General features: G+C 67.2%; 52 protein-coding genes (2 of these 52 running past the window's edge). 28 read left to right on the top strand and 24 right to left on the bottom strand.

The genetic code is table 11. The annotated features are described in order from the left end of the window. From ATJ93_RS06740 to ATJ93_RS06700, 9 genes are all read left to right on the top strand, one after another. Positions 1-110: the final stretch of an NAD-dependent epimerase/dehydratase family protein gene (locus ATJ93_RS06740; protein ID WP_120243811.1), read on the top strand. The gene continues 832 nt to the left of window position 1, outside the view; 110 of the gene's 942 nt are visible here — the last part of the coding sequence; its start codon lies beyond the left edge, outside the window; the stop codon is at positions 108-110. A 116-nt stretch (positions 111-226) separates the two neighbouring features. After that, positions 227-1,411: a lysylphosphatidylglycerol synthase transmembrane domain-containing protein gene (locus ATJ93_RS06735; RefSeq protein ID WP_120243810.1), complete on the top strand. Its 1,185-nt coding sequence runs from the start codon at positions 227-229 to the stop codon at positions 1,409-1,411. 23 nt (positions 1,412-1,434) lie between these two features. Beyond that, positions 1,435-2,607, top strand: a complete 1,173-nt coding sequence (locus ATJ93_RS06730; protein ID WP_120243809.1) for an alpha-1 4-glucan-protein synthase — start codon at positions 1,435-1,437, stop codon at positions 2,605-2,607. 38 nt (positions 2,608-2,645) lie between these two features. Then, positions 2,646-3,812: an extracellular solute-binding protein gene (locus tag ATJ93_RS06725; RefSeq protein ID WP_120243808.1), complete on the top strand. Its 1,167-nt coding sequence runs from the start codon at positions 2,646-2,648 to the stop codon at positions 3,810-3,812. Further along, positions 3,809-5,419 carry an ABC transporter permease gene (locus ATJ93_RS06720; RefSeq protein WP_120243807.1) on the top strand — a complete coding sequence of 537 codons (1,611 nt, stop codon included), beginning with the start codon at positions 3,809-3,811 and terminating at the stop codon, positions 5,417-5,419. Before ATJ93_RS06725 ends, ATJ93_RS06720 begins: the two co-directional genes overlap by 4 nt. Further along, complete coding sequence (locus tag ATJ93_RS06715; RefSeq protein ID WP_120243806.1) at positions 5,416-7,491, top strand: DUF7846 domain-containing protein; 2,076 nt, start codon at positions 5,416-5,418, stop codon at positions 7,489-7,491. The genes ATJ93_RS06720 and ATJ93_RS06715 overlap by 4 nt, the downstream gene beginning before the upstream one ends. Positions 7,492-7,515: 24 nt before the next feature. Then, entirely contained in the window at positions 7,516-8,055 is a 540-nt protein-coding gene (locus tag ATJ93_RS06710; RefSeq protein WP_120243805.1) for a gluconate 2-dehydrogenase subunit 3 family protein, read from the top strand. A gap of 91 nt (positions 8,056-8,146) precedes the next feature. Continuing rightward, positions 8,147-9,193 carry a pentapeptide repeat-containing protein gene (locus ATJ93_RS06705; RefSeq protein WP_120243804.1) on the top strand — a complete coding sequence of 349 codons (1,047 nt, stop codon included), beginning with the start codon at positions 8,147-8,149 and terminating at the stop codon, positions 9,191-9,193. Positions 9,194-9,294: 101 nt separating this feature from the next. Beyond that, on the top strand, positions 9,295-9,771 hold the full coding sequence (locus tag ATJ93_RS06700; protein WP_120243803.1) for a DoxX family protein: 477 nt from the start codon (positions 9,295-9,297) through the stop codon (positions 9,769-9,771). Between the two features lie 43 nt (positions 9,772-9,814). Here ATJ93_RS06700 and ATJ93_RS06695 read toward each other — a convergent pair whose 3' ends face one another. The 4 genes from ATJ93_RS06695 to ATJ93_RS06680 form a co-directional block, all read right to left on the bottom strand. Then, a complete protein-coding gene (locus ATJ93_RS06695; RefSeq protein WP_245977525.1) occupies positions 9,815-10,462 on the bottom strand; it encodes a dolichyl-phosphate hexose transferase in 648 nt (215 codons plus the stop codon). Positions 10,463-10,618: 156 nt separating this feature from the next. Then, on the bottom strand, positions 10,619-12,253 hold the full coding sequence (locus ATJ93_RS06690) for a GMC family oxidoreductase (protein WP_120243801.1): 1,635 nt from the start codon (positions 12,251-12,253) through the stop codon (positions 10,619-10,621). A 172-nt stretch (positions 12,254-12,425) separates the two neighbouring features. Then, positions 12,426-13,148, bottom strand: coding sequence for an SOS response-associated peptidase (locus tag ATJ93_RS06685; protein ID WP_120243800.1), 723 nt, complete (start codon positions 13,146-13,148; stop codon positions 12,426-12,428). Positions 13,149-13,219: 71 nt separating this feature from the next. Then, positions 13,220-13,699: an RNA-binding protein gene (locus tag ATJ93_RS06680; RefSeq protein ID WP_120243799.1), complete on the bottom strand. Its 480-nt coding sequence runs from the start codon at positions 13,697-13,699 to the stop codon at positions 13,220-13,222. 124 nt (positions 13,700-13,823) lie between these two features. On the opposite strand from ATJ93_RS06680, the gene ATJ93_RS06675 reads away from it, so the two are divergent. Beyond that, entirely contained in the window at positions 13,824-14,156 is a 333-nt protein-coding gene (locus ATJ93_RS06675) for a hypothetical protein (RefSeq protein WP_120243798.1), read from the top strand. A gap of 32 nt (positions 14,157-14,188) precedes the next feature. Continuing rightward, the gene (locus tag ATJ93_RS06670) at positions 14,189-14,509 is read left to right on the top strand and encodes a DUF7562 family protein (RefSeq protein WP_120243797.1); all 321 of its coding nucleotides are present in this window, start codon (positions 14,189-14,191) and stop codon (positions 14,507-14,509) included. A 14-nt stretch (positions 14,510-14,523) separates the two neighbouring features. On the opposite strand, the gene ATJ93_RS06665 is transcribed toward ATJ93_RS06670, so the two are convergent. Further along, positions 14,524-15,327, bottom strand: a complete 804-nt coding sequence (locus ATJ93_RS06665; RefSeq protein ID WP_120243796.1) for an ABC transporter permease subunit — start codon at positions 15,325-15,327, stop codon at positions 14,524-14,526. Continuing rightward, the gene (locus tag ATJ93_RS06660) at positions 15,324-16,238 is read right to left on the bottom strand and encodes an ABC transporter ATP-binding protein (protein ID WP_120243795.1); all 915 of its coding nucleotides are present in this window, start codon (positions 16,236-16,238) and stop codon (positions 15,324-15,326) included. The genes ATJ93_RS06665 and ATJ93_RS06660 overlap by 4 nt, the downstream gene beginning before the upstream one ends. A 104-nt stretch (positions 16,239-16,342) precedes the next feature. On the opposite strand from ATJ93_RS06660, the gene ATJ93_RS06655 reads away from it, so the two are divergent. Further along, a complete protein-coding gene (locus tag ATJ93_RS06655; RefSeq protein ID WP_120243794.1) occupies positions 16,343-17,641 on the top strand; it encodes an RNB domain-containing ribonuclease in 1,299 nt (432 codons plus the stop codon). 31 nt (positions 17,642-17,672) lie between these two features. On the opposite strand, the gene ATJ93_RS06650 is transcribed toward ATJ93_RS06655, so the two are convergent. From ATJ93_RS06650 to rtcA, 6 genes are all read right to left on the bottom strand, one after another. Further along, positions 17,673-18,248, bottom strand: a complete 576-nt coding sequence (locus ATJ93_RS06650; RefSeq protein WP_120243793.1) for a GNAT family N-acetyltransferase — start codon at positions 18,246-18,248, stop codon at positions 17,673-17,675. 66 nt (positions 18,249-18,314) lie between these two features. Then, positions 18,315-18,839, bottom strand: coding sequence for a GNAT family N-acetyltransferase (locus ATJ93_RS06645; protein WP_120243954.1), 525 nt, complete (start codon positions 18,837-18,839; stop codon positions 18,315-18,317). A 194-nt stretch (positions 18,840-19,033) separates the two neighbouring features. Next, the gene (locus ATJ93_RS06640; protein WP_120243792.1) at positions 19,034-20,554 is read right to left on the bottom strand and encodes an FAD-dependent oxidoreductase; all 1,521 of its coding nucleotides are present in this window, start codon (positions 20,552-20,554) and stop codon (positions 19,034-19,036) included. Between the two features lie 188 nt (positions 20,555-20,742). Then, positions 20,743-22,080 (bottom strand): PGF-CTERM sorting domain-containing protein, encoded by a 1,338-nt coding sequence (locus tag ATJ93_RS06635; RefSeq protein ID WP_120243791.1) that lies wholly within the window; start codon positions 22,078-22,080, stop codon positions 20,743-20,745. Positions 22,081-22,207: 127 nt separating this feature from the next. Further along, a complete protein-coding gene (kdgK1, locus tag ATJ93_RS06630) occupies positions 22,208-23,161 on the bottom strand; it encodes a bifunctional 2-dehydro-3-deoxygluconokinase/2-dehydro-3-deoxygalactonokinase (RefSeq protein ID WP_120243790.1) in 954 nt (317 codons plus the stop codon). A 116-nt stretch (positions 23,162-23,277) separates the two neighbouring features. Then, positions 23,278-24,432: an RNA 3'-terminal phosphate cyclase gene (gene rtcA / locus ATJ93_RS06625; protein WP_211334028.1), complete on the bottom strand. Its 1,155-nt coding sequence runs from the start codon at positions 24,430-24,432 to the stop codon at positions 23,278-23,280. 97 nt (positions 24,433-24,529) lie between these two features. Between rtcA and ATJ93_RS06620 the strand changes: the two genes are divergently transcribed. Next, positions 24,530-25,462 (top strand): HFX_2341 family transcriptional regulator, encoded by a 933-nt coding sequence (locus ATJ93_RS06620; RefSeq protein WP_120243789.1) that lies wholly within the window; start codon positions 24,530-24,532, stop codon positions 25,460-25,462. 20 nt (positions 25,463-25,482) lie between these two features. On the opposite strand, the gene ATJ93_RS06615 is transcribed toward ATJ93_RS06620, so the two are convergent. Then, the gene (locus tag ATJ93_RS06615; protein WP_120243788.1) at positions 25,483-28,161 is read right to left on the bottom strand and encodes an efflux RND transporter permease subunit; all 2,679 of its coding nucleotides are present in this window, start codon (positions 28,159-28,161) and stop codon (positions 25,483-25,485) included. A gap of 72 nt (positions 28,162-28,233) precedes the next feature. Here ATJ93_RS06615 and ATJ93_RS06610 point away from each other — a divergent pair, with 72 nt between their 5' ends. Together ATJ93_RS06610 and ATJ93_RS06605 are read left to right on the top strand one after the other, a co-directional pair. Continuing rightward, positions 28,234-28,896 (top strand): hypothetical protein, encoded by a 663-nt coding sequence (locus ATJ93_RS06610; RefSeq protein WP_120243787.1) that lies wholly within the window; start codon positions 28,234-28,236, stop codon positions 28,894-28,896. 153 nt (positions 28,897-29,049) lie between these two features. Then, on the top strand, positions 29,050-31,839 hold the full coding sequence (locus ATJ93_RS06605) for a valine--tRNA ligase (protein ID WP_120243786.1): 2,790 nt from the start codon (positions 29,050-29,052) through the stop codon (positions 31,837-31,839). Positions 31,840-31,968: 129 nt separating this feature from the next. Here ATJ93_RS06605 and ATJ93_RS23550 read toward each other — a convergent pair whose 3' ends face one another. Beyond that, positions 31,969-32,139 carry a hypothetical protein gene (locus ATJ93_RS23550; RefSeq protein WP_170155528.1) on the bottom strand — a complete coding sequence of 57 codons (171 nt, stop codon included), beginning with the start codon at positions 32,137-32,139 and terminating at the stop codon, positions 31,969-31,971. Positions 32,140-32,448: 309 nt separating this feature from the next. Between ATJ93_RS23550 and ATJ93_RS06600 the strand changes: the two genes are divergently transcribed. Beyond that, positions 32,449-33,102 carry a ribonuclease HI family protein gene (locus ATJ93_RS06600; RefSeq protein ID WP_120243785.1) on the top strand — a complete coding sequence of 218 codons (654 nt, stop codon included), beginning with the start codon at positions 32,449-32,451 and terminating at the stop codon, positions 33,100-33,102. Between the two features lie 135 nt (positions 33,103-33,237). Here ATJ93_RS06600 and ATJ93_RS06595 read toward each other — a convergent pair whose 3' ends face one another. Both ATJ93_RS06595 and ATJ93_RS06590 read right to left on the bottom strand, forming a co-directional pair. Continuing rightward, positions 33,238-35,406 (bottom strand): ATP-binding protein, encoded by a 2,169-nt coding sequence (locus ATJ93_RS06595; protein ID WP_120243784.1) that lies wholly within the window; start codon positions 35,404-35,406, stop codon positions 33,238-33,240. A 118-nt stretch (positions 35,407-35,524) separates the two neighbouring features. Continuing rightward, a complete protein-coding gene (locus ATJ93_RS06590) occupies positions 35,525-36,235 on the bottom strand; it encodes a DUF1405 domain-containing protein (protein ID WP_120243783.1) in 711 nt (236 codons plus the stop codon). A gap of 130 nt (positions 36,236-36,365) precedes the next feature. On the opposite strand from ATJ93_RS06590, the gene ATJ93_RS06585 reads away from it, so the two are divergent. The 5 genes from ATJ93_RS06585 to ATJ93_RS06565 all read left to right on the top strand — a co-directional run bounded on the left by ATJ93_RS06585 (position 36,366) and on the right by ATJ93_RS06565 (position 40,854). Further along, the gene (locus ATJ93_RS06585; protein ID WP_120243952.1) at positions 36,366-37,175 is read left to right on the top strand and encodes an acetoacetate decarboxylase family protein; all 810 of its coding nucleotides are present in this window, start codon (positions 36,366-36,368) and stop codon (positions 37,173-37,175) included. Between the two features lie 96 nt (positions 37,176-37,271). Further along, positions 37,272-38,192, top strand: a complete 921-nt coding sequence (pdxS, locus tag ATJ93_RS06580; protein WP_120243782.1) for a pyridoxal 5'-phosphate synthase lyase subunit PdxS — start codon at positions 37,272-37,274, stop codon at positions 38,190-38,192. A 237-nt stretch (positions 38,193-38,429) separates the two neighbouring features. Further along, the gene (locus tag ATJ93_RS06575; protein WP_120243781.1) at positions 38,430-38,573 is read left to right on the top strand and encodes a rubrerythrin-like domain-containing protein; all 144 of its coding nucleotides are present in this window, start codon (positions 38,430-38,432) and stop codon (positions 38,571-38,573) included. Between the two features lie 24 nt (positions 38,574-38,597). Beyond that, on the top strand, positions 38,598-39,908 hold the full coding sequence (gene gdhB, locus ATJ93_RS06570) for a glutamate dehydrogenase GdhB (RefSeq protein WP_120243780.1): 1,311 nt from the start codon (positions 38,598-38,600) through the stop codon (positions 39,906-39,908). 163 nt (positions 39,909-40,071) lie between these two features. After that, positions 40,072-40,854 carry a hypothetical protein gene (locus ATJ93_RS06565; RefSeq protein WP_120243779.1) on the top strand — a complete coding sequence of 261 codons (783 nt, stop codon included), beginning with the start codon at positions 40,072-40,074 and terminating at the stop codon, positions 40,852-40,854. A gap of 11 nt (positions 40,855-40,865) precedes the next feature. Here ATJ93_RS06565 and ATJ93_RS06560 read toward each other — a convergent pair whose 3' ends face one another. The 5 genes from ATJ93_RS06560 to ATJ93_RS06540 all read right to left on the bottom strand — a co-directional run bounded on the left by ATJ93_RS06560 (position 40,866) and on the right by ATJ93_RS06540 (position 45,021). Then, positions 40,866-41,225, bottom strand: a complete 360-nt coding sequence (locus ATJ93_RS06560; RefSeq protein ID WP_120243778.1) for a hypothetical protein — start codon at positions 41,223-41,225, stop codon at positions 40,866-40,868. 30 nt (positions 41,226-41,255) lie between these two features. After that, the gene (locus tag ATJ93_RS06555; protein ID WP_120243777.1) at positions 41,256-42,137 is read right to left on the bottom strand and encodes a homoserine kinase; all 882 of its coding nucleotides are present in this window, start codon (positions 42,135-42,137) and stop codon (positions 41,256-41,258) included. A gap of 59 nt (positions 42,138-42,196) precedes the next feature. After that, a complete protein-coding gene (locus tag ATJ93_RS06550) occupies positions 42,197-43,462 on the bottom strand; it encodes an MFS transporter (RefSeq protein ID WP_120243776.1) in 1,266 nt (421 codons plus the stop codon). A 66-nt stretch (positions 43,463-43,528) separates the two neighbouring features. Further along, positions 43,529-43,969, bottom strand: coding sequence for a class I SAM-dependent methyltransferase (locus ATJ93_RS23900; protein WP_211334027.1), 441 nt, complete (start codon positions 43,967-43,969; stop codon positions 43,529-43,531). A gap of 437 nt (positions 43,970-44,406) precedes the next feature. Continuing rightward, positions 44,407-45,021, bottom strand: a complete 615-nt coding sequence (locus tag ATJ93_RS06540) for a DUF6149 family protein (protein ID WP_120243775.1) — start codon at positions 45,019-45,021, stop codon at positions 44,407-44,409. A gap of 294 nt (positions 45,022-45,315) precedes the next feature. Between ATJ93_RS06540 and ATJ93_RS06535 the strand changes: the two genes are divergently transcribed. Continuing rightward, positions 45,316-46,554, top strand: coding sequence for an NAD(P)/FAD-dependent oxidoreductase (locus tag ATJ93_RS06535; RefSeq protein ID WP_120243774.1), 1,239 nt, complete (start codon positions 45,316-45,318; stop codon positions 46,552-46,554). Between the two features lie 193 nt (positions 46,555-46,747). Beyond that, entirely contained in the window at positions 46,748-48,088 is a 1,341-nt protein-coding gene (nrfD, locus tag ATJ93_RS06530; protein ID WP_120243951.1) for an NrfD/PsrC family molybdoenzyme membrane anchor subunit, read from the top strand. Between the two features lie 208 nt (positions 48,089-48,296). Here nrfD and ATJ93_RS23545 read toward each other — a convergent pair whose 3' ends face one another. Further along, a complete protein-coding gene (locus ATJ93_RS23545; RefSeq protein WP_170155527.1) occupies positions 48,297-48,446 on the bottom strand; it encodes a DUF7557 family protein in 150 nt (49 codons plus the stop codon). Positions 48,447-48,625: 179 nt separating this feature from the next. Between ATJ93_RS23545 and ATJ93_RS06525 the strand changes: the two genes are divergently transcribed. The 4 genes from ATJ93_RS06525 to ATJ93_RS06510 all read left to right on the top strand — a co-directional run bounded on the left by ATJ93_RS06525 (position 48,626) and on the right by ATJ93_RS06510 (position 53,176). Next, a complete protein-coding gene (locus ATJ93_RS06525; protein WP_120243773.1) occupies positions 48,626-48,865 on the top strand; it encodes a hypothetical protein in 240 nt (79 codons plus the stop codon). Between the two features lie 202 nt (positions 48,866-49,067). Beyond that, on the top strand, positions 49,068-49,559 hold the full coding sequence (locus ATJ93_RS06520; protein WP_120243772.1) for a chemotaxis protein CheD: 492 nt from the start codon (positions 49,068-49,070) through the stop codon (positions 49,557-49,559). A gap of 300 nt (positions 49,560-49,859) precedes the next feature. Continuing rightward, positions 49,860-50,978 (top strand): aminotransferase class V-fold PLP-dependent enzyme, encoded by a 1,119-nt coding sequence (locus ATJ93_RS06515; protein WP_120243771.1) that lies wholly within the window; start codon positions 49,860-49,862, stop codon positions 50,976-50,978. Positions 50,979-51,472: 494 nt separating this feature from the next. Then, complete coding sequence (locus tag ATJ93_RS06510) at positions 51,473-53,176, top strand: hypothetical protein (protein WP_120243770.1); 1,704 nt, start codon at positions 51,473-51,475, stop codon at positions 53,174-53,176. Positions 53,177-53,236: 60 nt separating this feature from the next. Here ATJ93_RS06510 and ATJ93_RS23540 read toward each other — a convergent pair whose 3' ends face one another. Both ATJ93_RS23540 and ATJ93_RS06505 read right to left on the bottom strand, forming a co-directional pair. Beyond that, positions 53,237-53,401, bottom strand: coding sequence for a hypothetical protein (locus ATJ93_RS23540; RefSeq protein ID WP_170155526.1), 165 nt, complete (start codon positions 53,399-53,401; stop codon positions 53,237-53,239). A 65-nt stretch (positions 53,402-53,466) separates the two neighbouring features. Then, complete coding sequence (locus ATJ93_RS06505; protein WP_120243769.1) at positions 53,467-53,997, bottom strand: hypothetical protein; 531 nt, start codon at positions 53,995-53,997, stop codon at positions 53,467-53,469. 219 nt (positions 53,998-54,216) lie between these two features. Between ATJ93_RS06505 and uvrA the strand changes: the two genes are divergently transcribed. Continuing rightward, positions 54,217-57,047, top strand: the 5' portion of a protein-coding gene (gene uvrA, locus ATJ93_RS06500) for an excinuclease ABC subunit UvrA (RefSeq protein WP_120243768.1). Its footprint extends 136 nt past the window's final position; the window shows 2,831 of its 2,967 coding nt (coding positions 1-2,831); its start codon is at positions 54,217-54,219; its stop codon lies off the right edge, out of view.

The following is a 57,047-nucleotide window of genomic DNA, read 5'->3' as shown; positions in this document are numbered from 1 at the left end:
GCCTCTCGATCGAGAAGCTCGCGGCGCTGGGCTGGGAGCCCGAACGCTCGAGCGACGAGGCGGTACGGCGAGCGACGCGGGAGATTCTCGACGAGTACAACGAGCGCTGACTGTCGCGGCGCCGCGCCACGGTTCCTGTTGCCGAATTGTCGCTCGAACGCACTCGAGCCCGACGCTCGAGCGTGTTTTAGGTGGGCTTAAATATCTGGCTGCAAAGCACTCGCGTATGCACGACGGCGGCGACCGGGGGGAGTCGCAAGCGCCGGATGAGCGGTCGATAGGTGTCGACGGCGACGGCGGCATCCGAGCCGCGCTGACTCGCCGCCGGCTGACGCTCGCCGGCACGCTTCTCGTCGCTCTCGGGCTCGTCGTCGCGGCCCGGCAACTCGACCTCGAGGCGGTCGTCGCCGACGCCGCGAGCGCCGATCCGCGGCTGCTCGCCCTCGCGGTCGCCGTCTACGCCGTCTCGTGGCCGATTCGCGGGCGCCGGTACGGGGACGTCCTGAGCGCGACGGGCCACCGCGCCGGCACGGGACTGCTCACGGCGGCCGTCTTCGTCAGCCAGACGGCCAACCTCGCGATTCCGGCACGGGCGGGCGACGCGACTCGCGCGTACGTCGTCAACGCTCGAGCGAACGTCCCCTACACCGCGGGGTTCGCCGCGCTGGCCGTCGAGCGGCTCTTCGATCTGGCAGCGATCGCCGTGCTGGCCGGGGGTGCGACGGCGTGGCTCGCGATCGGCGGCGGCGTCGGCCCGCTCGAGCTCGCCGCCGAGACTGGCGGCGCACGGGTCGCGTTCGCCGGCGCGGCCGCGGTGAGTACGGCTACCGTCGGGGTCGGCCTCGCCGTCGCGACGAGCGCCCGCTCGGATTACAGCGCGCGAGTCGCCGCGCGGTTGCGGGCGCTCGTTGCCGGCTCGCCGCGGCTCGAGGGGGCGCTCGAGGCAGCGCTCCGCTTTGCGGGCGATGTCGGCGTCGTCGCGCGCCGCCCGCGGGTGCTGGCCGCCGTCGCCGGAACCAGCCTGCTCGTCTGGACGCTCGACGTGCTCACGGCCGTCGTCGTCCTCGCGGCGCTGGACAGCGGCCTCGCCGTCGGCCCGCTGCTGGCCGTCGGCACGCTCGCGGTCAGCGTCGGCAACCTCGCGAAGGTCCTGCCGCTCTCGCAGGGCGGCGTCGGCCTCTACGAGGCCGCCTTCACGGCGCTGGTCGTCGGCCTCACGCCGGTCGGCGCGAGCACGGCGCTTGCGGCCGCGGTCGTCGACCACGCGCTGAAAAACGGCGTCACGCTGGTCGGAGGCGGCGCGGCGGTCGCCGGATTCGGGGTGTCGTTCGCCGACGCGACGGACGCGACCGCCGTCGACGCGGCCACCGACGACCGCTCGGTCTCGAGCGAGGACCGACGGACTTTTTAGGCGAGCCTAAAAACTGAAGGACAATGAGTCAGGACATCTGCGTCGTCGTGCCGACGATCCGGGAGTACGAGTGCATGCGATCGTACTTCGAGAACGCGCGCGAACACGGGTTCGACCTCTCGCGGCTCCACGTCGTGCTCGTCACCGAGGACTTCTGCGAGACCGACGCGATGGAACGGATGCTCGAGGAGGAGGGCGTCTCCGGCGAGGTCTTCGACGGCTCTCGGCGCGAGGAGTGGTACGCCGAACACGGAATCGAGGAGTACGGCCACGTCGTTCCGGCGGCCAGCCACGCCGAGACGAGCTTCGGCCTGCTGTACATGTGGGCCAACGACGAGTTCGAGTACGGCTTCTTCATCGACGACGACACCCTTCCACACCCCGAGGAGGACTTCTTCGGGACGCACATGGAGAACCTCGCGTTCGAGGGCGAGATCGAGGCAGTCTCCTCCGACGAGCAGTGGGTCAACGTCCTCTACCAGAACGCCGACGAGCACGGCCTCTACCCGCGGGGGTATCCCTACTCGGCGATGGGCGAGACCGTCGAGACGGACACGACCGCAATCGAAGGCGGAGAGGTCGTCGCCTCGCAGGGGCTGTGGACCAACGTGCCCGACCTCGACGCCGTCCGGATCCTGATGGACGGCGACCTCGAGGGGCAGGCTCAGACGCGTACGACGGCAGACGACTTCGGCGAGGACTTCGTCGCCGCGCGCGGCAACTACCTCACCGTCTGCTCGATGAACCTCGCCTTCCGCCGCGAGGTGATCCCCGCGTTCTACCAGCTTCCGATGGACGACAACGAGTGGGACGTCGGCCGCTTCGACGACATCTGGTCGGGCGTCTTCTTGAAGCGCGCCTGCGACGTGCTCGGCAAGCGCATCTACAACGGCGCGCCGCTCTGTGAACACAACAAGGCGCCGCGCAGCACCTTCGACGACCTCAACAACGAGGTCCCGGGGCTCGAGTTGAACGAGCACCTCTGGCGGGTCATCGACGACGCGGGCGAAGACGCCGACTCCTACGCCGACGTCTTCGAGGCGATGGCCCGCGAACTCGTCGACGGCGACTGGTCGGACTACAATAACGGGGCTTTCTTCAACTACGTCGGCGAACACATGCTCGACTGGCTCGAGTGTCTGTCGGCGCTGTCGACGGCCGATAACGAATCCGTTCGGATCGCTGCCAACCGTTAATCGTCACCTATAAGTTTTTAGGTAGGCCTAAATCGAATATGGAAGACGACAGTGAATACGACGCGGTTTCGCGCCGAAAAGCGCTACAGATCGGATCTGCGCTCGGCGCGGCCTCGATGGCGGGATGTTTGGGAATGTTCGGCGGCGACGGCGGCCAGAACGCCGAGATTCCGGAACTCTCGACGTTCCGCGGCTCCGGAGCGCTGGCAGAGGGCCGCCCCGCCCCGGGCGGGACGTCGATCGAGGAGCTTCCCGACCTCTCCGGCGAACTCTCGCTCTACATCGGCGGCGGGGAGGGCGGCATCTACTACGAGTTCGTGAACATGCTCCAGGAGATCTACCCCGATTTCGAGGTCTATCCCAACGACGACAGCTCCGCGTCGCTGGCCCAGACGATCGTCGAGGAGGTCGACTCCGGCGCCGCACAGGCCGACGTGTTCTGGTCGATCGACGCCAGTTCGCTGGGGTTCGTCGCGGACAACGACGCCTACGAGCCGCTGTCGGACGAGGCAGTCGGATCGGTCGCCAACGACCAGTTCGTCGGCGACGACAACGCCTGGGCGGGCGTCGCCGGGCGCGCCCGTGCGGTCCCGTACAACACCGAGGAGTTGAGCGAGTCGGATATCCCCGATACCGTCCAGGAGTTCCCCGGAACCGACGCGCTGCAGGGAACGATGGGCTGGGCGCCGACCTACGGCGCGTTCAAGTCGTTCGTGACCGCCATGCGGTTGATCCAGGGCGAGGACGCGACGCGCCAGTGGCTGGTCGACATGCGCGACGCCGGCACCGAACGGTACGGCAACGAGTACGCCGTCTCGCAGAACGTCGCCAACGGATCGCTCGCGGCCGGGTTCGCCAACCACTACTACGCGATGCGCGTCAAGAACCAACAGCCCGACGCGCCGATCGATCTTGCCTTCACCGAAGGCGACGCCGGCGCGCTGGTCAACGTCGCCGGCGCGCTGAAGGTCCAGGGCACCCAACGGGGTGACCTCGTCGACAACTTCGTCCGCCACCTGCTGTCCGCGGAGGCCCAGGAGTACTTCACGACGGTCAGTTTCGCCTACCCGATGATCGAGGGCGTCGATCCCGTCGGCGGTCTCCCGTCGATCGCCGACCTGAATCCGCCGGAGATCGACCTCGCGGAACTGTCCGATCTCGAGCCGACCCTCGAGCTGATGGAGGACGCCGGCGTCTCGGGATGACCCTCCGGAAGCGGCTTTCGCGGACGCTCGAGCGGGCCGCCGACGGCGACGACGCCGCCGGCGTCGGCCTGACGCTGCTCGCCGCGGCTCTCGCCGCCGTCCTCGTACTCCCGCTCGTCTGGCTCGTCTTCGACGCCGCCGCGCTCGGGAGCCGCGCGCTCGAGCTCGCCGTGGCGCCCCAGACCCTCGAGGTGCTGGTTCGCAGCGTCGCGCTCGTGGCGGTCGTCACCGGTGCGAGCATCCTCATCGGCGTCCCGCTCGCGCTGTTGACGGTGCAGGGGTCGATCCCGTTTCCGCGCTTCTGGACCGTCCTCGCCGCGCTCCCGCTCGCGGTACCGAGCTATCTCGGGGCGTTCGCGTTCGTTTCGGCGTTCGGCCCGAACGGCGAGTTCGCCGACCTGCTGGCGCCGCTCGGCGTCGAGTCGGTGCCTTCGATCTACGGGTTCGCCGGCGCGGCGTTCGTACTGACGCTCTATACCTACCCCTACGTCTTCCTCACGACGCGGGCCTCGCTGCTCTCGCTCGACGGCTCGCTCGTCGAGGCCGCCCGAACGCTCAACGCCGGCCGCTGGGAGGCGTTCCGGCGGGTCACGCTGCCCCAGATCCTGCCCGGCATCACCGCCGGCGCCTTGCTCGTGGCGCTGTACGCGCTGGCCGACTTCGGGACGCCCAACATCATGCGCGTCGAGGTGTTCACGCAGTTCATCTACGCCCGGTACAACGCCTTCGCCCGCGACTACGCCGCCTTGCTGTCGCTCCAGTTGCTGACCGTGACGGCGATCGTCCTCGCCCTCGAGTCGCGCATCGGCGTCGACGAGTCCGGCGCCTACGAGAGCAGCGGCCACCGCGGCACCGCCGACCTCGAACTCGGTCGCTGGCGGTACGCGGCGCTGGCGTTGCCGGCGGCGATCGCTCTGTTGGCGATCGCCCTGCCGATCGCCATCTTCGGGCTGTGGCTGGTCACGGGCGGCCCCGGCTACCAGGTCGGTCGGCTCACCTTCGACTGGGAGTACGGCTTCAACTCGGCGTACGTCGCCCTGCTGGCCGCGATCGCGTCGGTACTGGTCGCCCTGCCGATCGCGATCGGCTCGGCGACGTCGGACTCGAGGCTGGCGGCGCTGGCCGATCGCGCGCCGTACGTCGGCTACGCGACGCCCGGGATCGTGCTGGCGATCGCGCTGTTGAGTTTCACCCTCGACGTGCTGCCGGCGATCTACAAGACCGTGCCGCTGCTGGTGTTCGCCTACGTCGTCCGCTTTATGCCCCAGGCGATCGGCTCGATTCGAACGTCGACCCTGCAGGTGGACCGGCGGCTCGTAGAAGCGGCGCGCACGCTCGGGCGCTCGCGACTGAACACGTTCCGCTCGGTGACGCTGCCCCTGATCCTTCCGGGAGTGGTGACCGGCGCCGCGCTCGTTTTCCTCACGACGATGAAGGAACTGCCCGCGACGCTGATGTTGCGCCCGCTCGGATTCGAAACGCTCGTCACCTTCATCTGGCGGGTCGAGGAGGCCGGCCTGTACGGGCAGGCTGCGGTGCCGGCGCTCGTACTGGTCGTCATCTCCGGCCTGTCGATGGCCGTCATGCTGGCACAGGAGGGGCGATGATCGGCGCCGACTCGAGTCGAAACGATCTAAGACGCCGAACCTGGTACGCCGCGGTCGCCGTCGTCGCCCTCGTCGGTGCCGTCGCCGTCTGGTTGCTCGCGACCCGCACCTTCCAGTACCACTCGCTCAACCACGACGAGGGGGTCTACCTCCAGCAGGCGGCGATGGTGCTGGACGGCCAACTCTTCCTCGAGCCGCCCGTCGAGGGCGTCTTCCGCCCGTGGTTCTTCGTCGAGGACGGCGACCGGCTCTATCCGAAGTACGCGCCCGTCCCCGCGGCGATCTTCGCGCTCGGCGAACTGGTCTGGAGCTACCGGATCGCGCTGCCCGCGATCGCCGCCGCGATCCTCGCGCTGGTGGCGCTGGTCGTCCGGGAGGCGTTCGACCGGCGAACCGGTATCGCGGCCGCCGTCGCCGTGCTCTGTTCGCCGCTGTTCCTGCTCGACACGGCGATGTTCCTTCCGTATGCTCCGACGACGATGCTCAACTTGGCCTTCGCCTACAGTTACTTCCGGGCCGACCGGACGGACGATAGCCGTTGGGCCGCCGGCGCCGGCGCGGCCATCGGCCTAGCCTTCTTCGCGCGCCCCTACACCGCCGTCCTGTTCGCCGCGCCCTTTATCCTCCACGCCTGCTGGACCATCCGGCGCGATCCTCGAGCGGCGCTGCCCCGACAACTCGCGACGGCGGCGCTCGGACTTGCGGGGGTCGCGCTCGCGCTTTCCTACAACGCCGTCGTGACCGGCTCGCCGCTGGTGTTCCCCTACCAGGCGTTCGCCCCGCTCGACGGACCCGGGTTCGGCCACCGGGAGATTCTCGGCCACGAGGCCGACTACACCGTCGAGTTGGCGCTGCGCTCGAACGCCCTGGTCCTGCGGTCGTTCGCGACCGAGTGGATCGCGGGCGGCTTCCTCGGCGCGGCGGCCGCCGCGGTCGGGTTCGCCGCGACTGTCCGACGCGGGCTCTCACCTCGGCAGGCCGTCCTCGCCGCCGTCGCCCCGAGCGTCGTCGTCGGCAACGTCTTCTTCTGGGGCAACTTCAACATCCTCGGCGCCCTCGAGGTCGCCGGCGACGGGTTGATCGCGACCCACGGCCCGTACTACCACTTCGACCTATTGGTGCCGTTCGCGGCCTTCGGCGCCGTCGGCGCGCTGGCGCTGGGTCGCGGCCTTCGGCGGACGGCCGACCGGCGGCTGACGCCGCGGGTCGCCCGCGCGACGCTCGTTGTAGCGCTACTCGTGAGCGCCCTCGCCGTCGGCGGCGTGACGGCGGTGACCTTCGACGAGAAGGTCGACCGCAACGCCGCCGTGACTGATACCTACGACCGGGTCTACGACCCGCTCGAGGACGCGCCGGATGATCGGTCGGTCGTCTTCCTCCCGACGCCGTACGGCGACTGGCTCAACCATCCGTTCCAGCCGTTCCGGAACGATCCCGACTTCGACGGGCAGCGGGTGTACGCCCTCGACGAGCGGCCGTTCGCCGTCGCGGACACCTACCCCGACCGATCGCTGTACCGGTTCGCCTACCGCGGCGCGTGGTCGCCCCAGGCCGGCTCGCCCCACGCGTCGCGGCTGCAGCCGGTCGACCACGTCGCCGGCGACGCGGTGCGGTTGAACGCGACCGTCGCAGTTCCCGACGCGGCGTCGGGGGCCACCGTAACCGTCACCGCGGCCAACGGCAGCGACACGGCCGTCGCCTCGAACGCCTCCGGGCCGACGAGCCTCCGGGTGACAGTCACCGACGACACCGTCCGCGTCCAGGGGACGGGCGGGGACGTCGACGCCTCGCTCCCGGTCGCCGACCGGGAGGACGTCACCCTGACCGTGTTCGTCGACCGCGGCCCCGGGAGCAGTTTCAGCTACCGGTTCGAGCTCCCGGTCCGCACGACCGGCGACACCGTCGACGCGCTGACGCCCCGCGTCGAACGGTGCACCGCGATCCGCGACTGCGGCGGCGAAGCGGCGTACATCCCGACCGAATCGCCCGGCGACACCGGCGTCGACGTACAGACCGAGCTCGTCGCGCTCGAGGACGACGAGACCGACAGCACCGAACCAACCAACGACTAAAACGCACGCACTCGAGCTATGCCCATGGAACTCACGCGACGGGACGCGGTCGCGGCGCTCGGCGCCGCCGGTATCGCGGGCGCCGGCGCCTTCGCGCTCTCGTCGTCCGATTCATCGGAGTCGGACCGCGGCCTCGCGGACGACGACCTCGAGACGATGGTCGCCGCCGCCGAGGTGCTGTACCCGTCGGCCGTCGACGGCGTTCGGGAGTTCGTCGAGTCGTACGTCGGCGGCCGCGCGGCCGCCGACGAGGACTGGGCCGACGCGGTCGCCGACGTCGTCGCGTACCTCGACGACTACGCCGACGCCTGGTACGACGACTCGTTCGCGTCGCTTTCCCCGGACGCCCGCGACGATGCGCTGCGGCGGATGGGCGCGGACGCGGTCTCGTCGGAGCCCGACGGCGGCTCCGTCGAGCGGGTCCGCTACTACGTCGTCAACGAACTCCTGTTCGCGCTGTACGCGTCGCCGACCGGCGGCGAACTGGTCGGCCTCGAGAATCCGCAGGGCCACCCGGGCGGGACCGAGAGTTACCGTCGCGGGCCGCCCGGACCGTCGGAGTGACACCCCCACCGGAGCCGCGGGTTCAACCCCCAGCCGCGTATTTCAGGCACTACTGTTAGGGGGCGGCTACGCGCCACGGACGCGTATACCGATGACTCCGCCGACGGACCGATGCGGACACGTCACGACCAGCAGCGGCGTCAACGACGCCGGCGCGGTCTGTTGCTACCGCCCGACCTGGCGCGACGGCGACCGCTGTCTCTGGCACACCGAAACCGTCGTCCCGACGCCGGCCTACGAGGAGCACGTGCCGGCCGCGGACGAGCGCCTCGACGGCGCGAACTTCCGCGAGGCGACGCTGAGCGACACCTCGTTTCTCGCCGGCTGCTCGCTCGTCGAAGCCGATTTCACGGACGCGGTACTGGACGGCGCCGACCTCTCCGAAACCGACCTCCGCCGCGCCACGTTTCGAGACGTCGACGCCCACGGCACCTCCTTCCGCGGGGCCAATCTCCACGACGCGTCGTTCGTCTTCGCGGACCTCCGCGGCGCCGACTTTCGGGACGCCCGGCTCTACCGCGCGGGTCTGACCGACGTCCGGCTCAACCTCGAGACCGCGTTCGGCGACCGAACCGTCTACGAGGACGAATTCGACGCGGCGTCGGGGAACGACGTCACGGCCAGGGCGGACTCCGTGCAGTGGGTGTACCGGGAACTGCAGCGCGTCTACGACGAGAACGCGTTTCCCGAGCGCGTCCACGCGTACTATCTCCGCGAGAAGGACTTCCGGCGCCGCCACGCCTGGCGGACCGGCGCCTACCTGCGGGCGATCAAACTCGCGGGCTCGCGGTGGATCATGCACTACGGCACCAGCCCGTGGCGCGTCGTCGCAACTTCGCTGGTACTGATCGTCGTCTGTGCCGGGTTGTACCCGCTGACGGGCGGCGTCCAGGAGGTCGGAACCGACAGCGCGGTCACGTACGCGATCGAGGACCCCGCCGACACGCCCGGTCGCGTCCTCGTCCGGGCGTTCCTCAAAAGTCTCTACTTCAGCGTCGTCACCTTCGCGACGCTCGGCTACGGCGACATCCAGCCGGTCGGCCAGTGGGCGCGGGCCATCGCGAGCGTCGAGACGCTGCTCGGCTCGCTGCTGATGGCGCTGTTGGTGTTCGTCCTCACGCAGAGCGTGGAATCCTAACCATTCGTCGTCCGTGCGCCGTCCGCTTCCCGCGACCGGTCCGAACTCGAGCCGCCCCACGCTTCTAAGTACGTCTCGAGCGTACGCTCCCGTGATCCCGTATGCTCGAGTCCCTCCGCCAGCGATCGGCGACCGACGGCGAAGCGACCGACCGGTCCCCGACGGACGGTGAGGGAACGGCTTCGAAACCGCTCTCTCGGACGACTCCCGTCCGGTTGGGTCGGCTGCTGTACGGCGGCGTGCTCGCGACGATGGCGGTCGACGGGCTGATGAACACCGAAGAGCGCGCCGAGTACGCGGCGGCGAAGGGGGTCCCGATGCCCGGGCTCGCGAACATCGGAGCCCATACGCTTTTGCTCGTCGGCGGAGTCGGCATCGCCCTCTGGCGGATTCCGGCGGTTGCGGCGAGCGCGGCGGCCGCGTTCTTCCTGGGCGTGACGCCGGCGATGCACGACTTCTGGACCGTCGACGATCCCGAGCAACAGCAACAGGAGATGATCAACTTCCTCAAGAACACGGCGCTGCTCGGGGGTGCGCTGGTGTTTCTCGGCGTTGCGAACGAACGTGAGCGCGAGTAGCGCAGGCCGCGTTCTGCGCTCCTGCCAGCCACACCGCCGACGGTTAGCGGAACCGTTCCTCGAGACAGACCTTGACGATCGATTTCGCGATCTCGGCGCCGCCCTGAATCGGGTCGAGCTTCGTCTCGCCGGCGCGTTCGCGGTACTCGATCGGGTGCTCGCGGACGTCGTAGCCGCGCATCAGCGGCCGGATCAGCAACTCGGCCGAGAGGCCCGTGTTTTCGGTCCACTCGATGGACTCGACGACGTCGCGGCGGTAGGCCCGCATCCCGGTCGTCGTGTCGTGAACGCGGGTGCCCATCAGGACGCTGGCGATGGCGGCGAAGGCGTGGTTACCGAAGCGGTTGAACGTCGGCATCGCGTCCGCGCCGTGGTAGAGCCGGTCGCCGCTGACGACGTCGTACCCCTCGTTGATCAGCTCGAGGAACTCCGGGAGCTGCTCCATCGGGTAGGTGTCGTCGCAGTCGGTCGTGACGACGATCGGTCGGTCGGGCTCTAAGATCGCCGCGCGGACGGCGACGCCGTACCCCTGCGGGCGCTGCTCGATGACCGTCGCGCCGTGCTCGCGGGCGATCTCGGGCGTCCGGTCCGAGGAGCCGTCGACGCAGACGACTTCGGCCTTGCCGTCGGTTACGTCCTCGATGTCCGAGAGCACCGTGCCGATCGCTTCCTCCTCGTTGTAGGTCCCCATGACGACGCTGACGTCCTCGAAGGTGTACTCGCGGTCGCATCGGTCGTCGGTCTCGCCGCTCGCCTCCAGTTCGGTCTGATCCCCACTACTCATGGATGGTACTCACCACCGATCTCATTTATACTTTTAGGTATGCCTAAAATACGGTTGCACAGGTTACAGGTCCTCGTGGACGTGATCGGCCGTCTTCAGCGCCAGCGCCGCGATCGTCAGCGTCGGGTTCATCGCGCCGGCGGTCGGGAAAACGCTGCTCGAGGCGATCCAGCAGTTTGCGAGGTCGTGGGTCCGCAGGCGGGCGTTCACCACGCTCTCCGCGGGGTCGTTCCCCATCCGCGTCGTGCCCATGTGGTGGTAGGCCGGACCCGTGTTGTCGGGGCCGACCTGCCAGGTGATCTCGGCGCCCAGTTCCTCGAGAACCCGCTCCTGAATCTCGTTGACCCGCTCGATGGTCTCTAGAGCCCGATCGCCGACGTTCCAGTGGACGTCCGGCACCGGATTGCCGCGGTCGTCGGTCGTCGACCGGTCGAGGCCGACGTAGCTGTCCTCGCGGGGGAGTTGCTCGACCAGCGCGCCCATGCCGATGTGGTTGCCGTACTCGCTGCGCAGGCGCTCGAGGAGGTCGTCGCCCCAGTCGTCGCCGGTCAGAGCCGACTCGACGGGCGAGGGCCCGTCGTAGTTGAAGAACTCGAGTTTGAACGGCGCCTGCTCCGCGTCGGCCTCGTCGTAGAACTGGTGGGACTCGCTGGTGAGGAAGCCGACGTGGTTCTGCCGGGTCCGTTCGTCGAGGACGCCGCCCGTGCCGGCGAAGAGGTGGTCCATGAAGAACTTCCCGACGAGGCCGCTCGAGTTCGCGAGGCCGTCGGGGTAGTGGCTCGATTCCGAGAGCAAGAGCAGGCGCGGCGTCTCGACGCCGCCGCAGGCGATGACGAAGGCGTCGGCCTCCTGCCGGTGCTGCTCGTCCTCCGGCGTCGCGTAGACGGCCGCCTCGATCCGGTCGGGGCCGTGCTCTAAGCGCTGGACGGGCGCGCGGTCGATCACCGTCGCCCCCTTCGACTCGGCGCGCTCGACGTGGACCGTCGCGTCGTACTTCGCGCCGGCGGGACAGACCGGTTGGCAGGTGCCGTAGCCGACGCAGGCGTTGCGGTCGTCGTAGGCCTCCGAGTTGCGCGCGTTCGGCACCGAGTGCATCGCGATCCCCACCTCCTCGCAGGCCTCGGCGAACAGCGAGTCGCTGTAGGAGGGCTCGAACGCCGGCATCGGATGCGGTTCTTCGCGGGGCGGCGCGAACGGGTTGTCGCTGGCGCCGGCGACGCCGAGTTCGCGCTCGGCCTCGGCGTAGTAAGGCCGCAAATCCTCGTAGTCGATCGGCCAGTCGACGCCGACCCCGCGAGCGCTCTTCGAGTTGAAGTCGTCCTCGTGGAGCCGCATCACCATCCCCTGCCAGTGGAGCGTCGAGCCGCCGACGCCCTTCACGCGGGCGTGATTCAGCGGGTAGAACCAGTCGCCCGACGCCGCGTGCGCGTCCCGTTCGGGCTCGCCGTCCCAGACGTCCGGTCGGTCGTAGGCCGGTCTGATCGCCCGCTCTTGGCGCGCGAGCCGATCTTCCGGGTCGAACCGCGGGCCGGCCTCGAGCACGACGACTTCGCGGCCCGCGTCGGCGAGTCGATCGGCGACGAGTCCGCCGGCCGGTCCCGCGCCGATGATACAGACGTCGGCACCCGAGACCGGCGTTCGGTCGACGTCGTCGTCGACCGGGGCGGCGCTCTCCGCGGGGGATCTGTCGATACTCACGCCGTCGCCCCCCGTCGATCGAGTGCGCCGGTCGCTCGACCGCCGTCCCCCTCGAGCGCGGCGCGTCCTCCGGACGTCTCGCGCCGTCTCCGTTCCATACGCGCGGATTAGGTCGACCTAATCCTTATACCCGTTGGAACGAGTCGCACCGGCCTCAGTACATCGGCTGCTCTCACGCCGTCTCGATCGGCTCGAGCAGCGACGGATCGTCGTTCGCCGGATCGTTGACCGCCGTCGACACCGGATACGCCCGCATCTCGTCGGCCGGATAGGGCTCGAGCAGCCCCTCGGCTTTGGGATCGTCGGCGGTCAACCACTCCCGCTCGCGGTCGGGCTCGAGGATGACGGCCATCCGGTGGTGGAGATCGGCGACGAGGTCGTTCGGCTCCGCGGTGAGAATGGTGAAGGTCTCGAGCGCGCCGTCGTCCTCGCCGTCGCTCTCGAGCCCGCCGCCGAAGGCGTCGAGCCCGGCCTGGGTCGTTTCGTCGTCGGGCTCCCAGCGCTCCCACAGCCCGGCCATCGCGAACGGCCGGTCGTCCTCGAGGGCGACCCGGTAGGGCTGTTTGCCGTTCTCGGTCTCGACCCACTCGTAGAAGCCGTCTGCGGGAACGAGACACCGGCGCCGCTCGTAGGCCTCGCGAAAACTCGGCTTCTCGTCGACGGTCTCCGCCCGCGCGTTGATCATCCCGCCGCTGTCGTCGTCGGCCCACGACGGCACGAGGCCCCACTCGAGCCGTCGCACCGTCTCGGGCGCGTCGTCGGTGATGACCGGCAGTTCCTGGCCCGGCGCCGCGTTGTACCGCGGCTCGAACGCGCCGCTCGAGTCGCCGACGATCACGTCGAATCGATCCTCGAACGCGTCGCGCTCGAGGGTCAGCGTGTATCGTCCGCACATACCCGTCCGTAGGGCACCCGTGGTGAAACGTGTACCCGTTCGGCGGCAATCTGGACCGGCCCGACCGGCGATCAGCCGGTAAACTCGTAGAGTTCGTCGCCGACGTGGTGCAGCGAGTCGACGACCTTCCCCTCGTCGCCGACCATGTCGTCGCCCGGAACGCGGGCGCGGCCGACCGCCAGCACCTTTCCGTGCGATTCCTCGGCGATGACGACCAGATCGTCCGGCTCGATGTCGTCGGTCGCCTCCGTGATCCCGGGCCGCATCACGTCCGCGCCGTCGCTGACGAACGAGATCGCACCCGAATCAACCGTCACGACCCGTTTGTCCGGCTCGTAGGCGTTGGCGCCTCGCACCGTCAGGAACGGCTCCTCGTCGAAGTACGCGACCTGCGGTTCGCCGTCGATGAGGATCACTTCCCAGTCGGTGTCCTCGAACTCGACGCGCTCGTAGGCGTCCCCCTCGGGTTCGACGCCGAGGTGATCGGCGAGTGCGTCCTCGAGCGCCGAGACGGCGTCGCTCCGCAGGTGGTGGCGAGACTTGACTTCCATACCCCGCGCTACCCGCTGTATGCATTTAACGGATTAGATTCCGGAGCGGTGTCACGGCTGCCACCGCCCCTGCAGACGGTGCGGGGAGGGTCGACGCTATTCACCGCCGGTGTGGAAGAGCCGTATGGTCAGGACGATTGGCCGCGAGGGAACGGATCGGATGGAAGCGCTGGGAGACGGCGTGTTCGCGATCCCGCTGCTGATCGCGCCGCTGCAGGTGCTGTGGATTCGATACTACCGGCGGGTCACCGCAGACGCGGACGAGCGGGACGGCGAAAGACGGGAGGGAGAAGAGGACGGACGGCGAGCGACCGACACCCGCTGCTGCGCTCGCTGCAGTCGCTATCTGCTCGGAACCTGCGTTCCCACCGACAGACGGAGATGGCAACGGCTACCCCGTCCTCGAGCGCGACTGCTCACCCAGCCGGAGTCTCCGGTCAGCACGAACGTGCGGTAATTGCTAAGTGATCGCACGGCGATAGTGCGACTATGTGGCCCTGGTCCTCTCGGCGCCGAACGACGACGGTCACGTGCCTCGCCTGCGGCGACGAGGTCACCCGGTCGAAGGCCCGGGAGTACGACAAGTACGGCAACCGCTGGGACCGCGAGGACAAGGAGTTCGAGTACCTCTGCAAGTCCTGCGACCGGGAGCTCTGTCACCACCCGCGGAACGAACTCGAGGAGCTGCTGGTCGACCTCGAGGCCGGCGAGCGGGATCGAACGGCGTTTCTCGACGGCTACCTCGCGGCGGTCGAAGAACGGTACGGACCGCTCGAGGAACGGCCCGAGGAGCGCCGCGAGGAGCGCTAACCGCTCGCGACTGGCTACAGATCGCTCGTCTTGAACCGCGCGTAGCCCGCAGCGGGGGCGAGGACGGCCCACCCGAGGAGGACGGCGACACCGAACAGCGACAGCGTCCGGTCGGGGTCCGCCTCGAGAACGAGGTCGAGCGCCCGCTCGTACGCGACGCTCGGCGAGAGCGCGCCGACGTAGGGGTGCCACCACGGCCGTTGGCTCGGCATCTCGAGGCCGTTGACGAGGAAGACGGCCGCGTCGGGGACGAACCGCCAGGCGAAGACGAACAGCATGAAGACGACGAAGGCTCCGATCGAGGCCCACGTCTGGTCCCGCGTCAGCGTCGAGAGGCAGGTCGCGATCGCGACGTAGGCGAGCCCGAGGACGGCCGCCGCGACGAGGTAGCCGCCCAGTTCGACGGCGGCCAGTTCGACCGAAAAGACGAGCGTGACCAGCGCGGCCGCGAGGACGCCGGCGACGAGCGAGACGGCCAGCACGACGTACCGCCCGAGGTAGGTGCCGACGACGACGTCGCGCCGGTCGTAGGGCAGGCCGAGCAGGAGGGTAAGCTGGCCGTCCTCGCGCGGCTTGACGATCGCCGCGTAGGACAGCATGAGCGCGACCGCAGGCACGAGGACGATGCTCACCCCGCTGAGCAGCCCGACGAGGTTTACCGGCTCCGCGTAGCCGGCTCGAGCCCGGTCGACGTGCAGGTAGGCGATCAACGCGAAGACGAGCGCGAACAGCGCGGCGTTCGAGTACAGCTGCCGGTTGCGGATCGCGTCGCCGACCTCCTTGCGCGCGATCAGCAGCCAGCCGCGGCTCCGGCTCATCGGGATCCCCCCGTGTAGGAGACGAACAGATCCTCGAGCGACGCCTCGCCGGTCGTAAAGTCCCGGATCGTCCCGCCGGCCGCCCGGATCTCGTCGAGGACGGTCAGCTTCGCGTCCGTCGCGCAGGCGACGACGAGATTGCCGTCGCGCGCAACGACCGAAGAGACGCCATCGAGGTCGTCGAGGGCCGGCGCGACCGTCTCGGGGTCCTCGCCGGCGGCCAGTTCGACCGTTAGTTCGGCGTCGGCGTCGGCCGCCGCGCGGAGCCCGTCGATCGTGTCGACGGCGACGAGTTCGCCGGCCCGCAGGATGCCGACGCGGTCGGCGACCGCCTCGACCTGCTCTAAGATGTGACTCGAGAAGAAGACGGCCGCGCCGCGGTCGCGCTCCTCGCGGACGATCTCGCGCATCCGGCGCACGCCGTGGGGGTCGAGGCCGGTCGAGGGTTCGTCTAAGATCAGCAACTCGGGCTCGCCCACGAGGGCCATCGCGAGCGCCAGTCGCTGGGCCATCCCCTTCGAGTAGTCGCTCGCGAGCCGGTCGCCGACGCCCTCGAGGCCGACTCGCTCGAGCAGCGCGTCGGGATCGTCGTCGGCGCCGTTGGCTTCGATCGCGTACGCGAGGTGCTGTCGGCCGGTCATCGTCTCGAACGGGGCGAATCCTTCCGGAAGGATGCCGACCCGTTCCCGGACGGCAGTCGGATCCGCAGTGACGTCGCGGCCGAGCACTTCGACCGATCCGGCGGAGGGGTGGGTGTAGTGCAGCAGAATGTCGATGGTCGTCGACTTCCCCGCGCCGTTGGGTCCGAGGAAGCCGAACACCTCACCGCGTTCGATCTCGGGGTCGATTCCGCGGAGGGCGGCGACGTCGCCGTAGCGCTTGGCGACGCCGCGGAGGGCGATTGCGGGCATCGTCGGAAATCGTGTTGTATCAGTAATAGGTTTTCCTATCGACAGGTCCGGGTCGGTTTCGCCGTCCCGACACGTCTTTGACCTTCACGTCCGTAGGCCATCCCATGAGTAACGACGCACAGGCCGAGGCCGGTACGGCCGAAGGCCAGGGCCCCGTCGAAGTCTCCGAGGACCTCGCGCGCCACCTCGAGAACAAGCGCGAGGAACTCTTCGAGAAGTTCGAGATCCGCGACGAGTTTCCCGCGGAGGTCCTCGAGGAGGCCGAAGCCCGAACGGAGGACGTCCAGAACGAGATCCAGGAGGAGGTCGACGAACGGAAGGACCTCCGCGATCTGACGACGTGGACGACCGACCCGATCGACGCGCAGGACTTCGACGACGCCCTCTCGATCGAGGAGCGGGAGGACGAGTACGTCCTCTGGGTCCACATCGCCGACGTAACCCACTACGTCAACCCCGACACCGCGATGTGGGACGAGGCCGTCGAGCGCGGGAACACGGTCTATCTGCCGGGCTACACCATCCACATGCTGCCGCCCGTCCTCGCGGAGACCGTCTGCTCGCTGGTCCCCAACGAGGACCGGCTGGCCCACACCGTCGAGATGCACCTCGACAAGGAGAACCTGGGCTACGAGAACATCGAGATCTACAAGTCCGTCATCCAGTCCGACGAGCGGCTCACCTACACGCAGGCCGAAAACCGCCTCGAGGACCCCGACGCCGACCTCCACGAGGAGAACAAACTCGTCTACGAACTCGCCGACCGGATGCACGAACAGCGCAAGGAGGACGGCTCGCTGGTCCTGAACCCCTCTCGGGACCGCGCCCACACCATCATCGAGGAGTGCATGCTGAAGGCCAACAAGGCCGTCACGCACGAACTCATGTGGAATCGCGGCGTCGAGGCGATGTACCGCGTTCACCCCCAGCCCAGCCCCGACGAGTGGTCCGAGGCGCTGCAGGAGATTCAGGATCTGGACGGCGTCTCGATCCCCGGCAGCACCTGGGACGACCCGCGCAAGGCGGTCAACGCGACGCTCGAGGAGGCGCCGGGCCGCCAACTGGACAAGATCCAGTGGGCGGTGATGAAGGTGATGCCGCGCGCGAAGTACATGAACGACCCGTTCGGCGGCCACCACGCGCTGAACTTCGAGATCTACGGCCACTTCACCAGCCCGATCCGCCGACTCTCGGACCTGATCAACCACTGGATCGTCTACCAGAACGACGTGCCCGAGAACCTGATCGAACTCTGCGACCGCGCCAGCGATAAGCAGAAGGACGCCGAGCAGTGCGAGCGCGAGTACAAGAACTTCCTGCAGGAGGTCGGCCTCGATCCGATGGCGGTCAACAACCGCGGGATCGAGGTCGTCGACGCGGACGAGGCCGAAAAGACGCTGTAACTCCGGTCGCCGTCACGCGACGCGCTCCGACTCACAACCGTTTTTCGTAGATGCACTCGTCGACCCCGTCCGCCAGATCGGACCGTCGCGTCTGCACTCGCTCGAATCCCGCCGACTCGTAGAACGAGACGCCGATCTCGTTGTCCGCCAGAACCGTCAGTCGAAGTCGATCGCACGTCGGCTCGAACGCCGCTTCGATCCGCTCGAGCAGCGCCGTTCCGGCGCCTTCGCCCCACGTGTCCGGTCGGACGTACAGCCGAACGAGGTAGGCGGCGGCGGGGTCGTCGGGGTGGAGCCCCGCGTGGGCGAACCCCTCGATTTCGGCACCGACGCCGGCGTCGGAACCGGCGGTAGCGTCAGGAGCAGTGTCAGTGTCGGAATCGTCATTCGTGTCGGCAGGGACTGCGAGCAAGAACGTTTCGTCGTCCGTCTCCCGCGAATTCCGGATCGACTCCTCGAGTTCCGCGATCGCGTACCAGTCGTCGGTAACGTCGGCGACCGTCTCGGCGCCGAGGATATCGTCGTAGGCAGCGTGCCAACTCTCGCGGGCGATTTCGCGGACGACCGGTGCCGCGTCCGTCGTCGCCTGACGGATGGTCCAGTCCATGGTGTTGTCCTGTACCCGGACCGGCAAAGTCTCTCGTGCGGGTTGTGAACGTGGACCGAATGCTGCTCAGATAGCCTTCTCGTAAACGAACTCCTCGAGTTCGTCGCCCAACCCCGTCTCTCGCACTGCGACCCGTTCGTACCCCGACGATTCGGCGAAGGAAATCCCGATATCGTTGTCCGCGAGGACCGCCAGCCGCACGCGGTCGAACGAGTCCGCCAGCAGCGCCTCGAGGCGCTCGAGCAGCGTCGTGCCGACGCCCTCGCCCCAGGCGTCGGGACGGACGTAGAACCGGGCGACGTACGCGACCGAGTCGTCTTCGGGCCAGGGGACGGCGTGAGCGAAGCCGCGACACTCCTCGGGGCCGCCGTCGGAGTCGTCCGGCTCGACGACGAGGAACTCGGCGTCGTCGCGCCCGATAACGTCGGTAATCGAGGACTCGAGGTCGCCGAGCGCGTACCACTCGTCGACGACCTCGTCGACCGTTCCGGGGCCGAGGATGTCGTCGTAGGCGGCGTGCCAACTCGCCCGCGCCGTTTCGTGGATGGCCCACGCGTCGTCGGTGGTCGCCCGTCGGACCGCTCCAGTCACGGACGGGCCTACCACCGCACCGACAAAAAGCCCGTGGCTGGAAAGTGATCGTTGTATCGGTCTCTAATACGTTTTGCGGAGTAATACAGCTCCGCGTGTTTGTTTATGAGTGCTATATGACAGTATCGGCTGATCGGTTGGCTACGCCGTAGGATCGTCGGCGGGCGGGGAACTCCAGAACGCGAGAGCCAACGCTACAGCGACGGGTCACGGCCGTCGCTGTCGCCGACGCACTGCTGGCGGTCCTCGAGTTCGGCACAGGCTTCCCGGAATAGCCCGTCCAGAATCTCGGGCGTCGTCGGATGGTAGGCCCGCTTGGGCAGGTCGCGGACGTCCAGTCCCATCTCGACGGCGACCTGCATCGTCTTGGCCATCACGTCGGCGTGGAGGTGCAGCCCCTGATAGCCCAGTACGGACCCGGTTTCGGCGCTGACGACCAGCGTCGCGCGCCCTTCGGGGTGGTTCTTGCTCTTGAAGACGCCGTCTGACGACGCCTCGCGGCTGACGACGAACGCGTCCATTCCCGACTCGGCGGCCGTCATCGGCGTGTGCCCGATGCGGACGAACGGGTAGACGCCCAGCCCCGAGAAGATCACGTGGTGGGGGACGTTGGCGTACGGTTCGCACTCCTCGCCGCGAGCGTGGTGGACGATGTTCTCACCGGCCGCAAAACCCTGTTCCTTGGCGACGTGCAAAATCGGCTCGCGGCCGTTGGCGTCGCCGACGACGAAGACGCGTTCGTCGTCGCTCGCCTGCATCGTCGACCCGACCCAGCCCTCGCCCGGCTCGAGAGCGGTGTGTTCGAGTCCCAGCCCGTCGAGATTGGGCCGACGGCCGGTGAAGCAGTAGAGTTCGTCGGCCTCGACGGTCCGCGGTTCGCCGTCCCGGCGTTCGACGACCATCCGAACGCCGCCGTCGTCGGTCGGTTCGACGCGCTTCTCGTCCGTTTCGGTCAGCACCTCGATGCCGAAGTGATCGCAGTAGAGTTCGAGCAGCGCGTCGCCGTACGCGTCCGGCACGTCCTCGAGGGGGCGCCGATCGTGCTCGATCACCGTGAGATCGACGTCGCCGACCTCGCTCAGGTAGGGCCCGAGCTCGAGGCTGACGTAGCCGTGGCCCATCACGATCGCCGAGTCGGGAAACTCGGTCGCGTCGAGGACGTCCGCGCTAGTCCGGAACGACACGTCGTCGATCCCCGGCAACTCAGTGGGGGCGTTGACCACCGATCCCGTCGCGATGACGACGTAGTCGGGTTCGATTCGGCGCCCGCCGTCCTCGAGTTCGAGCACGCGGTCGTCGACGAACCGTGCGGTGTCGTGGACGAACTCGACGCCCTCGCGCTCGGCGAGATCGTGGACGTGATTCCGGCGGTGTGCGGCGAAGCTCGAGATGTGTTCGTCTTTCCGCTCGACGACTGCTTCGGGATCGACCTCGGGGACACCCTCGAGTCGGTCGTCGTGGCGCGCCTGATAGCGGTGCTGGCCGGCCGAGAGGACGTCCTTCGAGGGCATGCAGCCGCGCAGAATACAGAGGCCGCCGCCGGGCTCGCCGTCGTCGATCAGCGTGAGTTCGAGGCCGTCGTCCGGTTTGATTCCGCCCGCGCGCTCCCCGTCGCTCGCGGTCTCCGGCTCGAGTTCGTCGGCCCGCTCGAGGAGTTCGTCGGCGACGGCGACGCCGGCGCTCCCGTAGGCGCCGACGATGGCTACGTGGACCATAGGCTTGCTACGGTGTCGACGCAAAAATGCGTTCGTCCGACGTTCCAGTGCTCGAGAACGGGATGCGGCGGGCTGGTGGGCTGGCGGGCTGCGAGCTGACGAAATCGTGCAGGAAGAAGGAGAATCGTCGGACGTGATTCGGATTCGGGACTCGAGACTCGAGACTCGCTCAGCATCCGCTCGAGCGATCAGTCCTGCAGTCGCGCGAGCAGTCCGGCGATCGAGAGTGCGATCGTCGCGACGCCGACGCCGAAGCCGGGGAGGCTGTCGCCGCTCCCGCCGGAGTCGCTCTCGCTTTCACCGGTTTCCTCGTCCGTCGTCTCGTCGTCACTGTCGGTCGTGTCGGTTTCCTCCTGGGTCTCCGAATCCGTCGTGCTGGTATCGCTCTCGTCGTCGGTCCCGTCGCTCGAGTCGGTTTCGTCGTCGCTCGAGCCGTCGTCGGTCGACCCCCCGTCGTCCGAGCCGTCGATCGTCGCCGTTCGCTCGGAGAAGTGGTTGAAGGCGATGTAGACCGTCGCCTCACCCTGCGCTTCGGCCTGCTGGGCGACCATGTAGTGCGAACTGTCGGCGTTCTGCGTCGCCGCCTCGAGTTCGCTCTTCGAGGAGGCTTCGACGGCCGCCTCGCCGTCGACGGTTACGTCGATGTCCTCGAGGCTTCCGACGGCTTCCTCGGAGACGGTCGTGATGACGACCGTCCCCTCACCGTGGGCGCGCTCGACGGTCATCTCGACCTGACTCTCGGCGGCTTGGCTGACCTCGGCGCTGATATCCTCGCCGTAGGCCACCGCGCTCTTTGCGGTCTCGCCGTCGCGGTCCTCGACGTGGACCTCGGCGGCCGCCGTGCCGTCGGCGATCAGCGACTCCTCGTACTCGGCGTCCTCGTCACGTTCGCCGTCCTCGTAGGAGCGGAAGGTCAGCGCCGCGTCGCTCGCGAGTTCGGCGGTAACGTCGCCCTCGTCGTTGACGGTGACCTCGCCGTCGCCGACGACGAGGAAGACGCCCTCGTTGCTGCCGGTCTCGACGCGGACCGTGTCGCCGTCCTGTTCGGCCGTTGCGTCGGCGCCGAGTTCGGCCTGGACGTACTGGCTCTCGCCGCCGCTGCGGACGACCAGCGAGCCGCGCTGGTTGTCGTGAGCCGACAGCGTCGCGCCGCTCTCGGCCTCGACCTGCGCGCTGGTCTCGGTCTGCGCGGCGAGCGACAGCCCCGCCCCGTTCAGATCCGTCATCGTCTCGAGGCTGATGTCGGCGCCGAGGCCGGCATCCGCACCGGCGTCGCTCTGGGACTGAACCGACACCGAGGAGAACGCCTCCTCGCCGTCGATCGTGTAGTTGGCGATGGCGTCACCGTCGACCGCGAAGTCGACGTGGGTCCCCGCGTACGCCTCGCCGTCGGCGCTCGTACTCGATGTTCCGTCTCCGCTCTGAGTCGTCGCTGCGCCCGCTGCACCGGCGCCCGCGGCCAGTCCGATCGTACTCGCGGCCACGAGCAGTACAACGAGCACTGTGGCTCCTCGGTTCACGTTCATTGCGTCCGGAGAATGCGAGAGGGACGTAAAACGGCTTGTGGCAAATCCGTCCAAATGACGGGTCCGACCCCGTATACGGCGGCCGGTAGTATAACTCGGATCACACGAAACGCAAGCGCAGGAATCGCTACCGGGAAATCGCCTTCGCGCCCTCTTTGACGACCGCTTCGACCTCCTCCTCGGTGATGAGCGCGACGTCGCCCGGAATCGTCCGCTTGAGCGCGGCCGCCGCCGCCGAGTACTCGAGCGCCGTCGGCACGTCGTCGCCGTCGAGTCGCCGGGCGATAAAGGTGCCCGTGAAGGCGTCGCCGGTGCCGATCGGCGAGACGGTGTCCGTCTCGTAGACGTCCTGTTCGTGGACGACGTTGTCGTGCCAGCCGATCGCCCCCTCCGCGCCGCGGGTGACGATGACCGTCTCGAAGTCGTACTGCGAGCCCAGCTGGTGGGCGATCTGTCGCGGATCGCCCTCGAGGCCGAGGACGTTCTGCGCGTCGCGGGCGGCGATGACGAGCACGTCGATGCCGGGGAACAGCTGGGTCAGCACCTCCTTGGCCTCCTCGGGCGACCAGAGCTTGGCGCGGTAGTTGAAGTCGAAGGCGGTCGTCGTCCCGCCCTCCTTCGCGGCCTTCAGGAGGTTCGTCGTCGTCTCGCGCAGCGTCGGCGAGAGCGCGGGCGTGATGCCGGTCGTGAAGAAGACGTTGGCGTCCTTGATCACGTCGAGGTCGAACTGGCGGGCCTTCGCGGTCGTGATCGCGGCGTTTTGCCGGTCGTAGATGACGTTCGTACCGCGGGGTTCGCCCGCCTGTTCCATGTAGTAGGTCCCCACTCGTCCCTGCGGGCTCCAGGCGACGTCGGTCTCGATGCCGTACTGGCGGAGCTTGCCGACGACCTGCCGCCCCAGCGGGTTCTCGGGGAGCTTCGAGAGCCACGTCGCCGACGTGCCGAGCCGCTGGGCGGCGATCGCGACGTTGCTCTCGGCGCCGCCGACGTGGACCTCGAACTCGTCGGTGTCCTCGAGGCGCTCGTTGTCGGGCGGAGAGAGCCGTAGCATGGTCTCTCCGAAGGAGACGAGATCGCTCACGGTGCATCCCTCCGTCCGGCGTGCGGATCGATCGGCGTCATAGGTCGGTCAACGGACGGGGCCGGTATAAGTCGTGTCGTTGTCACTCGACGGCCGCGGCGTCGCACGAGTTGCGGTTAGCGGCTCGCACTCGAGCCGATCGAGGGCTCGGCGGTCACCGTCGCGGGGCGGGCGTCGTCGGTCTCGCCGCGGTCGCCGTCCTCGCCCTCGATCTCGATCGCCGCGCCGAAGTCCTCGAGCAACTCGCAACTCGCCGCGACGTGATCGGTTACTTCAGGCACGCGGACGCGTCCCCCCGCGATAGCGAGGAAGACGAGCAACTGGTCGGCCATGTGTCGGTCGACCGGCGCCGCGTCCTCGCGCTCGAGGAAGCGGTTCGCGGCGTCAGCGGCGTCTTCGCCGACGCGCTCGGCGGGCTTGCCGCGCTCGCCTAGCGCGGTGAAGCCCGCGACGCCGGTGCCGTGGTCGATCCGTACGACGAGCGCCGAGCCGGGACTGGGGCTCGCTGCGGTGGTTTCGCACCGCTCTGCGATTTCGAGATCGCTGCCGCTCTCGCCTTCGCGTTCCTCGACCCCGAGCCGTTCGAGCGCCCCCTCGACCTGCCGAAATGCGACGTCTCTGTCGGCCAGCGATTCGGATTCAGTCGAATAGATTCGCACGTCCTCGAGCGACCCGCGCTCGGCGAGTTCGATCGGCTCGATCGTGGAAGGGGCGAGGTGTAGCGTCGTCCGCCCGCCGCCGTCGGGGTAGAACCCGCGACGTTCGACCTCGCAGGCGGCCGTGAGTCCGTACCGGCGCAGCAGCGGGAGTTTAACGTGTCTGAAGTAGTCCAGCGGCGGGGACCACTTCACGTCGGTCCCGCCGGTTGCCGTCACCCGAAGCGGCGACTCGAGGATCGTCGCGAGCGGCAGCAGGGAGTCGAACAGCAGCGTCACGCTGCCGGCGGTGCCGATGTCGACGGCGTACTCGCCGCCCTCGAGTTGCGGGGTCGCGGTCCCGGTCGCCCTCGAGTCGCCGTCGGCGAGTTCCGGATCGAACGCGACGGTCTCCGCGCCGAGTTCCGAACCCGAAACGTCGGCGTCGCAGATCTCGGCCATCGTCTCGAGCACCGCCAAATGCTGGTGCCGAAGGCCGGGCGTCGACCGATCCCCGCGGACGTGCTCGAGGCGGACGGTCTCGTTTTTCAGGGCTGCGAGGTCCAGCGCCGTGCGGAGGAACTGCCCGCCAGCACTCGAGCCGTCGAGTTCGCGGTCGGCGTCGATAGCCGTCATGCGAGGGGCTTGGGGCTCGAGTGCCGTAGCCGTTGTTCGTCGCCGTCGCGCTCGCTCGATCAATACTGTTAGGAGTCGGTCGGCCCAATCCGGACGTATGCAAACCCACATCGTCCCGGTCGGCTTCGACTACGACCGGCTGATCGCGCCGCTGGTGCGCGATCAGATCGACGTCGAGCGCGTCATCTTGCTGGAGGGCGCCGTCGGGAGCGAGGCCAACGTGGAGTACTCCCGGCGGCTCTCGGAGAAACTCGAGACGGACTTCCAGAACCTGCTGGGCGCGAGCACCGAGCGGTTCGTCTTGGAGGACGTCTACGACTACGACGAGGCATTCGAGCAGGCCTACGGCCTCATCACCGCCGAACTCGATCGCGGCAACGAGGTCTGGGTCAACATCGCCGCGATGCCCCGCACCGTCAGCTTCGCGTTCGCGACCGCCGCGAACTCGCTGATGGTCGAGCGCGAGGACGACCGCGAGCAGATCCACACCTACTACACCGCCCCCGAGAAGTACCTCGAGACGGAACTCGCCGAGGAACTGCGCGAGCAGATCGAGTTGCTCGAGGATCTCGAGGCGGCCGGCGCGGGTGGGGACACGGGGAACGGCGATGCGGTCGCGGACGAGCGCATCGCAACCCGGCTCGAGAGCGCCCGAGACCTCCTCTCGGAGTTCGACGAGCGCGGGACGACCATCGGCGCGAAGGAGATCGACGGCAGCCACATCGTCGAACTGCCGGTCGCCTCCTTCTCGAACGTCAAACCCTTCGAGGAGCTCATCCTCTACAAACTCGGCGAGGACGGGGAGTTCGACTCCGTCTCCGAACTGGCCGAGTCGCTCGCGCGGGAACTCAACGAGGAGTACACCGACAGCTTCCGCTCGAAGGTGATCTACAACGTCGACCGCCTCGGCCCCGGCGGAAAGGGCTACATCGAGCGCGAGGAACACGGGAAATCCTACCGAACGCGGCTCTCCCGGATCGGCGAGCTGTGGGTTCGTGCCCACTCCGATAACGACTCGCAGGAGCGGTAAGCCGGCGAGGCCGGCGAGGATCAGCCGACCCGCTCGAGGACCCGTTCCCGGAGAACGAGCAGGCACGGCAGCACGGTGAGGCAGGCGACGAACGCGAAGACGATGCTCAGTCCCGTGACCAGTCCGAACCGCTGCAGCGGGGGTGCAAGCGCCAGACTGAGGACGCCGAATCCGGCGGCCGTCGTCGCGGCGCTTCCCAACAGCGCGCCGCCGGTCCCGGTGACCGTCGCGGCCAGCGCGTCCTCGAGCGATTCTCGCTCGTTTCGCTCCGCGACGAACCGCTCGCCGACGTGGATGCTGTAGTCGACGCCGAGTCCGATCGCGAGGCTCGTGATGACGGCCGTCTCGCTGTTGAACGGCAGGTCGAGCAGCGCCATCGTCCCGAGCAGCCACGCGAGCGCGGCGACGACCGGCGCGAGCGTGACCGCGCCCAGCGAGAACGAGCGGTGGCGGACCCAGTACAGCCCCGTCAGGAAGACGAGGATGACGACCAGCGTGATCGCGAAGGCCTCGACGAGCGTCTCGAGGAGCGCGTCCTGTACCACCGCCGTCGTCACCGGGCCGCCGGTCGCGATGGCCGTGATCGAGCCCCCGTCCGCGGCGCGTTCGACCTCGGTCGCTACCGCGCGGGTGTCGTCGGCGACCGACTGGGCGGCCGCGTCGCCCTGCACGCTCACGAGGAGCCGTGCGGACTCGTATCGAGTCCCGCCCGATCCGTCGCCCGAATCGACCGGGTAGAGGACGTCATCCGCCCGATCGGGGTCGACGTCGAACAGCAGGTTGTAGATGCCGGCGACGTCCTCGTTCGGGAGCCCGTCGCCGGTCGTATCGCGTTCGTCGACCGCGGCCGCGACGGACGCGTTCTCGCTCGCGAGCTCGCGGACGACTGACGGCGGGCCCTCGATCGCGGCTGCGCCGTCCGGGCGGATGACGATCGTCCCGTCCGAATCGACTGCGCCCCCGGCCTCGTCCATCGCGGCGAGTGCTGCGGGATCCGTGACGTCCCCGCGTATCAGAATCTGCGCTCGACTGCCCTCCCCGCGCTCGGCGAAGTTGTCCCCGAGGTACGCCGCGTCGTCGCTGATCGTGTACGTGTCGGGCGCCAGCGGGCCGGGCAGGGACTTGGCCCACTCGGGCGCGTCCTCGGGGAGGAAATCGGCCTGATTGAACTCAGTGTCGATCCCCGTCGCGCCGTAGGCGCCCCCGGCGGCGAGGACGAGCGCGACGAGGACGACCGCCAGCGGAGCTCGTCGGGGGATCGCGACCGCTCGCGAGAGGACGCGGTTGGCCCCGCCCGATCCCGCCCCGAACGGCCGCTTCGCTCGATCGCGGCCGAACCGCGTCTCGAGCACGTCGTCGACCTCGGCTTTGAGCGCCGGCACCAGGACGGCGAACGCGACGAACGTCGCGAGGATGCCCGCGCCGCTGAGGACGGCGAAGTCCCGCACCGCGCCCAACGGACTGACGACGTTCGAGAGGAACCCGACGGCCGTCGAGACCGTGGCGGCGAACAGCGCGAGGATGACGCCCGCGAGCCCGAGCGTCATCCCGGTACGCGGGCTGATCGGCCCCGAACCGCCGTTCGCGCCCGCAGTTACCGTTCGCTCCGTCGTCGCGCTCCGCTCGAGGTCGCCGGCTCTGGCCTCCCGGTACCGCATGACCACGTGGAGCGCGTAGTCGATGCTCAATCCGATCAGCAGGAAGGGGACGGCGATCAACAACTGGCTCGAGGGGATCTCGAGCCAGCCCTGCACGCCGGCGAGCCACGCCATGACGACGCCGATCCCGACGAGCGCGATCACGATATCGACGATATCCCGGTAGGTGAACGCGAGAACGCCGAGCACGAGCACGAGCGCGACGGGCGTGATGATCGCGAAACTGTCGCCGACGGCGCTCGAGGACGCCGCGTCGGTGATCCCCTGACCGAAGACGAACGCGTCGTCGAAGCGCTCGTCGACCCGATCGGCGAGTTCTACCTGCGCGTCGTAGGCGGCCTGCGGGTCCTCCTCGGGGCCGCCGTCGTCGACCTGAAAAAGGAAGGTAATCCGCGCGTCGGCCGACGTGTCGCCCGGTTCGTAATCGGCCGGGAGGAACTCGTAGGGGTCACGCTCGCCGTCCGGTCCTGCGGTGGCGCCGTCCCCGTCAGCATCTGGGTCGAGAACGTCCGCGAGTAGCTCCTCGACCTCGTCGTCCGAGCGCGACTCGAGCGCCGCGATCTGTTCCTCGAGGGTCGGCTCGCTCCGCTCCGGCGGGCCGTCCGCCCCGGCCGCGCGGTCCTCGAAGACGGCGGCGGTCCCGACGACGTTCTCGAGGCCGACGAACCCCCGCTCGTCCAGCGTGGCGTTCGACTCGGGATCATCGCGGAACTCCCGCTGGAGCCGCAGCCCCTCGAGCAGCGACTCCCGCGTGAGCACGTCCCCGCCCTCGTCGCGGACGACCAGTTGGGCGACGACCGCGTCGTCGGTCCCGTAGGTCGCCTCGATCTCCTCGAGGGCCGCCTGCTCCGGCGAGTCGGTTTCGAACTGGCCGATTTCGCCGTCCTCGGACTCGCCGATCGCCGCACCCGCCGCGACGACCGCGGTGAGCAACAGGACGAGGACGACGACCAGCCGCCCGTGCGAGACGACGGTCGCTGCGTATCGGTCGGCGAGAGCGCCGCTCGGTCGTCGCTCGCGGTCGGGATCGCGTTCGGTCACTGTCAGCGGGTGCAACCGGACCGCTCATAACGGTTCGGATGGAAACCGCTGTCGTATAATCGATTTCGGATTATGAACACGGATATCGACCGCGACCGCGGCGTCCTCTCGCCCGCGGATCGCGCCTACCTCCTCGGCGAACGCGAGATGAGCCACGACCAGTCGAAACGGAACGCGGAGGCCCGGATCCGCAACCGGATCCGAGCCGGCGTGCTGGACTTCGACCTCTTCTTGCACACGCTGCCCGAGAAGGACCGTCGGCAGGTATTCGAGGGTGTCGCGACCGGCGAGGACGAGGAACTGCGGGCCGGACTCCGGTCGATGCTCGCCTTCGCCTACCTCGGCCTCGAGGAGCGCGGGGTCGACTTCGCGGCCGTCCTCGAGCCGGCCGTCAGGAGCTGCGAGGAGTATCTCGCGGCGACCGACGACGAGGCCGTCTCGGTCGACGTAACGTTCGACGTCGAGACGACCGTCGAATCCTCGCTCTCGGACGTCGTCGCGCGCCTCGAGGCCGGCGAGCCGGTCACCCCTCGCGAACTGTTCACCCTGGTCATGGAGGGCGAGTACGACCCGACGGACCACGATCGGATCGCGCTCGCCACCGCTGCCGATGCCGGCGGCAGCGACGGATTCCTCGAGCGGCTGGCGTCGTACCTGGACGGCGACCTCCGATTCGTCACCGACTCGCGGGCGATTATCGATCTCGAGGCGGGCGACGGGGCCGCCGGCGGGTGACCGGACGACGAAACACCTAACACCGGTCCCCGGGCAAGATGTACGTATGCCCGCTGCAGTCGCGGTTTCGGCCGATCCGTTCGACGGCCCGCGCGGCGCGGTTTTCGTAGGGGCCCCGTAGCCCCGCATACCCACCCCGTTTCGACGGATGTATTGTCGGCGACCAGCATTCACCGAGCAACGACTGGTATCACCAATGGACGACGCTACGTTTCATCGGACGACGAATCGACGCCCGGCACGGGCGGTGAGAGCATGAGTATGGACGCACAACAGGACGACACCGAAGCCGACGCGAGCGACGAGGAACCGACCCTCGAGGGCTCCTACGACCCCGAAGCGGTCGAAGAGCGCTGGCAACAGCGCTGGGTCGACGAGGAGGTCTACGCCTACGAGAGCGACCCCGAACGGGATCCCAACACCCTCTACGCGATCGACACGCCGCCGCCGACGGTGTCGGGGAGCCTACACATGGGCCACCTCTACGGCTCGACGCTGCAGGACTTCGCCGCGCGATTCCAGCGAATGGCCGACGGCGACGTTCTCTTTCCCTTCGGCTACGACGACAACGGGATCGCCTCCGAACGGCTGACCGAGCGCGAACTGGACATCCGCCATCAGGACTACGAACGGCGGGAGTTTCAGGAACTCTGCCGGGAGGTCTGTCAGGAGTACGAGGCCGAGTTCACCGAACAGATGCAGTCGCTCGGCACCTCGATCGACTGGACGAGCACCTACAAGACGATCGAACCGCGCGTCCAGCGCATCTCCCAGCTTTCCTTCCTCGACCTCTACGAGAAGGGACGGGAGTACCGCAAGAAAGCCCCCGCGATCTGGTGTCCCGAGTGTGAGACCGCGATTTCGCAGGTCGAGATGGAGGACGACGAACGGGGCTCGCACTTCAACGACATCGCGTTCGAACTGGTCGGCGACGACGCGCCGCGCGACGAGTTCGTTATCTCCACGACCCGACCCGAACTGATCCCCGCCTGCGTTTCCGTCTTCGTCCACCCCGACGACGAGGAGAACCAGGATCTGGTCGGCGAGACCGCCCGCATCCCGATCTTCGGCCACGAGGTGCCGATCATCGCCGACGACCGCGTGGACATGGAGAAGGGCAGCGGGATCGTCATGTGCTGTACCTTCGGCGACCAGAAGGACATCGAGTGGTACCAGGCCCACGACCTGCCGCTGCGCGTGGCGATCGACGAGTCCGCGACGATGACCGACCTCGCCGGCGACTACGAGGGCATGTCCACCGAGGAAGCCCGCGAGGCCATCGTCGAGGACTTAGACGAGGAAGGCTACCTCCGCGACCGCTGGGAAATCTCCCACACCGTCCAGGTCCACGAGCGCTGCGAGACGCCCGTCGAGTTCCGCGTCTCCAAGCAGTGGTACGTCGAACTCCTCGATCACAAGGAGGAGTACCTCGAGGCCGGCCGGGAGATGGACTGGTACCCGGAGAAGATGTTTACCCGGTACAAACACTGGATCGAGGGCCTCGAGTGGGACTGGCTGATCTCCCGCCAGCGCGACTCGGGGATCCCGTTCCCGGTCTGGTACTGCGCGGACTGCGACCACGAGATCATGGCCGCGCGCGAAGACCTGCCGGTCGATCCGCTCAGCGACGAGCCGCCGGTCGACGCCTGTCCCGAGTGCGGCCACGACGAGTTCGTCCCCGAGGACGACGTCTTCGACACGTGGGCGACCTCCTCGCTGACCCCCCTCATCAACGCCGGCTGGGACTGGGATGCGGAGGCCGAGGAGTTCACGATGGACAAGCCGGAGCTGTATCCCTTCGACCTGCGCCCGCAGGGCCACGACATCATCTCGTTCTGGCTGTTCCACACCGTCGTCAAGTGCTACGAGCACACCGGCGAGGTGCCCTTCGACGCGACGATGATCAACGGCCACGTGTTAGACGAGAACCGCGAGAAGATGTCCAAATCGAAGGGCAACGTCGTCGACCCCGACGACGTGCTCGCGGACTACCCCGTCGACGCGGTCCGCTTCTGGGCCGCAAGCGCCGCGGTCGGCGACGACTTCCCCTACCAGGAGAAGGACCTCCGCGCCGGCGAGAAGCTCCTGCGCAAGCTCTGGAACGCCTCGAAGCTCACCGATACCCTCGCGCCGCGCGAGCCCGAGGAGCCCGAGGCGCTCGAGCCGATCGACCGCTGGCTCCTCGCCGAACTCGACGACGCCATCGAGGAGTTGACCGCCCAGCTCGAGGAGTACGAGTTCGCGAAGGCCCGCGACCGCCTGCGCACGTTCTTCTGGAACACCTTCTGCGACGATTACCTCGAGATCGCGAAGGGGCGCGAGGACAACCCCTCGACGCAGTACGCGCTGCGGACGGCCCACCGTACGTTCCTCGAGCTGTGGGCGCCGTTCCTGCCCCACGCGACCGAGGAGATCTGGCAGGCCGTCTACAGCGACGACCCGGATGACCTCGAGGACAACAGCATCCACGTCCGCGACTGGCCCGAGCCGCAGGGGTACGAGGCCGACCTCGAGGCCGGCGAGACCGCGATGGAGGTCATCTCCGCGCTCCGGCGGTACAAGAGCGAGCACCAGCTGCCGCTGAACGCCGACCTCGAGTCGGTTGCCGTGTACGGCCCGATCGAGGGCTTCGAGGACGCGATCCAGAACGTGATGCACGTCCAGGAGCTGACCGTGCTCGATGCGGAGCCCGAAGTGACGACCGAAGTCGCTTCGATCGACCTCGACTACTCGACGCTCGGACCGAAGTTCGGCTCGAAGGTCGGCGAGATCGATTCGGGCATCGAGAGCGGGGATTACGAAATCGACGACGAGGCGGGCGTCCTCCGCGTCGCCGGCGAAGAACTCGAGGCCGACCTCTTCGAGGTCGAGTACGAGCGCACCTACTCCGGTGACGGCGAGATGATCGAGACCGAGTCGGCGGTCGTCATCCTCGAGGACTGATCCGATCGGGATGCGACTCGAGGACTGAACGGACTCGAGAGCCGACTCGAGGACTAAACACTCACATTTTCGTTCGTTTCGCGCTCCTTTGCAGTAACAGAGCGTGTCTCTCGTCTGCTGACTCGTCGATCAGTTGGCGATAAGTCGGGCGATCCAGACGATCGGGAGGACCGGGATGGCCAGACCGGTGACGAGAAGCAAAACGGCGATCACGATTTTCTCGGCGCGACTCGACTCGTGCCAGATCGAGCGCCACATATCGTCGATCGCCCGTGCCGTTCGTTGGAGTAATCCGGCCATGGTCGGTGTTGAGTCTAGAGACGGGAATCGCCACGGCCTGCAAAGGACCGGTCGTTCTCCCGTTTCACCGGGGGAGACGTCGGAACCTGCTTTCCCACGCTGATTCTCTCCGGATGCGGCAGCCGTTTGTGTCAGTTACCTACGGTCACGAGGCGACGACCGGTTCGACACGGCCTGCCACCGGCGCCACCTGAAGCGATTTCCCGCTCGAGCACCGAGGACCACTATGCAGCGGTGCGACCAGCGAACGAGATCGCCCGAAAGAGAGGGTGTGCGAGCCCGAAACCGAGGTCCCACGGGGGCGGTAGCGTGACCGACGACCGACTCCCGTCCGAACACCTCTCGCCGCTCGCCGCGCTCGTCGACGAGGTACTCGCGGGCGTCGGCTACGAGGTGGCGGCCGCCACCGACGCCATCGACGACGCGGTCCCCGGCTACGGCGGCCTGTTCGATCCCGCGACCGACTCGGCCGAGTTGCGCCGCGCGCTCGAGCGCCTGCTGGACTCGGGGCTCGCCCGCCCGTCCGTCCCCGAGCCGACGGGCGACAGCTTCGTCCTCTACGTCGACGGCAGTTCGCGCGGTAACCCCGGTCCCGCGGGTGCCGGCGCCGTCATCGTGGACGCTGCGGGGGACGAACTCGCCCGCCTCGGTCGACCCGTCGGCTCCCGAACGGGGAACAACACCGCCGAGTACGTCGCCCTCCAGCTCGGACTCGCCGAGCTGTTGACTCGCTACGAGCCGCGAACGCTCGAGGTGCGTATCGACTCGATGACGGTCATCCGGGACGTCTGGGGTGGCGAGGAGCCGACCGAGTCGGGCGTCGACACGTACAGCGAGGCCGTTGCGGCGGCGCTCTCGAGCGTTCCGGACCACCGGTACACGCATTTGACCGACAGCGACCCGAATCCCGCGGACGCGCTGGCGACGGTAGGCGCCGATATCGCGGCCTTCGGTCCCGGATAGGAGCGGTACGCCGCTTCCGATTCGGAAGCTCGAGTCATCGAAACCCCACTATGGTAGCTACGAGACTGGCGGCTCCGATATCGCCGCTGGCTCTACTGCGCAGTTGTGAGCATAGCTGGCTCCGCAGCAGTCGTCTCAGTCGTCGCCGGCGGCACCCGTCCCGACCGCCGGGAGCGTGAACGAGAACGTCGTTCCCTCGTCGGGTTCGGAGTCGACCCGAATCTCGCCGCCGTGGCGTTCGACGATGCGCCGACAGAGCGAGAGGCCGATACCGGTCCCGGGATGGTCCTCGCGGCTGTGAAGTCGCTGGAAGACCTCGAAGATGCGGTCCTGATCGTCGGGATCGATCCCGACCCCCTCGTCGCGGACCGAGACTTCCCACCTGTCTCCCGCTCGCTCGGCGCTGACCCGTACCCGCGGCGGGTCGTCGCCGCTGTACTGGATCGCGTTGGTGAGCAGGTTCTGGAACACCTGCCGTAACTGGCTGGCGTCGCCGTCGACGCGCGGGAGGTCCTCGGCTTCGATGTCGGCGTCGCTCTCCTCGATCCGGACCCGGAGGTCCTCGCGGACGTCCGCCAGCAGGTCGTTCAGATCGACCGGCTCGAGCGGATCGCCCTGCGTTTCGACCCGCGAGTACTCGAGGAGGCCGTCGATCATCTCGCGCATGCGCTCGGCGCCGTCGACGGCGAAGTCGATGAACTCCTCGGCGTCGTCGTCGAGGTCGTCCGCATAGCGGCGCTCGAGGAGTTGCAGGTAGCTCGTGACCATCCGCAGGGGCTCCTGTAAGTCGTGGGAGGCTGCGTAGGCGAACTGCTCTAAGCGCTCGTTCGAGGCCTCGAGTTGCTGCTCGTAGGCCTTGCGTTCGCTGATATCCCGAAAGTAGACCGACAGGCCCGACTCGGAGGGGTAGACGGCAAACTCCAGCCAGGCGTCGAACGTCGCGGCTTCGATTTCGAAGCTAACCGGCTCTTGGGTTTCCATCGCCGTCTGATACTGCTCTCGGAAGAACGGCTCCACCGCGTCGGGAATCGTCTCCCAGACGGGCCGGCCGAGCAGGTCCTCCCGCGAGCGGTCTAAAATTGCGACCGCCTGCTCGTTTAAGTGGGTGTACCGCCACTCCTCGTCGAGCGCGTAGAACGCGTCCGAGATGCGCCCGAGGATCTCGCTCAACTCCGTCTCGAGTTCCGCCTTCCGCTGCTCGAGTTGGCGTTCCCGGGCCTTGAGTTCGGTAATATCCTTCGCCGCGGTGACGATCCGCTCGAGGTCGCCGTCGGGGCCGTAGACCGGCGCCGTATTCACGCGGAAGTGCAGGCGGTCGCCGTCGGGCGGTTCGAAGACCAGCTCCTCGTCCAGGACCGGTTCGCCGGTCTTCATCGCGCGTGCGGAGGTCGTCTCGCTCGAGTCGAGGAGGGTTCCGTCCTCGTCGTAGATCTTCCAGTCGCCGGTATCGACGGGGTTGTCGCGGAACTCTTCCTCGGAGAGGCCAAAGGCCTCCTGGGCGCGTTGGTTCGCGCGGATCGTCTCCCGGTCGGCGGTCTGGACGGCGATCGCGATCGGCGCCGTCTCGAGGAGCTTCTCGGTCTGGTCGTGTTCCCGACGGAGTTGCCGTTCGCGTTCTTTCCGGTCGGTGATGTCGTCGATCGAAAGCACGACGAGGTCGTCCCCGCCTTCGCCCGCGATCGGCGTAGCGGTGATCGACCGCCAGCGCCGCTCGCCGTCCGCGCGTTCGACCTGACACTCGTAGTCGGCGACGGGCTCGCCGGTGTCGAAGACCCGTTCCCACGGTCGGTCGTCGCTCGAGATCGGTTCGCCGTCGGCGTCGTAGAGCGTCCAGCCGTCGACGTCGTCGGGTTCGCAGCTGCCGTCCGGACACGGGAGCCGCTCGAACAGTCGTTCGTTCCCTTGCACGATCGTCCCGTCGGCCGCGACGACGCCGATCCCGACCGGCACGGTCTCGAGGATGCGTTCGGCGAGCGGCCGGTCGTCCTCGCGTTGCCGGTCGGACTCCTCGAGTCCCGGAGATACGTCTCGGTCTGCTCGCTCGTTTCGCTCGTTCCGCTCGTTCGGGTCGTCAGTCGACCGTTCCGCCGGCCGCCACCAGACGCGGGTCCCGTCGATCTGCTTCGTTCGAAACTCGCCGCTCTCGGTCAGTTCGCGCAGCGTGGCCCGGGCCGCACGAGTGCTACACGTCAGTCGGTCGGCGACTTCCCCGGCCGTGATCGGCGCGCCGGGCTGCTCGGACTCGGCGACGACGTTCCGGACGTCCTCGAGCGTGACGTCCGGAGCGGGACCGGGAACTCCCATAGGACCACTCTAGCGACAGATCAATAAACGTGTGGCGCTCGGGCTGACACTCCGTCAGATGCTGTCGTATACCTCATTACGGCTTTTCTGACGTTGCTCCCGGCTGGTTTTGGCCGGCTTACGAGCCGCCGGTTGTCGCCGGTCCGCCGTCGACCCGAAGTGCGAGCTTCTCGGCGCGGATGGCGAGCGCGAGAAAGAGTGCGAGCAGCGTGAACGTCACTTCACCGGCGGCGATGACGCCGAGTGCGTCCGCGCCGAGGAACATCGGCGTCTCGCGCGCGACGGGGATGAACGTGTGGTGGGGCTCGCCGACGATCGGCACGAAGTAGTCGACGACGAGGTTACTTCCGTACCAGACGAGCGCGACGGCGACGCTCCACACCGGGAAGTCCGAGATGCGGTGGAGCACCAGCGCCTGGACGACCATCGCGAGGTGGCTCCAGAAGAGGAACTGGTACATCAGCGGGTGGAGGTAGCTGTAGGCGTCGGCGAACGCCAGCAGCGTGTACGGCGTCCACAGCCCGAGGATGATGTTTCCGAAGAACGCCAGCGCCGTGAGCCACGGCTGCTCGCGCCCCAGTTTCCAGCAGCCGATCGCCAGCGCGATCAGCAACGTTGCCATCGGGCTGTCGGGCACCCACGGCCACATCGCGGTCGGCGTGTGCGCGAACTGGCCCGAGTAGTACCAGAAGCCGAAGGCCGTCCCCGCGAGGTTGATCGCGACGACCAGCCACGCGAATCGAAGCCCTAGATCTTCGAGCGTCTTCGGCACGGGTGCGAGGTACGTCGGCAGCGGATCGCGGTCCGGCAGCCCGGTCGACGTGCTCATCGTGTTCGTCAGGCGCGACGAACGGGGGGAGCAAAACGGTAGCGGTATCGGCGTCCGAATCCGGTACTCGGTTTCCCGTCGAACTAACGGGCTGGGCGTCGTCGGTTCGCCCGTCTCCGTACTCACACCCATGTCAGCCGACCCTCCCCACACCACGTCGCGCTCCGACGGCGATCGATCGCGCGTGCGCCTCTCGACCGGCCACACCGTCTCGCTGCCCCTCGAGCTTTCGTTCGCGATGGGCGGGGTCGTCGTCCCCGCTCGTCGACGACGGCTCGAGGCGGCGCTCCCGTCGGCACTCGAGCCGCTGGCGATCGCACCGGGGATCGGCTGCGTCGCGCTCGTCGGCATCCGGTACCGACGGGTCGGCCGCGGGGACGAAGCCGGCGACGGCGCCGGTCTCGAGCCCTACGACGAGTTCGCCGTCATCGTCCCGGCGGTCCGCGGCGCCCGCACGTCCGTCCCGCTCGCGCAGGCCCTCGACGGCGAACTCGGCGGCTACGTCCACTGGCTTCCCGTCACGACCGACGCGTCGGTCGCGCTCGGCCGCGAGATCTGGGGGTATCCGAAGGAGCGGGTCGCCCTCACGGTCGCCGACACGCCGCGGGGGATGCGGATCGCCGTTAGCCGGCGGGACGGCAGCCGCGGTGACGATGCCGGAGACGGCGACGACCTCGCGGTACGACTCGAGGTTCTACGCCCGCTGATCGGCGGCCGACGACGAGATCTGACGCTTCGGAGCTACAGCATCACGGACGGAGCTCTCCACCGCGCGCAGGCTCGAATCCGCGGTGAGATCGCGATCGGGTCGCCCGTCGGCGCGAACCTGTGTGTCGCGTCCGAACTGGCGTCCGAGCTGGGGCTCTGGCGACGCCCGATCGCCCGACTGTACGGCGCGGACGTTCGAGCACGGTTAGAAGCCGGCGACGCCGTCGAGTGAGCCTCGAGTCCGAACGCGGCGTCGGCGCATCCGAACGCACCAGCCGGCGTCGCCGTAAAGGACACGCGTAAGTGCGATCGATCCTAACGCCGCACTATGGCAGATACGACCGACGCTGATGCCGACCTCGAGGAACTGCGCCGGGGGACCGATCTCGTCAAGCGCGGCTTCGCTCGGATGCAGAAGGGCGGCGTCATCATGGACGTCGTCAATAAAGAACAGGCTCGCATCGCCGAGGACGCCGGTGCGGTCGCCGTCATGGCGTTGGAGGCCGTCCCCGCCGACATCCGCAAGCGCGGCGGCGTCGCCCGGATGGCCGACCCCGCGGACGTCGAGGAGATCGTCCAGGAGGTCTCGATCCCCGTAATGGGCAAGTCCCGAATCGGGCACACGAAGGAAGCCCAAATCTTGGAGGCCGTCGGCGTGGACATGATCGACGAGTCCGAGGTGCTCACGCCGGCCGACGACGCCTACCACATCGACAAGCGCGAGTTCACCGCACCCTTCGTCTGCGGCGCGCGGAACCTCGGCGAAGCCCTCCGGCGCATCGACGAGGGCGCGGCGATGATCCGTACGAAGGGTGAGGCCGGCACCGGTGACGTGAATCAGGCCGTCCACCACCAGCGCAACATCAAGGGCGCGATCCGCAAGATCGAGGGTATGACCCACGAGGAGCGGGAAGCCTTCGCCCGCGAGATCGAGGCGCCCGCCGAACTGGTCCACGAGACCGCGGAGATGGGCCGGCTGCCGGTCGTCAACTTCGCCGCCGGCGGGATCGCGACGCCGGCCGACGCCGCCCTCATGATGCACCACGGCTGCGACGGCATCTTCGTCGGCAGCGGTATCTTCGGCGCGGAGAACCCGCCCGCGATGGCCGAAGCGATCGTCGAGGCGACGAACAACTGGGACGATCCCGAGGCGCTCGCCGAAATTTCGAAGAACCTCGGCAAGGGGATGAAAGGCGACGCGAACGCCGACCTCCCCGAAGAGGAACAGCTGCAGGGCCGCGGCGTCTAGAACTGCGACGAATCTTCCTCCCCTTCTGAGCTTTCCCCCCGCTCTTTCTCACTACTCGAGCGTTCGGTACCCGCTTCGTTACAGCGTCTCGAGTCGATTGCCCTCGTCTCTCGACCGTCTCCGTGAGTTCTGTGTTAGGACCGACTCGAGATCCCAATGGCACCTTAATCCATATAAGGTACATTATGTCACATAATAGAATAAATACTATAAATATCCGTATCGTAGCCGGCGGTGATGTTCGACGCAACAGCGGATTCCGAGACGGAATCCACGTACGAGTGCCTCCGGTGTGGGAAGCTCATCACGGCCAGCAAACATCCGGGCAACTGCCCGGAATGCGGGGCAGGGATCCAGAATCGGGCGAATTCTCTCGAGTAACCGTACCTATCGATATCGATCTACATGGCTTCGAACGCAACAGCGGCAGACGTCCCAGCGGGGGAGGACGAGGAACCAGTCGACGAAGAATCGGCGCAGAAAACGGCGCTTCGGCAGCTCGAGCACGCCGCGGATCACCTGTCGCTCGATCCGAACGTCGTCGAGCGACTGAAACACCCGGCCCACGTCCACGAGGTGAACGTCCCGATCGAGCGCGACGACGGCTCGCTCGAGGTCTATACCGGCTATCGGGTCCAGCACGACAGCGTGCGCGGGCCGTTCAAGGGCGGACTGCGCTACCACCCGGAGGTGACGCGCGAGGAGTGTATCGGCCTCTCGATGTGGATGACCTGGAAGTGCGCGGTGATGGACATCCCCTTCGGCGGCGCGAAGGGCGGTATCGTCGTCGATCCGAAGGACCTGAGCGAGGCCGAAACCGAGCGGCTCACCCGCCGGTTCACCCAGGAGATTCGCGACGCCATCGGGCCGAACAAGGACATTCCGGCGCCGGACATGGGGACGGACCCGCAGACGATGTCCTGGCTGATGGACGCCTACAGCATGCAGGAGGGGGAGACGCTCCCCGGCGTCGTCACCGGCAAACCGCCGGTCGTCGGCGGTAGCGAGGGCCGCGAGGAGGCCCCCGGTCGCAGCGTCGCGATCATCACCCGCGAGGCCTGTGACTACTACGACCAGCCTCTCGAGGAGACGACGGTCGCCGTCCAGGGATTCGGCAGCGTCGGCGCGAACGCCGCGCGCCTGCTCGACGAGTGGGGCGCGACGGTCGTCGCGATCAGCGACGTCAACGGCGCCGCCTACGACCCGGACGGCATCCCGGTTCAGGAGATTCCGTCCCACGACGAGGAACCCGAAGCCGTCACGGAGTACGCGAACGCCCACGCGGACCAGATCATCACTAACGACGAGCTCCTGCGACTCGACGTTGACGTGCTGATCCCGGCCGCGATCGGCAACGTGATCACCGAGGCGAACGCCGACGACATCTACGCCTCGCTCGTCGTCGAGGGCGCGAACGGCCCCACGACCAGCGCCGCGGACGCGATCCTGACCGAACGCGGCGTGCCGGTCATCCCCGATATTCTGGCGAACGCGGGCGGCGTCACGGTGAGCTACTTCGAGTGGCTCCAGGACATCAACCGCCGCTCGTGGTCGCTCGAGCGCGTCAACAGCGAACTCGAGGCCGAGATGGAAGCGGCCTGGAACGCGGTCCGGACGGAGGTCGACGAGCGCGGCGTGACCTGGCGGGACGCGACGTACATCGTCGCGCTCGATCGGATCGGCCGCGCCCACGAGGCGCGCGGACTCTGGCCCTGACGCGATCGCTATCGGTCGTTTTCTTTCTCGCTCACGACCGGAGCGACGACGTCGTCCGTCGAGAGCCGCGGCTGCGACACTCAGTGGTTCCGGACGCGTTGCCGACGGGCGACCCGGGAGCGGTAGGCGCGGTCGTTTTCTCCTCGCGAAGCGTACCGTCGCTATGAATAGCGCAGCGTCACCGTCCACCCTCGAGCAGTTGTTCGATCTCCTCGAACCGACCACCGAGCGGTTGCTCCGGGACGCCGACGGCGAGTCGGACGAGACGCTGTCGGCGACGGCGGCCGAACTGCTGGACGTCGTCGCAGCACTCGAGGACGTCCTCGGCACGATCGATCTCGAGCGGTTCCCGGCGGCCGTCGACACGGCCGCGCTGGTGGACCTCGTCGATCCGGCTGGGATCCCGGCCGCGATCCGCGAGCGCGACCTCGATCTCGCGCTCGATTTCGGGACGATCCGACGCGCGATCGTCCTGCGGGAGCTGTGGAACAGCGTCGACCTCCTCGCGTTTCGCAACGAGACGGCCCAACTCAGGGCCGAACTCGAGGACGTCGTCGATCTCAGTGCGCTCGAGGGGACCGGCGGCGAGTCACAGGCGATGGCCGATCTCGAGGCGTTCGTCGACGAGATCACGCCCGACGCGCGGCGCGCGGCGATCCAACAGCAGGCGATCAAGGGCATCGAACCGGCGCGGAACGCGGCCCTCGAGGACCACGCGGCGCTCGAGGACCTCTACGCGTCCAAACAGCGCGGGACGGGCTACGCCGGTCGTCGGCCGGTGTCGAAGAATCCGACTGCGGTCTCGACGGTGCCGTACGGACCGCTCCCGGCCGGCGTCTCGACCCGCGTGTCGACGGTGCCGGCGAACGTCCGCGGGACCAACGTCGATCCCCTCCCGCGCGTTTACGCGCGCCGATGGCCGGGAGGACGGCCGACCCGCCGCTAACCCCGGCGTAGTCATCTCCACCACCTCCGCAGTGGCGGCACTATCCTGGCCTGGATCGCTGCGAGCAGAAGGAGATAGGCACTTACCGCCCCCACGCACAGCGACACCGCGACCGTCGGTGCGAGGTGCGCGCCGACTGCGGCGCCGCCGATCGCGAGCGCGAGCGACGCGAGTTGGACGGGCCGTCGCTCCCAGTACCGTCGAATCCGGTCGGGGTCGCGAGACGCGACTATTTCGAACGCGATCGTTGCGGCGGCACCACAGCCCAAATAGAGAATCGACAGTGACGCGTCGACGAGTATCCCGATCACGGCGAACGCGATCAGAGAAACCAGCGCGAGCGCGGCGTCGATTCCGGCTTCGGTCTCCATCACATCGGGGTCGCCTCGAGAGGATCGGCGTCACTCCCGGTACAGCCGCGCGCCCTCGCCGACGCGGGTCTGGTAGGCCCGGCTGTCGATGCCGACCGCCTCGAAGGCCTCGAGCATCGCCGACGCGACCGCGCGCTGATCCCGCCGGTGACAGACCGCCAGCACGCCCGGGCCGGCGCCGCTGACGGTGACGCCGGTCGCGCCCGCGTCGAGAGCGGCGGTGCGAACCTGCTCGTAGCCGTCGATCAGGCTCGTTCGCTTCGGGGTGACGATCGCGTCTTCCATCCCGCGACCGACGAGTTCGGGGTCGTCCCTGGTCATCCCGACCGTCAGCGTAGCGGCGTTCCCGACGGTGTCGACGACGTCCTCGAGCGCCGCCTCGTCGGGGACGACTGCGCGCGCGTCGCGCGTCGAGACGGCCGTCTCGGGGAGGCAGGCGACGACGGGGATCGACGCGTCGACCTGCGTGACGCCGTCGTCGGTCGCGATGGTAAACCCGCCCAGCAGGGAGGGGGCGACGTTGTCGGCGTGGGCTTCGCCGGAGACGAGCGCCTCGCCCTCCGCGGCGATCGGGACGAGTTCCTCGCGGGAGTAGCCGCGGTCGTAGAGGGCGTTGAGCGCGACGGCCGCGGCGGCCGCGCTCGCGGCCGAGGAGCCCAGGCCCGAGGAGGGGCGGACGCCCTTGTCGATGTGGATGCGGGCCGGTGCGTCGAGCGCGTCGGCGACCGCGCCGACGGTGTTTTGCGCCGGATCCTCGGGGATGTACTCGCTGCCGGCCCCCGTGACGTTGATCGTCGTTTCCGGCGCGCGCTCGACCCGAACGACGTCGGCGGGCGTGCCGAGAGCGACGCCGAAGACGTCGAAGCCACTCCCGAGGTTCGCGCTCGTCGCTGGTGCCCGCACGGTGAGCATGGCCAGTGCTTGCCACAGTGCGGCCAAAAAGGTAGCGAACGACGGCGGCGACTTTTCCCTCAGTCGTCAGCCTTCGCGTCGACCGTCCGCTCCGGATCGACGAACCGGTCGAGGCCGGCGAGCAGCCCCGCCGAGAGGACGGTTCCGGCGAGTGCAAAGCCCGCAATCGTCAGGAAGAATCCCGTCGTGGAGAACGTCTCGAGGACGAACCCGCCGACGGCGATGCTCGCCGAGCCGATGCCGAACTCCCCGAGGTAGGTGTAGCCGTAGGAGAGTCCCCGCGTGTCGGCCGGCGTGTAGACGGCGACGGCGTCCTGGTAGAACGGCTGGATCGCGAACAGGAAGAAGCCGAAGACGCCACAGAGCGCGACGATCGCGCCCAGTCCCAGCTCCACGACGGGGACGAACGCGAGCGCGAGCACCACGAAAACCGCGAAGATCGCGGCGAGGCCGCGCTCGGGATCGACGCGATCCGTCAGCTTGCCGCCCGCGTACTGGCCCGCCATGCCGACGATCAGGAGACCGACGTAGATGTAGCGACTCGGCTCGATCCCCTCGAGGTCGGTCGGGAGCGGCAGCCCCTCGATCGCGGGTGCGCTGTGGAGAATCTCGGGGAGGTAGGTGAGCATCCCGCGGTAGTACAGTCCCTCGAAGGCGACGATGACGAAGATCAGCGCGAAGGCGCTCGCGAACAGCGTCCGGGAGTTCGTCAGGAGATCCGACAGCGAGAGGGCCTCGTCCGCACCGGCCTCAACGCCGCCGTCGACGGCCGCGGTCGGATCGAAGTCGGCCGTGAGTCCGTAGAGGACGGCCAGCAGCCCGGGAACGGCCAGGATCGCCGCGACGAGTCGCCACTCGAGGAAAATCAACAGCGTGGCGGCGACGAACGGACCCAGCGCGATGCCGACGTTGCCGGCGATGCCGTGCCAGGCGAAGACCGTCCCGCGTTCCGCGACGCCGGTGCTGATCAGCGAGAGGCCGGCGGGGTGGTAGACGCTCGCGGCGACGCCCCACAGGATCAGGCCGACGGCGACGGCGTAGATCGAGGTGCCGACCGAGAGCAGTAGGAAGGCGACGCTCATTCCGCCGAGACAGGCCAGAATGAGCCGCTTCGGGCCGTACCGATCGGCGAGGATGCCGCCGGGTAGTGCGCCGGCGCCGAAGGGTGCGTAGCCGAGGGCGACGATGAGGCCGAACAGCGCGACGCCGATATCGAACTCGTTCAGCCAGACGACGAGAAAGATCGGGATCGACGTCTCGAACCAGTGAACCAGCGCGTGCCCGGCCATCGTGAAGCCGGCTATCGAACGATCGTTCGCGTCCATGCTCGATTCTTCGTTAGAACCGCACGCTCCGCGCACTTAGCCGCTTGGAACTGTGGACGAGGCCGCTCACCGCTCGGGCTTAGGGACGAATACGAACGGGTTCTGCCGCCACGCGTCGTACCGCTCGGCGTTTTCCGCGACCGACCAGACGCTCTGGGGCCACGATCCGAGCACGTCCCGTATTCGTCGGTACGAGAGGAGGTTCTCGCCGCCGATGACGAGTTCGAACCGTTCGGCGAAGTGGTCAGGATCCCAAGCGGACGTTTCGTCCAGATAGTCGGTCGGCGACTCGGCGATCGACTCGAATATCGACTGCGCGTACTCGTTGTGATACGTGATGAGCAGGTATCCGCCGGGCACGACCGCATCGAACAGGTTCTGCAGTGCCCGCTCTACGTCCGCGACGTAACAGAGCGTGTAGAACGAGGAGACGACGTCGAACTGCCGGTCGGGGTCGAACTCGGGGAGGACGGCTCGCTCGAACGTGACGTCGGCGTCCGGTGCCACGGCCGCTTCCCCCCCGTCGAACGCGTCGCCGGTTCTCCTCGAGGACCGGTTCGGCGGCGTCGTATCCGAAAACCGTCGCCTCCGGGTACCGCTTTGCGACCTCGAACACCGCGGCCCCCGGACCGCAGCCGACGTCCGCGTACGCGTCCGGAATCCCTCTCTCGGCGAAGAATTCGCGTAGCGGCTCGAGCAGGTGGACGGCGCTCGCGCTCGCGGCTTTTCGCTCGCTCTCGTCAGCGTCGCTCCAGTACTCCGTCCAGTCGATCGTTCCCTCGTAGGAATGTGCTGTCACTCTCGGAGCTCCTCCGAGGAACGGAATACCAGCGGCTCTTCCAAAAATATGTCGGAGAGAAACTATTTACTTCTTACTTACTATTTCGCCGTACGTAGTAATAAGCGTTAGCCACCGTCCCCGCCGGTCGCGTCGCCGCTCGAGACTAGGCGGCCGTTTGATCGCCGTCCGAATCGGCGTCGTCCTCGCCGACCCCGACGGCCTGCGAGATGTCGACGTCGTCGGGTTCGTCCTGCCCGCCGACGACGAGTTCGCCCTCCTCGTTCTCGACGTAGACGTCGTCGGCGAACCCGCCCTCCGCGTGGGGGTGCTCGGGGTTCTCGAGTTTCTCGGGCGTCGACGGGGCCTCGGGGAGTCCGCCGCGGGGTTCGAACTGTCCCAGCGGGTCGTCGATCGTGATGTCCCACCGCTCGAAGAACTCTCGATAGCGGTCGTAGTGGTCCTCGAGTTCGTCGCCCGGGAACTCCATCATCTCGGTCCAGCCGTGGTTGTAGAAGTCGAAGTTAGCCTGGATGTGAGTGATCTCGCGGGCTTCGGCCTCCGAGTAGCCGTCCTGAAGCGCGCGCAGGTAGGTGTCGACCGTTGCATCGAACAGGCCGTCGAGGTGCTCCTCCCGCTCGTCTGCGTGGTCCGGATCCGCCTTGCCGAGGAAGACCTTCGTGTGCATGCGGACGAGGCCGGATTTGGCGACCGAGCGGACGACCGGCGTCTCGAGTGCCTTCCGCGAGGCGAAGTGACGTGCGTTCTGCCGAAGTTTCATACCCCGTCGTACGGCGGGCGACGTAAAGAGCGGTTCGGACAACAACGTAGGCGCGGCGGGTATCGACTGCGACGACGCGCCGCGTGCTCGAGCAAATGGCCAGTTCGTCGACAACTGGGGTCGCCGGTGGGGGCAATACTTGCTGGTATAAATAGCCCGTCGTATGACCCGTCAAATTATATGATTCCTGCCCCCTGTGCAGTCGAATCGGACAATCGTTTGGACCGTTCAGCGAGCCAGTCAAAATAGACGAGATAGCAACCCACTTTAACCCGCATTACGAACGGTCCGGATATGACAGAGTACGTCATCATCGGTGACGGGATCTCTGGCAGCTCGGCTGCCGAGACCCTCCGGGAGGAAGATCCGGACGCGAAGATTACCGTCATCACCGATGAAGGGGAAGCACTGTATAACCGCATTCTCATCAAGGAACACGCGAAAGGCAAGCTTCCCGAGGCGCCGATCTCGATCCACGACGAGGAGTGGTACGACGAGCGCGACATCGACCTCTCCCTGAATACCCACGTCACGTCCGTCGATACCGACGACAAGACCGTCCACACCCACGAGGGCGAGGACATCGGCTACGACAAGCTCCTGATCGCGACCGGCGGCACCCCGACCCAGCTACCGGTCGAGAACAGCGACGCCGACGGCATTCACCACTTCTGGACCTTCCAGGACGCCCGACGCATTCGCGAGGCCGCCGAAGGCTCCGAAAAGGCCGTCATCGTCGGCGCCGGTCTGCTCGGCATCGACTTCGCGGCGGTCTGTGGCGCCCAGGGTATCGAGGGCAAGTACCTGATGCGCGGCGACCGCTGGTGGCGCTACGCGCTCTCGAGCGACGGCGCGGAGATCATGCACAACGGCATGCGCGACAAGGGCGTCGAGCCCGTCTTCAACAGCGGCGTCGACCGCTTCGAGGTCGACGACGACGGCCACGTCGAAGCCGCGATCGACCCGAACGGCGAGCGCTACGAGTGCGACTGGGCGGGCGTCGCCATCGGGCTGACGTTCAACACCGAGTTCCTGCGCGGCTCCGGTATCGAGCAGGACAACGGCATCGTCGTCGACGAGTACATGCAGACCAACCTCGAGGACGTCTACGCGGCCGGCGACCTCACTCAGTTCTACGACGTGCTGCTCGGCGAGCAGGCCCAGAACGGCTCCTGGGGCTCGGCCAAGGAGCAGGGCCGTGTCGCCGCGGTCAACATGGCCGCCGACGCCGAGGACGAGGAGTTCGAGTGGGTCTCCTCCTACTCCATCACGCACTTCGACTTCCCGTTCCTCTCCTTCGGCCACCCGACGCTCGGCGACGAGTACGCCGAGCGCAAGTACAGCGACACCGAGTGGCGCCGTATCGCCTTCAAGGACGGCAAGATCGTCGGCGGCGTCCTCATCGGCGATCTCTCGCCCCAGAGCAAGTTCAAGCAGCTCATGCGCGAACAGCGCGAGGTCGCCGACCAGCAGGAGGTCCTGCTCGAGAAGCAGGTCGATCTCGACGAACTCGCACCCGCACAGGAACAGTAAGAAGAACGGCCGAACCGAATCGATCCGTCTTTTCGCTGGTCGATTTCCGATCCCGTCACCGATGATTTCGTTCGCGTCCGCACCGGACACTCGAGTGCGACCGCGGGGCGGCGCGACGGACCGAAGGGGTGCTTGCGTACGCACCCTGAGAAACGAAATGCGTAGCCGAGGTATGCTTGTGGGAACCTCGCACATGAGTACGAAAACGCCGAGCAGAGCGGACATCGTCCGGCCGATCGGCCGTCCGTCGACGAAGTACCTCGTGGTAGCCGCCGTCGCTACCCTCGCGTTCGTCGTCTTTCTCGTCGGCTGGACCTACCAGCTCGCGGAAGGCATGGCCGTCACCGGACTCTCCGATTGGGGGACCGGCGGCGGCGTCACGTGGGGGATCTACATCGGCGCGTTCATCTGGTGGGTCGGGATCGCCCACGGCGGAATCATCCTGTCGGCTGCCGTCCGACTGCTGGGTATGGACCGATACATGCCGATCGCTCGCCTCGCCGAACTGATGACGATCGGCGGCCTCTCGGCTGCGGGCTTTTACATCATCGTCCACCTGGGCCGACCCGATCGGATGGTGACGAGCGTCGTCGGTCACTACCACATCACGGTCAACAACTCACCGCTGGTGTGGGACGTGACGGTCATTACGGCGTACTTCGTGCTGACGGCAACCTACCTTTCGCTGACGCTGCGGTACGACGTCAATCGACTGCGCGACGACCTGCCGGACGCCCTCGAGCCGATCTACAAGATCCTGACGATCGGCTACACCGAGCGCGAAGACGAGATCGTCCAGCGGATGGTCTGGTGGCTCGCGCTGGCGGTCATCATCATGGCCCCGCTCCTGCTTCACGGGGGCGTCATCCCCTGGCTGTTCGCGCTCCTCCCGACCTATCCGCGCTGGTTCGGCGGCGTGCAGGGACCGCAGTTCCTCATGATCGCGCTGACTTCGGCGATCAGCGGCGTGATCATCATCTCGTACTCGTTCCGTCGCGCCTACGACTGGGAGCACATCATCACCGACGACATCTTCCGGGGGCTGCTCCTGTGGCTCGGCTTCTTCTGTCTCCTGTTCCTCTGGCTGCAGCTCCAGCAGATCACGTCCGGGACGTTCTCGCCGCCCACCGGACTCGGCCACACCTGGGAGGCGACGCTGTCCGAACCGTTCTACATCCTCTCGATGACGCTGGTCGGCGGGGTCCTCGCGTACATCTTCGCCCAGACGATCCGTCCGTCCCTGTTCTCCAAGCGGCGCGCCATCGTCGCCTCGCTCGCGGTCCTCACCGCGACGCTGCTCGAGAAGGTGCTGTTCGTCATCGAGGGGTTCTTCCACCCCGCGTTCGACATCTACGCCGCGACGCCCGGGGTGTACGTGCCGAGCCTGATCGAACTCGCCTCCGTTACCGGTACGATCGGGATGGTGACGCTGATCTTCCTGCTCGTCTCCAAGGTCGTTCCGGTGGTCGAACTCCACGCGGTCGAACACCTGCGAGAAGACCGCGATCACGAGGACACCGTGATGGAGGACTGACTGCAGCTCCGCGGAGTTACACTACTTCGTCGTTCCCGATTTCGATTCCCGATCCCGATTTCGATTCCCGATTCGCGACTCGATACGTCCCCTCGATCGACGTGGGACGCGCTCGCGACGGTTCGATTACACGCCGACGCTCTGCGAAGACGAGACTACCGCACTGGCTACTAGCCGCCGATCGGCACGTTGAACCCCATCGCGACGACTACTCCGAGTACCCCTCTTGCAGGAACGTGCCCTCGGTCTCGTACACCGAGACCAACTCCTCGACGAGTTCCTCGGGGGATTGGCCCTCCTCGCAGTGGCTCTCGAGTCGGTCCATCAGGTCGTCGCTGATTTCGAGTGTCTGGGTCATGGTTGGGTAGAGTGATCCACGGGACCTCCCGAACGCGGTCGCCCGTCGTCCGCGCGGTCGCCGGAGCCTCCTTTCGGGCCCACGTCGGACACGGGTTTGTACTATTCCCTTGCAGTCAATCGTGCGGCCGGCAGCGGACGGGCCAGCGTTTACCCTCGGTCTCGTCGTAGCCGTCGGGTATGACGGCACCGTTAACGAACGACGAAGTCGGAAAGACAGTCGTTGACGCGGCAGGCAAAGAACTCGGTATCGTTGCGAAAGTCGACGGCTCACGGGCCTACGTCGACCCGAACCCGTCGCTCGCCGAACAGGCGCTGGCGTCGCTCGGCTGGGAGGGCGAAGACGAGGAAGACTACATCGTCACCGAGGATATGCTCGAGTCGGTCGGCGAAGAGATCGTACTGCGCGGCGAACTCTGACTCGATCCGGCCGCCGACCAGCAGCAATTCTCGAGTCAGTAGCGGCGCACGCAGTGTTACCGCCGGCGATCACTGACGGCGGCCGTTCGCCCGGCCCGCCGGGGAGGGGTGACGGCCGGAAAGGCTACCACAGAGCAACCGCGACTATGCACTCAAGGGGGCGGTCGGGGATGGGACCGGAAACCGAAGACGAGGTGATTCCGTGGTCGACAGTGAATACGAGTGCATACCCGTCGGAGTCGCGGAGTACGCCGTCACCGGCGAAACCCGACCGCTGAAGACGAGCGGCGTGGGATCGTGCGTAGCCGTAGCGCTCCACGATCCCGACCACGAAGTGAGCGGCCTCTTGCATTTCATGCTCCCCGAGTCCGACTCGCGGGACCGTCCGGAACCCGACGCCAAGTTCGCCGACACCGGCCTCGAGGCGATGCTCGACGAGTTCGAGCGCGAGGGCGGCGTCGCGGACCGGTCGTGGGCGAAACTCGTCGGCGGGGCGACGATGATCGAGTTCAGCGGCGCCGGCGGATCGATCGGCGACCAGAACGTGGCCGCCGCGAAGGCGCTGCTCGAGGCCCACGGAATTCCCGTTCGGGCGGTCGAGGTCGGCGGCAGCGCCGGACGATCGATTACGTTCGACCCGACGAACGGAGAGGTCGTGGTCAGGACTGCGGGCGGCACTGTCATTCGAAAGTAGGCGCGGCTGGTAGCTGACGAGCGCAAGCGCGGCTGTCTCGAATCGGCTGGCCGGTCCGGCGCCGAGTAGACAAGGTTTTGCTCGTCCGGCCCGTGGCATCTCGTGGAGCCAGGATCCCTGTCACACGCTCCATGGCTCCGTTCCCCGTTTTGTCCCTCGGTCCGCAATCGCGACCGTCAGTCTCCTCATCCGGTCTCGGTGACGATCCGTCCTCGTCAGTCGCAGTCTCATGCGTGTCGGTACCGCCTGCACCATCGAACGCCGCCAGAACAAACACGCTCGAGTGCAAACCACGGGCTAATGGATCCGACGGCACTCCGCGAGACGATTCCGGGCCTCGAGTCGGGCGTCTACTGCAACTGGGGCGCGAGCGGGCCGAGCCCCCGCCGCGTCGTCGAGGCCGCCGAATCGGCGCTCGAGCACCACGAGTACGCGGCCCCCGGCGACGAGGGGATGTATCCCGCGGCGCTCGACGCCTACGACGACGCACGGACCGCTATCGCCGACCTGCTGGGTGCCACTCCGGACGAAATCGCGCTGACCGAGAGCACGACCGACGGCATCAACCGCATCGCCGGCGCGGTCTCACTCGAGTGGGACGAAGCCGACACCGTCGTCCGAACCGACCTCGAGCACGCCGCGGGCGTCCTGCCGTGGCGGCGTCTCGAGCGTCAGCGCGGGATCGACGTGCGCGTCCTCGAGACCGATCGCGGGCGACTCGACCTCGACGACGTGAAAGCCGCCGCGGCCGACGCGTCGCTGTTCTGCGTGAGTTCGCTGACCTGGACGCACGGCACCCGGCTGCCGATCGACGAGATCGTCGACATCGCCCACGATGCTGGCGCGACGGTGCTGGTCGACGCCGTGCAGGCGCCCGGGCAGGGCCCGGTCGACGTCACCGAATGGGACGCCGATTTCGTCGTCGGCGCGGGCCACAAGTGGCTGCTCGCACCGTTCGGCTCCGGCTTCCTGTACGTCAACGAGGACGTCGCTCCGGACCTCGTCCCGCCCGCGATCGGCTACCGCAGCGTCGAGGATCCCGAGGCCGCCGAGTACCAGTACGCCGCCGGCGCGCGGCGGTTCGAGGTCGCGACCGCGAGTCCCGTCCCCCACGCCGGACTGGTCGAGGCGATCGACTGCCTCCAAGCGGTCGGCCTCGAGACGGTTCGGGATCGGATCGAACGGCTCACGGAGCGGCTCAAGGACGGGGTTCCGGACGAACGGTTGCTGAGTCCGCGCGAGTTCGAGTCGGGGTTGGTGACGATCGATGTCGACGACCCCGAGGCGACCGTCGAACGTCTCGCCGAGTACGACATCACCGTCCGTTCGCTGCCGTCCCCTGACGCCGTGCGGGTCTCCGTCCACGCCGTCAACACGCCGGCGGACGTGGACGCGGTGCTCGAGGCGCTGTCGCTGTAGCTCACTGTTAGGGAGTCGGCCAGTCCCTTTATTCAAAACTACTATCGAAACCGGATTTGCCAATTTAGAAATCACGTGTACAAACTGAATGAATGGGCATTTATATCTGATAGATGGGTTCGGATTCCCTGTTCAGTCAATCAGTCCGGCTCCGTATAGCTACAATCTATCCATATAGTTTAACATTCGTAGACTGCTACTACTGGTATTTTAACTATTCAACTAATCTTTTACGCAACTCTCCACCGTCCTATAACATATATGTACAACCATTAACTTGCTGGGGGGCGCCGGATTTAACCATGCCATACGATGGCAAGGGGCACGGTTGGAAGTGGTATCGGCGGGGAGTAATGAAAGCGGGCGGGGCGGCCGCGGTACTCGGGCTACCGGGGGTTGCCAGCGCACAGGAAAGCGAAACCGAGACCGAAACAGAATCGAGTCGAGAATCACCGGACCCAACGGACCGAATTACCGGTGCTGAGCGTCTGTCGGTGCGTGATTTTCACGAGGAGAACTACGAAATCACCCACATACACCGCCGGAAAGAGGCGGTCGAAACCCTGCTGAAGGATCCCGAAGCGAACAGCGTCGCGCGAGAGTGGATTGCGAATTTCGTCGGATACGAACCGCTCTCGAACCACCTCGACGCGATCAGCATTCAGGGACCGACGGATTACACCGTCGAAGGCGGAACCGACCAGGGGGGCTGGGAAATCACGGCGCGGAATCGGCAGACGGTATTCGGCCTCGTCGATCGGCAGCACAACGAACTCGTTGCACTCAACATCTCCGACCCGATCGACGTGTCGTGGCAGGAGGAGTATTCGGACGCGGAACTCCAGCGAGTACGGGTTATGCGCGATCACCCGGACGTCCAGGAGTTCGAGCAGGACAGAGACACGTGGGCGGTGTTCAAGGTGGCCGAGGAGATTTTCGCCTGGAAGGACAGACCGCACGGCGAAGTCTCATCGCTGATCTTCTACGGGGTCGGCGACGACGAGGTTTCGGTCGCAGTCGGCTATCTCGACGTGACCGATCCGGAAAACCCCGAGTTGGTCGACTTGCACTTCGTCGAGGACTTCGTCCGGTATCCGGTTCAGGAAATGGCCCGGCAGATCGTTCCGGCCGATCAGACAGTCCTCGGGGAAGTGCCGGCCGTTCCGATCGAGCAGCGCCCGCTCAAGACGGCCGAAGACGGGTTCCACCGATTCGATCTGCTCCCCGAGGAGTCGTTCGAGCAGGACAACTGGCAGATCGAGTGGGAGCCGCCCGAAACGATGGGGGTGACGTTCTACGGCGATTACAACGGACGACCGGTCTTCCGGACGATGAACGCGATGGCGACCCCGACGGGCTATAACTTACCGCCGCGGGAAGGTCGAAACACGGTCGACTGGTTCTTCCCCGATCACGAGCCCGTCTTCACCGGCCACCACCTGTACTGGGACATTCACAGTATTCCGTTCGGTGGGCCGGGTCAACTCGGAAAGATCGACTATCCGGAACGGCGAGGGCATCCGTCCGGATTCCAGTTCCGCACCCACTACCACACCGGGGCTCAGGGACGGGGGAGCGTCGACTTCCACTCGGGAGCCCAGTTCGGACCGTACAACTACAACATCTCGTACGAGTTCTTCAGCGACGGCCGAATCGTTCCAATCTGGCGCCGACACGGACCGGGACACGAAGTGGAGTCGCTGCGGACCTACGGCGCGACGGAGAACTGGGACGGCGAAGAGAACGTGACAATGCAGTACCTTCACTACACGGCGCTCGAGGTGACTCCCGGGACGACGGACGGCGTCGAAACCCACGTCTTCGACGGCGATCAGTGGATCACCCCCGATCAGGAGTTCTACCTCGAGGGGGAACCCGGACAGAAAGTTCGCTTCGAGAACCCGGACGGAAGCGAGCAGATCGACATCCCGATGGATCGGGACCTGGAACTCGTCGTCGTGCCGGTCGACTCCGACGAGATCGGACCGGCGGACTCCCAGAAAACGCGGGTCGAGGACCTAGACGCCGAACTCGAGTTCTACCATCCGTCGCAGTACGTCGACGGCGACTCGATCCAAAATGAACGAGTGATCGCCTGGCTCATCATGGAAGGCACGGTAGCGGAGGTACCGCACCCTGCCGCCGTGAGCGGATACGTAGCGCAGTGTGAATTACAGGTCGAGGGCTACGGCGACTGAATACTCGCGCTACGCCCTCGCTCTCCGATCTTTTCGCGTTACGGACGGACGCCCTGGGATCTACGAGGGATGCTGGTGGCGCAACTTCTCGGCGATCTGTCCGGGAACTTCGGTCCCACAGTCTTTGCACTTCCAGGTCGGATAGACGCCCCCGCCTTCCTTGACGATGTCCTGGCGAAACTGGAGGGTCGCGCCACAGAGGCAGCTGTGGGTCGTCTGGGACATACGGGCACAGTACCGGCCGAACGTACAAAACGTCTCCTCCAACGAAACACCGCTGAATCGGGACCCTACTCCGGATCGACTTCGCTGGGTTCCGACTCGCTCGATTCGGTGGCCTCGGCGGCCGCCTCGGCCAGCGTCTGTCGCTCGTCGAAGTACGCCGGCGCGTCGCGCTCGAGTTCGAACTCGACGACGCGGGTCATCGCCGCCCGGCCGTCCTCGGCGTCCGACTGCAGTTCCTCGGCGAGTTCGGTGTAGTCCGCAGCCAGTTCCTGAAACGCCTGCATTCGGACCTGCTTCGCTTCAACGACGGTCTGTTTCTCCTCGAGATCCGCCGCCATTTCCTCGACGTCCTCGACGTCGACCTCGTCCGCGCCCGGGTCGGCGGTCGACGTCGGCGCTGCCGTCCCCTGCGTGTTCGCGCCCTGTTGCTGCTCGAGCCGCGAGCGGATGTCCGCGACCGTCTCTTCGATCTCGTCTAAGAGATCGTCCGCTTCCTCGCCCATCGTTTCGACCTGCCCGGAGAGGAGCCCGGCCTGGGTTCGGCAGTACTCGACGAATTCGCCGACCGACAGGTCGGGCTCGGTGTCGTCGCTCATGACCGACCGTTCGCGCTTCCGGCCGAAGTCACTTTGGGCATCGGGTGGGGGACTCCATCGGATCGAAGGCGGCTCGAGATCGGCTTCGTGATTACTGTTACCAAATACCTCGTCATTCGGGTTTCAGACCCGTTAAGTTCCTCGGGCCACTGATACACCTACAATGAATCGGGTATCGAGTCGCGCGACCAGCTACTCACGACCTATCGCAAGCGAGACATGAGCAAGGACTACATCCAAGTCCGCGGAGCGGAGGAACACAACCTCAAGGACCTCGACGTGGAGATCCCCCGCGAGGAGTTTACCGTCGTCACCGGCCTGTCGGGCTCGGGCAAGTCCTCCCTCGCGTTCGAGACGATCTACGCCGAGGGCCAGCGCCGGTACATCGAGAGCCTCTCGGCCTACGCCCGGAACTTCCTGGGCCAGATGGACAAGCCCCAGGTCGAGACCGTCGAAGGCCTCTCCCCGGCGATCTCGATCGACCAGAAGAACGCCGCGAACAACCCGCGATCGACCGTCGGGACCGTCACCGAACTGCACGACTACCTGCGACTGCTGTACGCCCGCGTCGGAACGCCCCACTGTCCCGAGTGCGGCCGCGAGGTCGGCGAGCAGTCCGCCCAGAACATGGTCGAGCGCATCCTCGAACTGCCCGAGGGGACGAAGGCCAAGCTCGCGGCGCCGGTCGTCCGCGACCAGAAGGGCGCCTTCGAGGACCTGTTCGAGGAACTCGTCTCGGAAGGGTACGCCCGCGTCGAGATCGACGGCGAGGAGCACGACCTCACGCTCGACGACCCCGATCTAGACGAGAACTTCGACCACACGATCGACGTCATCGTCGACCGCGTGAAGGTCTCCACCGAGGACCGTCCACGCATCATCGACAGCGTCGAAACCGCGCTCGACGAGGCGGAGGGCGTCCTGAAGGTCATCCTCCCGGATCCGCCGGCGGAAGCGGCCGAAGACCTCGGCGAGGAAGCCCGCCGGACGGGTGCGCTCGGTGACGAGGGCGACGACGATGACGACCGGTTCGTCGTCGAGTTTTCGAAGGATCTGGCCTGCACGCACTGCGGGATCGACGTCCCCGAAATCGAAACCCGCTCCTTTTCGTTCAACTCGCCCCACGGCGCCTGTCCCGAGTGTGAGGGGCTGGGCGAAACCAAGGAGGTCGACGAGGATCTCGTCGTCCAGGACCCCTCGAAGCCGCTCAAGCACGTCTTCGAGGCCTGGAGCTACAACCGCTCGTACTACCAGACGCGGCTCGACGCCGTCGCCGAGCACTTCGACGTCTCGCTGTCGACCCCGTTCGAGGAGTTAGACGAGGACATCCGGCGACAGTTCCTCTACGGCACCGACGAGGAAGTGCTGTTCAAGCGGCACACGAAAAACGGCACCCGTCGGAAGCGCAAGCAGTTCGAGGGCGTTATTCCGAACCTCGAGCGTCGCTACCTCGAGACCGACTCGGACTCGACCCGCGAGCACATCGAGGACTACATGTCGGTCACGGAGTGTCCGGCCTGTGACGGCACCCGCCTCAAGCCCGCCAGCCGCGCGGTGCTGGTCGACGGCACCTCCATCACGGAAATCAACGGGATGAGCATCGGCGACGCCTTGGAACACTTTGAGTCGATGGAAGCCGACCTGACCGAGCGCGAGAAGGTCATCGCCGAGGAGATTCTCAAGGAAATTCGTGCCCGCCTCGGCTTCATGGTCGAGGTCGGCCTCGAGTACCTCACCCTCGATCGGGAGGCCTCGACGCTCTCGGGCGGCGAGAGTCAGCGCATCCGCCTCGCGACGCAGATCGGCTCCGGCCTCGTGGGCGTCCTCTACGTCCTCGACGAACCCTCGATCGGCCTCCACCAGCGCGACAACGACCGCCTGCTGGACACGCTCGAGGAACTGCGCGACCTCGGGAACACCCTGCTCGTCGTCGAACACGACGAGGAGACGATGCGCCGCGCGGATCAGGTCGTCGACATGGGGCCCGGTCCCGGCAAGCGCGGCGGCGAGGTCGTCGTCAACGGTCCCGTCGAGGAAGTAAAGCAGTGCGAGGAGTCCGTGACCGGCGACTACCTCTCCGGTCGCAGACAGATTCCTGTGCCCGAGGAACGGCGCGACCCCGACGGCGCGTTGACGATCCTCGGCGCGCGCCAGCACAACCTCAAGGATCTGGACGTCGACATCCCGCTGGGCTGCTTTACCGCCATCACCGGCGTTTCCGGTTCCGGGAAGTCCACCCTCATGCACGAGGTCCTCTACAAGGGACTGGCCCGCCAGATGAACGACAACACGTCGGTCATTCCGGGCGACTACGACGACCTCGAGGGCCTCGAGGAGATCGAGACCGTGCGCCTGATCGACCAGTCGCCGATCGGCCGCACGCCCCGCTCCAATCCCGCAACGTACACCGGCGTCTTCGACCACATCCGCGAACTGTTCGCCTCGACGAAGCTCTCGAAACAGCGCGGCTACGAGAAGGGCCGGTTCTCCTTCAACGTCAAGGGCGGCCGCTGCGAGGAGTGTGGCGGCCAAGGGACGGTGAAGATCGAGATGAACTTCCTCTCGGACGTGTACGTCCCCTGCGAGGAGTGTGACGGCGCCCGCTACAACGACGCCACGCTCGACGTCACCTACAAGGGCAAGACCATCGCCGACGTCCTCGAGATGAGCGTCGAGGAGGCCTACGACTTTTTCGAGTCCTCGAGTCAGATCCGCCGACGCCTGAAGCTGCTGAAGGATGTCGGACTGGACTACATGAAGCTCGGCCAGCCCTCCACGACGCTGTCGGGCGGCGAGGCCCAGCGCATCAAGCTCGCCGAGGAACTGGGCAAGAAAGATTCGGGTGAGACGCTCTACCTGCTCGACGAGCCCACCACCGGGCTCCACAGCGAGGACGAGCGCAAGCTCATCGACGTGCTCCACCGGCTGACCGACAACGGCAACACCGTCGTCGTCATCGAGCACGAACTCGACCTCGTGAAGAACGCCGACCACATCATCGACCTCGGCCCCGAAGGCGGCGAGAACGGCGGCCAGGTCGTCGCCACCGG

This window comes from Halopiger aswanensis (genome assembly GCF_003610195.1).
GTDB lineage: Archaea > Halobacteriota > Halobacteria > Halobacteriales > Natrialbaceae > Halopiger > Halopiger aswanensis.
The sequence above is the reverse complement of the archived record's forward strand: the minus strand, read 5'-3'. Positions and strand labels throughout refer to the sequence as shown.

Bases quoted from the DNA above. Each gene is read 5' to 3' on its own strand.
- nrfD (WP_120243951.1), top strand. From the start codon at position 46,748: ATGAGTACGAAAACGCCGAGCAGAGCGGACATCGTCCGGCCGATCGGC.
- ATJ93_RS06540 (WP_120243775.1), bottom strand. From the start codon at position 45,021: ATGAAACTTCGGCAGAACGCACGTCACTTCGCCTCGCGGAAGGCACTC.
- ATJ93_RS06725 (WP_120243808.1), top strand. From the start codon at position 2,646: ATGGAAGACGACAGTGAATACGACGCGGTTTCGCGCCGAAAAGCGCTA.
- pdxS (WP_120243782.1), top strand. From the start codon at position 37,272: ATGGCAGATACGACCGACGCTGATGCCGACCTCGAGGAACTGCGCCGG.
- ATJ93_RS06680 (WP_120243799.1), bottom strand. From the start codon at position 13,699: ATGGAAGTCAAGTCTCGCCACCACCTGCGGAGCGACGCCGTCTCGGCG.
- ATJ93_RS23550 (WP_170155528.1), bottom strand. From the start codon at position 32,139: ATGGCCGGATTACTCCAACGAACGGCACGGGCGATCGACGATATGTGG.
- ATJ93_RS06730 (WP_120243809.1), top strand. From the start codon at position 1,435: ATGAGTCAGGACATCTGCGTCGTCGTGCCGACGATCCGGGAGTACGAG.
- ATJ93_RS06660 (WP_120243795.1), bottom strand. From the start codon at position 16,238: ATGCCCGCAATCGCCCTCCGCGGCGTCGCCAAGCGCTACGGCGACGTC.
- ATJ93_RS06550 (WP_120243776.1), bottom strand. From the start codon at position 43,462: ATGGACGCGAACGATCGTTCGATAGCCGGCTTCACGATGGCCGGGCAC.
- rtcA (WP_211334028.1), bottom strand. From the start codon at position 24,432: ATGACGGCTATCGACGCCGACCGCGAACTCGACGGCTCGAGTGCTGGC.
- gdhB (WP_120243780.1), top strand. From the start codon at position 38,598: ATGGCTTCGAACGCAACAGCGGCAGACGTCCCAGCGGGGGAGGACGAG.
- ATJ93_RS06525 (WP_120243773.1), top strand. From the start codon at position 48,626: ATGACGGCACCGTTAACGAACGACGAAGTCGGAAAGACAGTCGTTGAC.
- ATJ93_RS06590 (WP_120243783.1), bottom strand. From the start codon at position 36,235: ATGAGCACGTCGACCGGGCTGCCGGACCGCGATCCGCTGCCGACGTAC.
- ATJ93_RS06565 (WP_120243779.1), top strand. From the start codon at position 40,072: ATGAATAGCGCAGCGTCACCGTCCACCCTCGAGCAGTTGTTCGATCTC.
- ATJ93_RS06700 (WP_120243803.1), top strand. From the start codon at position 9,295: ATGCTCGAGTCCCTCCGCCAGCGATCGGCGACCGACGGCGAAGCGACC.
- ATJ93_RS06620 (WP_120243789.1), top strand. From the start codon at position 24,530: ATGCAAACCCACATCGTCCCGGTCGGCTTCGACTACGACCGGCTGATC.
- ATJ93_RS06735 (WP_120243810.1), top strand. From the start codon at position 227: ATGCACGACGGCGGCGACCGGGGGGAGTCGCAAGCGCCGGATGAGCGG.
- ATJ93_RS06665 (WP_120243796.1), bottom strand. From the start codon at position 15,327: ATGAGCCGGAGCCGCGGCTGGCTGCTGATCGCGCGCAAGGAGGTCGGC.
- ATJ93_RS06515 (WP_120243771.1), top strand. From the start codon at position 49,860: ATGGATCCGACGGCACTCCGCGAGACGATTCCGGGCCTCGAGTCGGGC.
- ATJ93_RS06535 (WP_120243774.1), top strand. From the start codon at position 45,316: ATGACAGAGTACGTCATCATCGGTGACGGGATCTCTGGCAGCTCGGCT.
- ATJ93_RS06635 (WP_120243791.1), bottom strand. From the start codon at position 22,080: ATGAACGTGAACCGAGGAGCCACAGTGCTCGTTGTACTGCTCGTGGCC.
- ATJ93_RS06560 (WP_120243778.1), bottom strand. From the start codon at position 41,225: ATGGAGACCGAAGCCGGAATCGACGCCGCGCTCGCGCTGGTTTCTCTG.
- ATJ93_RS06720 (WP_120243807.1), top strand. From the start codon at position 3,809: ATGACCCTCCGGAAGCGGCTTTCGCGGACGCTCGAGCGGGCCGCCGAC.
- ATJ93_RS06695 (WP_245977525.1), bottom strand. From the start codon at position 10,462: ATGGGGACCTACAACGAGGAGGAAGCGATCGGCACGGTGCTCTCGGAC.
- ATJ93_RS06715 (WP_120243806.1), top strand. From the start codon at position 5,416: ATGATCGGCGCCGACTCGAGTCGAAACGATCTAAGACGCCGAACCTGG.
- ATJ93_RS23540 (WP_170155526.1), bottom strand. From the start codon at position 53,401: ATGTCCCAGACGACCCACAGCTGCCTCTGTGGCGCGACCCTCCAGTTT.
- ATJ93_RS06610 (WP_120243787.1), top strand. From the start codon at position 28,234: ATGAACACGGATATCGACCGCGACCGCGGCGTCCTCTCGCCCGCGGAT.
- ATJ93_RS06675 (WP_120243798.1), top strand. From the start codon at position 13,824: ATGGTCAGGACGATTGGCCGCGAGGGAACGGATCGGATGGAAGCGCTG.
- ATJ93_RS06555 (WP_120243777.1), bottom strand. From the start codon at position 42,137: ATGCTCACCGTGCGGGCACCAGCGACGAGCGCGAACCTCGGGAGTGGC.
- ATJ93_RS06670 (WP_120243797.1), top strand. From the start codon at position 14,189: ATGTGGCCCTGGTCCTCTCGGCGCCGAACGACGACGGTCACGTGCCTC.
- ATJ93_RS23545 (WP_170155527.1), bottom strand. From the start codon at position 48,446: ATGACCCAGACACTCGAAATCAGCGACGACCTGATGGACCGACTCGAG.
- ATJ93_RS06710 (WP_120243805.1), top strand. From the start codon at position 7,516: ATGGAACTCACGCGACGGGACGCGGTCGCGGCGCTCGGCGCCGCCGGT.
- ATJ93_RS06655 (WP_120243794.1), top strand. From the start codon at position 16,343: ATGAGTAACGACGCACAGGCCGAGGCCGGTACGGCCGAAGGCCAGGGC.
- ATJ93_RS06640 (WP_120243792.1), bottom strand. From the start codon at position 20,554: ATGGTCCACGTAGCCATCGTCGGCGCCTACGGGAGCGCCGGCGTCGCC.
- ATJ93_RS06650 (WP_120243793.1), bottom strand. From the start codon at position 18,248: ATGGACTGGACCATCCGTCAGGCGACGACGGACGCGGCACCGGTCGTC.
- ATJ93_RS06585 (WP_120243952.1), top strand. From the start codon at position 36,366: ATGTCAGCCGACCCTCCCCACACCACGTCGCGCTCCGACGGCGATCGA.
- ATJ93_RS06505 (WP_120243769.1), bottom strand. From the start codon at position 53,997: ATGAGCGACGACACCGAGCCCGACCTGTCGGTCGGCGAATTCGTCGAG.
- ATJ93_RS06595 (WP_120243784.1), bottom strand. From the start codon at position 35,406: ATGGGAGTTCCCGGTCCCGCTCCGGACGTCACGCTCGAGGACGTCCGG.
- ATJ93_RS06705 (WP_120243804.1), top strand. From the start codon at position 8,147: ATGACTCCGCCGACGGACCGATGCGGACACGTCACGACCAGCAGCGGC.
- ATJ93_RS06575 (WP_120243781.1), top strand. From the start codon at position 38,430: ATGTTCGACGCAACAGCGGATTCCGAGACGGAATCCACGTACGAGTGC.
- ATJ93_RS06685 (WP_120243800.1), bottom strand. From the start codon at position 13,148: ATGTGCGGACGATACACGCTGACCCTCGAGCGCGACGCGTTCGAGGAT.